This window comes from Vibrio splendidus, assembly GCF_001557875.1.
In the GTDB taxonomy this organism is placed as follows: Bacteria; Pseudomonadota; Gammaproteobacteria; order Enterobacterales; family Vibrionaceae; genus Vibrio; species Vibrio splendidus_F.
In genome coordinates, this window is record NZ_LNRF01000002.1 from 1 (window position 1) to 57,671 (window position 57,671).

A 57,671-nucleotide genomic window follows, 5' to 3' on the forward strand; every position below is an offset into this window, starting at 1 on the left:
GATACCACAAACGTTCACTCTCAGAAACAGCGATGTATCGAGTTAAACAGTTGCTAGGAGGGCAACTGAGCTTAAGAAATTACAATGCACAGGTGGGTGAAACTTACGCGATGATAAAAGCGTTGAACAAGCTTACTGGGTTAGGTATGCCTGAAACTTGTCGTATTGACTAAGGAATACGCGAAACGGGGTGGCTCTATCTCTAAATTTAATTACGCAACAAAGCCATCGCCAACCTAAAAGCTGTTTATGAAATCGCTCAGAAATACGATATCCCTGTGATCATGGACTCAGCACGCTACGCTGAAAATGCTTACTTCATTCAACAACGTGAAGCGGGTTATCAAGATTGGACTATCGAACAGATCACGCGTGAGTCTTACAAATACGCGGATGGCTTAGCTATGTCTGCCAAGAAAGATGCCATGGTCCAAATGGGTGGCTTGTTGTGTTTTAAAGATGACTCTTTCATGGATGTGTACACAGAGTGTCGAACCTTGTGTGTCGTGCAAGAAGGCTTCCCAACCTATGGTGGCTTAGAGGGCGGTGCAATGGAACGCCTTGCGGTTGGCCTTTATGACGGCATGCGCCAAGATTGGTTAGAGTACCGTATTGGTCAGGTTCAATATCTCGTTGATGGCTTAGAAGCGATAGGTATCGTGTGCCAACAAGCGGGTGGCCATGCGGCGTTTGTCGATGCGGGTAAATTGCTTCCTCATATTCCGGCAGGTCAGTTTCCAGCGCATGCTTTGGCGTGCGAACTCTATAAAGTCGCGGGTATCAGAGCGGTTGAGATTGGGTCTTTGCTGCAAGGCCGTGACCCAGCAACAGGCGAACAGCATCCATGTCCTGCTGAGTTGTTACGCCTTACCATTCCTCGCGCGACCTACACACAAACGCACATGGACTTCATTATCGAAGCATTCGAAAAAGTGAAAGAAAATGCAGGGCAAGTGAAAGGGCTCGATTTTACTTACGAACCGCCGGTGTTAAGACATTTTACTGCGCGCTTGAAAGAGGTTGAAACCGTTGAAAAACAGACAGAAAAAAAGAATGAACAAACGCTCGAAGAAGCATATTAAAGCAAAAATATAAGCGAATAGTCACGAATCTAAGGCTCCTTCGGGAGCCTTTCTTTTGAATAATAAAGTTGATATCGACTGAGCTAAGCTTGTTTGTTTTCCAAGGTGGACTTTAGCATTTGGAATAGCCATAGGTTCAATGGTGCGTCTTTTTGTGAACGACGACAACTCATCACATAACTCACATCGATGGTCAGCTTTTCAGGCAAATTAATACTTCGACAGCCGTCAGGTACGCTTCCGTCCAAAGTGATACCAAAGTAGTCAGACTTCTGCACAATGTCGTGAATCATCGCAGGGTGGTCGACTTCCACTGTTGGCTCAACATGAAAACCAACGTTTCGAAGACGATCTAGGATAGGGTATTTATTGTCATTCCAACCTGGGGTTTTGAATAAAATTATCGGATAGTTAACGAGTGATTCAAAATCTTGCGCTTTATGCTCTTCTCTGACGAAGAACACAACTTTCCCTTTTCCAATCTCTTTTTGTGAAATGGACTGTGGCAGGCTTTCATCAAAGTAGTGAACGGCGATTGCTTCTTCACCTTCGATGATTCTGTTTTTGACATTGCTGCCCCATCTCACTAATGAAAAGTGCGCATGTGGGGCTTCTTTGTTCAGCATGAAGTAGAGCTTTGATCCAAAGCGTTCCCAAAAAAGCGTATTCGCGTAGATTTTGATATCGCCATGATAAGATTCAGGAGAGAATTCTTGGTGCTTTATTGCTTCAATACTGCTTAGTATTTGCTCGAAGTTATCAATATTGGCTTCAACAAATGTTGTTGGTTCGAACCCATGTTTGGTTTGGATAAACAGAGGATCGTTGAGCTGTATCTTTAACTTCGAGAGGTTCTTACTTATTGCCCCTGAAGTTTTTCCTAGTGACTTTGCAACTAACCCCACATTACGAAGTTCGTACATACGTTTGATGACCAAGATATTCTGAATATCTAGATTGATGTCCACAAGCACTCCAAATTGCTTAGATGGTAACGAGACTAATCTTTAGCGCAGCAAAAGCGTAAAGATTATGTGACTCTAATATCATAGTGCTAATGTAAACCCCATAAGACAGCACTACGTCAGAAATTCTCTAATCCTTTGATTTTCCGTTTGGTAAATCCTGCTTTTCCTCGTGTCGCTATCACTTGAGCGCTAAAGTTATCTCAACAAAACAATACAGTATAAAAATAAAACGAGGTGATGTATGAACAAATTAATCGCACTAGGCTTAATGGCTATTTCAATGAATACTGCTTTTGCTGCAGATGGTTCTTACACTGGTACCATCGATATGACGATGAGTAATCATAACCAAGTTAACGTAGAGCGTGTTGAGTCTGACTTAACACTGAAAGGAAGAAATGAAGCCGCCGTCGGTGGGTTGAGATTTCAAACGAGCGTAGATCAAAACCAAGCGATCCAGCTTACAGGTCGTCGTGATTAACGTTAAAACTGTGCTTACCATTGTCATGAAAAATGCTGCGCCCTTGGGTGCAGCATTTTTTGTTTTGGAGTATTTTATAAACTCTAGTGTTCTAGCCTTGGCATGGTGTGTAACGTGTGGCATTTTGTTTTCCTCTAACTCTAGAGCGCTACTCGATGCTGGTTAGGCATGACAAACCAGCAAGCGAACGAAAGATTCGAAAAGGACTAGGAATGATTCGAAAAGAAACGGGGATGATTCGTCATATTTTACTGATTAAATTCAAAGAGAACGCTGAGGCTTCAGAGGTCCAAAAACTAAAGATGCTGTTTGAAGCGATGCCAAATAAGGTTGAAGGGGTGGTTTCAGTCGAGTGGGGGCTAAATGACAGCCCTGAAAACAAGAATCAAGGTTATACCCATTCGGTGCTAATGACATTTGCTGATGAAGAAGGCCGTCAGAACTACCTTCCACACCCAGAACATGATGTGCTGAAAGATGTGTTTCGTCCGTTACTAGACGACATTATCGTGTTTGATTACTCCTTGTAATCAGCTTCAGTATCTTTTCTGCATTTTGCTAGAGAGTGCGGGGTAGGGCTGAGAAGAGTTTAGTTTGTCTATTGGTGCGGATGAACTCTTTTCTGAAATTTGAGCCTTTAAAGAAAGCTCAAGATCAGCATAACGCTCGCTTGATATGTCTGAATTTATAAATCAATCAATAGCTTACTAACCAAATTATTAAATAGCCTGGTGATATATGGCCTATTTGGGGGAGTTATTAGAGACTGCGAAGAGTGACTTCTGATGGCGCTTTTAGAGGGAGGAGATCTATAGGAACACCCTATATCTACTATAGCCACTGCGTTATTTCGAACTTGATGGTTTTCGGTATAATTCGCCTCCCTTGAGAAAAAGTAACGAATCAAAGCAACGCCTAAACGATCCATAACGCTCACCAAATTGCTCTGAACATCAAACACACTTTTCGCATCAACGCACTTTGTTCATCAACGTACATTGCAATCGTACAACGTTAAGAAATGTTCCTTTACGTTGAATCGCTTCTAGCCCGATAGCTCCCACGCAACACCTAGAACTATTGAGGGTTTTGGCTTAAACGCATTAGGAATACTGAATATGACGAATTTTAATAGCGCTTTACGTTTATCGAAGATGTTGGTTTTTCTTTCTCTTATTTCCAAATCAACTTTTGGTTTTGAAATACCCGACAACGCGCTCGAATCCTATGTGGGTGACTTCTCTGCGTTGCGTGAAAAAGGCGTTGTGCGTGTTTTAGTGTCTGGTGATATGGGGTTCTATCATATTGAAAATGGTAAGCCGAAAGGGATTCTTGCCGAGCAGATTTATTACTTTGATCAAGAGTTAAAGCTGCGTGACCCTTTACTGCGCGTTAAGGTGATTCCGGTTGAGCGGAGCGAATTGCTCAATGCGTTGAATCAGGGGCAAGGTGATATTGCCGTCGCCAACCTAACGGTGACCAAACAGCGTGAGCAATTAGTCGATTTCAGTATTCCTATTCGTAGCGACATTGATGAATTGTTAGTGACAAGCCGTTCTACACCTTTGATTAACGACATCACCCAGTTACAGGGTAAAGAGGTCTGGTTAAAGCAAAACTCCAGTTATATCAGCAGCGTTCACTCAGTGAATAAACAGCTAGAGAAGAACGGTTTAGCCTCCATCTATATCCACTTGTTAAGTGACAACCTTCAAGATCTTGAATTGCTCGATTTGATTAAACGCGGAAAAATTACCGCAACCATCGTGGATAGCCACAAGCTTGAACTGTGGGGAAACTTAGAGCAAGACATCAGAATCCATCGTAATCTTTCCTTTAGGCACAATGCCGATATTGCTTGGGCGATTCGCAAAAATAGTCCGCAACTGAAAGCAAAAATCGATCAATACTTGCAAGATTCAAAGCAGGGTACGTTGTTGGGTAATGTCATCGACAATCGTTATCTCGAAAGTACGTCATGGATGAATAGAGCCTCTAACCCGATGCAAAACGAGGAGCGGGATAAGCTAGAAAAGCTGTTCATGGTTTATGGGGAAAAGTTTGAGATCGATTGGTTCATTTTGTTAGCCATGGCTTTTCAAGAATCAGGCTTGGATAACTCAAAAATATCGCATCGTGGTGCGGTGGGTATTATGCAAGTGATGCCTAAAACCGCAAAAGATTGGTATGTCGATATTGATAATGTTTACGACTTAGAAAGCAATATTCATGCGGGCAGCAAGTATCTGCGTTTTATCTATGACCGATATTTCGATTTGCCTGAAATTTCGGATATCGACAAGATTCATTTTAGCTTAGCCGCTTATAATGCTGGGCCAGCTAAGATCAGACGAATGCGTGTGCTTGCCGCCAAGCAAGGTTACAACCCAAATAAATGGTTTAATCATGTTGAAGTGGTCGCAAGACAAAATATTAGCCAAGAGCCTGTAAAATACGTCGCCAACATCAATCGATACTTCACTATTTATCAGCGATTGGATCAGTTTCAAGATACCCGAGAAGAGCAGCTGAGTAATATGACTCGTCAGCTCAACATCAAACGTTTCTCTCCTTATTTCGCTTATTAGTAGCGGTTATTCGCCATAAGCCAAAACAAAAATGACAAAAAAAAGAGAGGTAAGCGACTAAGCTAACCTCTCTTTTTTATAGGTACTGACTAACTGAATTGGTTGGGGGTGTATCAGTTAATTCTTCGTTGATTAAGACTGCTCAGCTGATGCGATGTACATCTGCATCTCTTCCAAGCTTGTTTTTGCAATCACTTGGTTATCAATAGAGTAATGAACTTCATCGCCGAAACGTTGACCCGTTAGAGTCGCGCGAGTACCGTCATTGTAGGTTAGCTCAATTGCGATTTCATCTTGGTTAAGTACTTTCATTTCACTGTGGTCAATCACATGCTTTGCTAATGGGTCGATAGGCGCTTCTGTTAGGCTGTCATCCAGTTGGTCATTAACATCAATGTAAGTATCAACCTTAGAATCGAAGATGTGTGGCTTCTTGTTGATTGGGTTCTTACCCGTCCAAAATTCCAGTGAGTTAAACACGATGTAATCGGCAGCAACGGTAATACCGTAAGCAGGGGCAAGTAACATGTTTAGGCCACCACGAGCGTAACGGTTATCAACGGCTTTAACGTTAAACTCCATTAGTTTACCTGTTACTGCGTTGCTACCTACGCAGCCAAATAAAGTCACTAGGCTTGCTGAGATTATTATCGGTTTTACAAATCGGTTCATCATTCTCTATTTCTATATGTGTCTATTTAGGAACCGGGAATTATGTCAAACTAAAGCGTCTTCTAATATAACGTCACGCCTATACTAGATATCAGGAAAACCTATATCTTTTATAAAAACCAGTCGGTTATATGTTTTTTGTGCTTCTTTCTTAAATGCTATCGTACTCGTCCGTGTTATTTTGGTTTGGTGTTTTAACAATGTTCTGTCATAACCATAACTAAAATATGGGAATGGAAAGCGATAATTCACAGTCATTTAAACGATATTATTTTTATCGTTTATTTAAATACATGACTGCCTGAAGAGCTCGAATGAAACGATTTAACCTCAACCTCATATATTACTTTATCGCGATATATGAAGAAGGCAACCTGACGTACGCGGCAGAAAGGCTCAATATATCTCAACCTAGTCTCAGCGCGCACCTAAAGCAGCTTAGAGACGAATATCGGGATCTCCTCTTCGTTAGAAAATCATACACACTCGAGCCTACGCCAGTCGCGAACGACCTGTACCCAATCTTCAAGCAAGCACATAAACTGGTTTCACACTCACTCCCTGAAACTCACGATTTCGACCCGAAAGAGTGTAATTACACCTTCAGAATTGCTGCGATGAGCATTTCAAGCAGCGTGATCTTGCCTCGTATCTTGGACAGGATTCAAAAAGAAGCCCCCAACTGCGTTATCGAAGTGGTGAACATCAAAGAAGACATGGCAACGGATATTCGAGAGAAGAAGATCGACCTTGTCGTCGACCTTACTAATGCTCACCCGACACTGCAGAGCCAAGAGATCTGGGACGATGAACTGTGCGTGGTATGCAGCCAAAACCACTCTCAAATAGAAGAACAGATAACTTTAGAGCGTTACTTAGCTGAAAAGCACGTGATGTTGACGCATGATAACTATCGAGTGAACCAGTTAACCGAGCTTCACAGCCCGATCTTTTCCGAAAGAAAGGTGGCGAGAAAGCTCAATTCCGTCGCTGACTTTTCGGACACGATTTATAACAGTGATTGGATTGCAACTTTCCCTAAAGGGGTCGCAGACGCGTATTTTGATAAAGACAAAATAAAGCTGTTAGAGGTGCCATTTGAATACCTTACACCATCATTGAGCGTGTATTGGCACAGCAACCGCAATGACGACATCGTGAACCGATGGCTAAGAGAATTGTTTACCAGTGAGATCTTAAAACTGTCTGCGTGATCAATTTGGCATCTTAATCGGTTGTCTAAGTCTCTAGAACAATCCAATCCTTAGTAAGTAATGAAGCCTACTCATATGAGTAGGCTTTGTTATTTTTTGCTACCTTCAACGGTACGTTCTAACTCAATCTAAACGCAATGTTAGGCCAGAGTAGTTTGAGTATCCGCGCAGTAACACATGATAAGTCACGCCCGGTTGCGCGCTCACACTGCACTGCTCATTGTTTCCTGCACGATAAGGGCGACAATCGTAACTCGATGTCGTTGGCTTGCTGCCCGATTTCACGTAAAGGTCGGCATCACCTGAACCACCAGACATTGAAACCGTCACGCTTGATGCAGAATCAACAGTGAACGTGTAGAAGCTCTCCGAAGATTGATTCCCGCTTAGGTTCGCGATCGGTGTGCCTTTCGTTAATACATTGCCAGTTGGCGGCGTGACACCACAGCTTGCATTCACGCCTACAGTGTTAAAGGCATCTTCAACATCGGCAACCACATAGCCCATGTCTGCTGCGGCTTTCGCTACGCCACAAGCTCCTGCGTCAAAGGTACTGTTTGCCGTCCAATACAACTGGTTGGCAACCGTGAATATTTCAAAGCCCTTACGTACATTCCAACCCGACTTGTTCGCTAAAAGATAAAAGGCACGGTTATAAACACCGCTAGATAAGTGAACGTTCAAGCCATCGTAGTATTGCGAGGCGTGATCAATCGAACGACCATCTTTTGAAGGTTGATCAAAGTAGCGCAAACCACCTTCCGATTTAAATATATCGCTACCGACCACCCAATCCACACTGCCACGTAAGTAGTATTCAGCCGCTTCGCCCGCAATATCGGAGAAGGCTTCATTGATGCCGCCCGACATGTTTCGGTACACAAGGCCGGAGTTTTGCTCGGTGAACCCGTGGCTGACTTCGTGAGCACTCACGTTGATGTCGACCAATGGATAAAAGGTGTTTTTGCCATCCCCAAACGTCATGGATGAGCCATTCCAGAAGGCATTTTCATAATCGGTACCGTAATGAACACGCATCGTCAGTTGGAAAGTTAAAGGCGATGTGTTCATCCACTCTTTGTACATATCAAACACGACATTACCAAAATAATGCGCATCGTTAAGAGGCGAGTAAGCACCGTTAATGTACTTATGATCGGTATAGTTGGTGCCGTCGGCACAGTTGTAACTGTAGGCTGCGCTGCCAGACGTTCCGTTCCTCAAATCGACTGTCTTAACAGAATCGTTTTCTAACGTACAAGTTGTGCCTGTTTTGTCGATGGGAAAGCTAGGGAAGTCGCTGCCATATTCATATCGAGTGGTTTTGATATTACCACCGGGGCCAGTGCCGGATGCTTTGGCGTGATTTAACCCATTCCATTTTTGGAGAACATCGCCAGTCGTGGCATCAATAAAGTAGAAAGGGCGCTCTGGCATAGAGGAAGCGATAAAGAAATCGACCAGATACACCACTTGCGCGGTTTGGTTCTCGTCCAGTCTCACCATCAGTTTCGCGTTTTTATTTTCAATCGACTTTTTGCCGACAGTAAACGTGCGGTGAGAGGAAATAGCAGCTTCAATCGCTTGTTCCTGATTCAGCTTTGGCGCGATGCTGGACAAGTCCCCACTGATCCCTTGTGCCATCGAGCCAAACACCTGAGTGGGTTGGTTCTTGGAAAGGGTGGCGACAACCGAAGTATCAAAGACGGGTAAACCTAGGTGAGTTTGTTGATAGCGGACTTTGGTTTTTCCATTGGGTAATACCACCCGTTTAACTTCAGAAAAGCCTAATTCTAGTGGGGCAACACTCTTCGACTGAGCGACGAGGCTTTGTTGTAGTAATGCATCATCATCGACCCTGACCATTTCCGCAGCGTGTGCATTAAAGCCAAAAGATGTACCTAGAATAGCTGCTATTTTCCAGCTTAGTTGACGTTGTTGGTTCATTTTCTGTTCCTGATTTTAATATAAACTCCTTCTTCCCAACGGCTTTATAGGAAGTCTATATGCAACACGGTAATGCCATGTGTTGCGAATCAAGATTGGAAGAGCATTTCGGCTTATGACAAGTTTTTTAGGGAGATTAAATTTTAGAGTATGTAATTCAAAGTTTACAAAAAATATTATTGATCAAATTGTTTTTATAAAATTTAATTTTATTATTTATCGTAACTCGATGATGGGGCGGGAGTTATTAAAATCTACTTTGTTTGAATCTAGATAGTACTTTTCTTTAAGCTAACTTCGATGTTTTCCTGTTTCCACCTTAATTACAAATGAGTAAATAAGAGCGTTTTTGGAAGTTGAAATATTGTCTTTATTGTCAATAGTAAACTTGTTTTAACAATACTATTCAGAGAAGTTATCAAGTTTTCTTCATTTGGCTTTGTTAGGCAGAACTAAATTCTACATTTCCTTGTTCAATCACAAATTAGTAAACATAAGTCATTGTTATAAATGGAGTGAGTCGCTTAAGATAGACAGGATAAGAAACTAGACAGATATGTATTTATAGAATTACGGAGCGATAATGAATAGTCACCAACTTTTTTTATCACATATACATGAAGAGAAAGACTTAGCTGTTTTGATAAAAACAGCTATAGAAGAGGAGTTCTCAGGTTTTGTTGAAGTATTTGTATCATCAGACGGCACGAGCATACCTGCAGGCAGCAACTTTCTTAAACGAATTGAAGACGGTTTAGTAAATTGTATAGGCGCACTATATTTAATTAGCCCTGTTTCAGTTAAAAGAAACTGGATTAACTTTGAGCTTGGTGCCGTTTGGATCAGGAACGCCATAAGCATTAGAAGTGAAGGAGCAGAAATACCAGCACTTCCTTTTTGCCACTCAAATATGAGCCCTGCAAATTTACCTCAGCCCATAGGTAACTTGAATGCAATTACTGCTAACCAAGCTTCGCAACTTGAGTTTGCATTTAGGTCAATACAAACCGCTGTAGGGGGCAAAGGCTCATTAAGAACTGACTTTGATGCACTTGCTCATAAAATAGTTCTATTCGAACGAGAGTATACATTGGGAAGTACCGTGGCAGATTTATTTAAATCTATCGGCGGGGATATGGAAAAACTAGTTCAACATTGTGAGTCTCAAACCACGGGAGTAACTAGAACAACCTTAGAGCTTGGTTTTATTCCAACTGAACTTGTAAAGAAAATCCAAGATTATCAGCATAATGAACTTGAAGGTAAAATAGAATTAACTACTAAAAACCCTGGTATGTCCTTTGGTAGCCAAGGAGCTGTGAACGGTGCAGAAGCTTCTGTAATCATAGATCTACAGTTAGTTGTTGAATTCAAAGATTTGTTACTAAATGCATAACAAGTTGTTTGAATGGACAAAAAATAGTTGGCTTTTGCTCGTTCCTCGCTAGTTTTAGCCAGCTACTTTATTGCCGCTGAGTAAGGCGTTATGTGAATGCAGAAGATCGAGGGAAACATGTTAGAAATTACAGAAAGTGCAGTTTTAATTAGAATTAACCGTTTGTTTGAAGAATCAATGACATCAGAAGCGTTGTATGAAGCTACTCGTGGTATATGGGTTATTGGGCCGCGACGAGAAAAATTAGAAATTGCCTTCAGTGTGTATAAAGGCGAGATTAAAGAAGTGTACATGGTGCATAATTGGCTTCCTGCTGGAAGTACTCCTTACCAAACTCGTTCATTGGAAGAGAGTAAAAAAGATGGCCGTTGGGAATTTGTTGGCGAAGTTGCTAGTGATGAAGTGCGAGACAAGTACCTTGGTCAATCAGTGTCGGATTACTTCTCGAAAGGTAACTCGAATCCAATCAAGTACGTCAACTGTTAAATTCGTATAAAAAATTTAAGATAGATTCGCAACGCATGGCATTTGCACTATGTGTTGATTTTAGTGTTTCTAGAGTTCGGAGGTAATAATTGCGCGGAATTGAATTAGTGCATGAATAAAAATATCAATTATCAACTCTGGTTAGTGTTGATGCTTACTAGTTTTATTCCGTTGATTTATGCGACAACTAGAATTTATTTTTTAGGAAGCATTGCAAGCCCTTGGACATATAGCATCGCAGCGCAAGTAGCTTGGCTAAATGTTGGTTATGAAGTACTCCATGAAGCGTTATTCATTCCGCTAGCATTTATCTTTGGTAAGGTCGTAAGTGATGATAGAAAATTTCAAGAGAGGGTTAGTCTAGGACTAAAAATTATAGTATTAAGTTATCTTTTAGTCACTGCTGTTGTCCTATGGTTTACGCCAATCTTTGTTACTGCAATGCAACAACAAAAAGAACTGTTCACTACGACGACACAATATATCCGATTGGAATCATTAGCTATATTACTTTCTAGTGTTTACGCCTTTTTATCGTTAGTTTTAGTGTTGAAAAATCAGAAGAAGACTCTGTACAAGTTGTTAGTCGTACAAATGATACTAACGATTTTGTTTGACACTCTACTTGTTAGCCAGTTACCAATTTCCTTTGAATTGGGCGTTCATGGTATCGCTTTTAGCAATATTATTGTCAATTTAATACTCGCCGCAGTCGCCATTACTTATCTTATAAGATTAGGTATATCTCTTAAGTTTGGGCAAAGTCATCGAAATCAAAATATATGGCTAAAGGAGTGGGTAGTCATTGGGTGGAAGTCAGGCCTAGAGTCATTTGTTCGTAATACCGCTTTTATTGTAATGATTTTGCAATTAGTGAACCAAGTACAACAAGCCGGAACGTTCTGGGTTGCGAATCAATTTATTTGGGGATGGTTGTTGCTTCCTATATTAGCTTTAGGTCAGTTAGTGAAACAAGACGCTGCAACCAACAAAGGGTTATCGATTGAACGAATCAATGGTTACTTTTGGTTAACTGTAGGGGTCATTGTCGCTTGGGCTATCACAATACCGATGTGGGATGGCTTTATATCAAGTGTAATGGGGGTTAAGAACTCAGGCCCAATTATCGATTTAGTATGGTTGTTAGTCGGATTTTATGTTGTGTTTAGCTTCAACAATGTCATAGACAGTTACTTCTATGGTATTGGTCGAACAGACCTCATGCTCTATCAATCTTTGGTGGTTAATAGTCTGTTCTATGGTGGTGCTTTTGTGTGTTATCAAACCGGCATATTTGTTCCTACACTGCAAACTATCGGATTGATGTTCGGCTTGGGTATAACTCTAGACGCAATGATTACATGGGCTTTATACCTAATGCTGAGGAGGCAGCAATCGCTAAGCCAGTGCGAGTCTCTTTTAAGTTAAGTAATAGTTGGTGCAAATACAACGGCACACCTAAGGCGCATTCCTTATTCTTAGTTCATTTTGTTTAAAGTACTTTTTGAAGTACAAGGAAGCTCATATGAAAAACATAGCTATGGCCGTGGTTGTAAGAGAAGGGAAAGTCTTAATCCAAAAGCGTTTTAGACATCGCCAAGGTATGGTTTTTGAGTTCCCAGGAGGTTCCGTTGATCCCGGAGAGTCTGGTAGCGAAGCCGCAATTAGAGAGTTGTGGGAAGAAACAGGTATTAAAGATTTACAACTCCTCGGCACTCATAAAGGTCAGAACTACTTCGGTGGTGAGATTCATTACGTCGTTTTGCGTGCGGATCTAAATAATGAACCGAAAATGGTCGATGCAGAAAGACAGCAAACTTTCTATTGGCTAGAACCCTCAGCGATACCTCTTGGTGATTTTTATCGTGCAGATATTGAGTTTATAGAGAACCATTTGAGTCGATATACCTCTCAAAGATGCTAGTTTCATAACCACCATCTCTATTCATCGTTAGTTTCACGGAGGAAGCATGACAAGCGACCAATTATTGGAAAAGGCACTTTATAGCAGTGCCAGCATCCATCAACCCCCAACGATCTTGTTCAGCGCTTTTATCAGAAGTGATCCTTAATTTATGGACGTGACTTTAAGTGACGGACCTGTTCTGACAGTATCTAGAATAACTGGAACGGATTATGGCTAGAAACGTAGAAACTACTTTCGTGAATTTAATTGCAACAGTAAATGATACACAAACGTAGAGGTAGCGCACAGAATCGAAAAAGGGGATATCGCGATTACGTAATCATTGATCTAGCCGATAGTGAGATAGTGATAAGAGCTCGATAATTCGTTGTCGGATCTAAATTAGAGCTGTAAATCTAATTTCTAAGTAGTTGTTATCTCAGGAAGAGTTTTTGTGCTATGCGCCCCTATATTAAATACATTATCCCTATTTTAATTCCTTTCATTATCCTCGTAATGCCGCTATCAGCGTTTCCATTTGAAGGCCTTACGATTATTCAACAACGCGTTATTGCGATCTTTTTATTAGCGGCATTGTGCTGGGTGTTCGAGCCTATCCCAATTTACGCGACGTCTGTTGTTATTATCGTTCTGCAACTGTTGATGTTGTCGGATAAAGGGCTGATCTTTTTAAGGTTTGAGCATGGGGAGGAACATTTTGGTGAGCTGTTAAAATACAGCGACATCATGGCGACATTCGCTAGCCCAATCATCATGCTGTTTTTAGGTGGTTTCTTCTTAGCGATGGCCGCCACTAAATATCGATTAGACGTAAACTTAGCTCGCGTGTTGTTGAAGCCATTTGGACAAGACCCAAAGTTTGTGATGCTTGGCTTAATGTTGATCACTGGTATCTTTTCGATGTTTATGTCTAACACGGCAACAACGGCAATGATGCTCTCTATTTTAACGCCGGTACTGGCTGTGTTTGGTCCGAAAGATCCCGGTCGTGTAGCGTTTGCGCTTTGTATCCCTGTTGCCGCTAACATCGGTGGCATTGGTACCCCGATAGGTACCCCTCCGAACGCTATCGCACTTAAATATTTAGTTGGCGATAACCTCATTACGTTCGGCGAATGGATGGCATTTGGTGTGCCGTTTGTCGTTATTATGATGGCGTTAGCGTGGTTTTTAATCGGCTTTATGTACAAAGCTGACCAAAAGAAAATCGAGCTAAGCATCAAAGGTAAATTCCTTAAAACGCCCAAAGCCATTGCGGTATACGTCACTTTTGCGCTGACCATCATTCTTTGGTTAATGGGCTCAAGCCATGGCATGAACTCTTATACCGTCGCTCTTATTCCTGTCGCTGTGTTCTCACTCACAGGGATCATCAATAAAGAAGACCTGAAAAAGATTTCTTGGGACGTACTGTGGCTTGTATCAGGTGGTATTGCGCTTGGTTTAGCTCTCGATAAAACTGGCTTAGCAAGGCTCGTGGTACACAGCATTCCGTTTGATGCTTACTCACCCTATGTGGTGTTGTTCGGAGCGGCGTTCTTGTGTTTGGTAATGGCAAACTTTATGTCTCATACCGCAACAGCTAACTTATTAATGCCAATTATGGCTGCATTAGGTTCGTCTATGGCTTCACTCACGCCACTAGGCGGTGAGTTAACGTTAATTCTGGTTGTGACTTTTGCCGCTTCATTAGGTATGTCGCTGCCAATCAGTACGCCCCCGAATGCGTTGGCTCATGCAACGGGTCATGTGCAAAGTAATCAAATGGCCAGAATCGGTATTATTTTGGGTGTGGTTGGTGTGCTACTGAGTTTTGTTATGGTGTGGGTGCTACATTCAATTGGTCACATAGGATAACGATACGTGTATCAACAAAAGTTAGAAGCACTTATCGATCGCTATTTTAATCACGCAGAACGTCGGGTGACGTGCTGTGCCGGTAACACCATTATTGAACAATCAGCGTTAAACACTCGTTTATATTATGTGTTGAGTGGGGAACTGGAAGGGTTTTATTCCGAAGAGAATACACCTCAAGTGCGAGTATTTAGCGCGGGTAGTGGGGCTTTTATAGGCGTTCATAGCTTCTTTTCTGGTAATTGGACAGCATCTTCAACGGTTGTTGCTAAAACCGATGTTGAGTTAGCGTGGATCGATAAAGACACGCCGGCAGAAGATGAACGTAAATTTGGCCCTCTTACCGCACAGTTCACACCTGTGATTGTCAATGAGTTGTCGCGTCGTCAACGCCGCGCAACACAGGAAGCGATCGCGAAACAAAAAGCGCTAGAGAAGTTACATACTGCTGAGCAAATGACGACCTTGGGTCAATTAGCTGCAGGGATTGCTCATGAACTTAACAACGCTATTGGTGTAGTAAATAGTAAAGCTGGTCGACTTGAAACGGTCATCATGGATCTGCTTGAAGAAGTGCATCCAGAAGCCAGTCAATTTTTCGATTTTGGGTTAATGCATGGTCAGAAAACGTCGTCGGTAGAAGCACGAACACGTGGGCGACAATTTGAAAGAAAATATGGTTTAGACAAAAACATTGCTCGCTCTCTTGCAAAGGCGATTCCAATTGACGCTTTATCTGCAACAGACGTTATTTCAAAACATTGGCTGAAAAACCCAGATGAAGCGATTCGTTTTTGGCAGATGGGCTGTGATTTACATGATTTACGTTTGGCATCTAGACACACCGTTGGCATCGTAAAATCGGTTAAACAACTTGGCAGAATTGATATTGACACCGAAGAAGCGGTTGATATTAATGACTCCATTAACCATGCCTTATCGTTGTTACAAAGTGAGTTACGTAGAGTGTCTGTGCGATTGAGCCCTGCGGATTTACCGTCTTTTAAAGGCTCGAAAACAGAGCTCGTTCAGATTTGGGTCAACATTGTAAAGAATGCTTGTGATGCAATGTCGAATTCAGACGATGCCGCAATAGAAATTCAAACCAGATTAAGTAAGAAAAGAATATTAGTTACGATCACGAATAACGGCCCTGAGATAGATGAGGCGACTCGTAGAAAGATATTTCAGCCCAACTTCACCACTAAAAAAGGTGGTCTATCGTTTGGATTGGGCTTGGGTTTATCAATAGTTAAGCGGATTGTGGCAGGTTATGGCGGAAGTATCGTTGTGAAAAGTGATGCTTCTAAAACTGTATTTAGAATCAAGTTACCAGTAGAGGGTGAACATGGAGAAGCTTAATTTAATCTGTGTCGATGACCAGAGAGAAGTACTGAGCGCAGTGGTACAAGATTTAGAGCCGCTGGCGAGTTGGCTGAATATTGAAGATTGTGAATCAGCACAAGAAGTGCTTGATCTCATTGATGAACTTGACGCAGAAGGCGAACACATTACCGTCATCGTGTCTGATCATGTGATGCCAGGGAAGACGGGTGTGGAGTTACTCACTGAAGTGTTCCATGACAGCCGCTTTCCGAATACAAAGAAAATTCTTCTTACGGGGCAGGCCACTCATACTGATACCATCAATGCGATTAATGCAGCAGGCATCGACCGTTACTTTGAAAAGCCTTGGCAAGCAAGCACATTAGTTGAGTGCATTCGTACTCTTGTCACTGAGTACATATTTGATCAAGGGCTTGATTACACGGACTATCAGAATGAGCTCGACCAGCAGGTTGTGTTGAGACGCTTACGCTAGTCTTTTATGTTAGCGACTTACGCTAGTCACTTATGTCAGTCGCTTGAAATTATATGCACCGAAGGACGCTTTCTGAAGGATTTTGTCTTTGAAAGAAGTAATCTTTCGGTGCATATATTACCTATCTCTTTTAGTCGTTCAGGTTTAGTACTCAGTTATCAACACACTGGGTGCTGGCTTAAATTCAAAACTTATACGCTACGCCAACGCCAACGCATGCATTGTGTTTTCTTCACGCACGATTCCCTGAACATGCAGCAGAACTAAAATGTGTCGCAGAGTCCCAGTGTCGTTTGTTAGAAAAGTAAGTCGAAAGTATTCAAAAGTGATTCCGAATGCGTGGTATGTGGAGTTCGAAGTCAGATCGGTACTTACAACGTAAAGGACTAGGCTTTTCACGGCTTACTGCGTAATAATGCATTCGCCCACAAGTGGTGGTTTATAGTCGGTAGGATTTTAAAATGAGTGAGATTGCTCGCTTTATATCTGGTGAAGCACCAGATAAATTTGGTCGAAATATAGAACAGTTATTGGCTTACAATCATTTTTGGTTGGAGCATGACCATAAGTATATTCAAGTATTTTTCCCAATAGATGAGGGGACTAAGTTTAATCAACATGCACCGTTGGTTACTCAAGAAGATAGGGCGCTTTTTTCTAATTCTGAAGAGCTTCGCACCGCTCATCTACAAGTGCTTGACCTGATGCTTGAATTTTGGGGCATGCAGCGGAGCGGGAGTGAAATATCTTCATCATTGCCACTTAGTCCAGCGAATCACGTATGGCTTAAAAATCATGACCACAACCAGCTAAGGCTAACGCGAGCCATTCGTAGTTTATACTTGTTAGGTAATGAAGAGGTCGCAGCTCGGTTATGTGAGTTTCTAGTATCAGCGGCGAGCGAGACAGGCTCGGTGTCGGAGAAAACCGTTCAGTATTGGCGCAATGCCTTGGAAGGTTAGGGCTTCTCTGTGCAGAGCTTTCGGCACTGCCCATAATTGATTCTCAGTGCGCGGCATTTTCGTACGATGCCGCTTTCTCTATATTCAACATTTGAATGCAATTTGTGGAATATATCAAAATTAATTAAATTGATAGTAAGTTATTACTTTTCATTATGTTAGGGTTCTTTTCTTAAGGTCAGCGGATTAGGGAAGAGGCTCATGAAAAAGGTTTTTTTGATAGCGATATCAATCGGTTTTGTTGTCTTCTTTCTCGTTGGTCGTGAGCTTCATTGGTTCGGGTCCAACAATTCCGAGTCGTTTCCTAAACTTCCTGATAGTCCCCAATTTGTTCCTTCTACCGATTTCGACGGTGAGTGGCTAGGCCGCCGTATTAACACCACTGGCAATAATATGTGTGAACGCACAACCATCACCGGAACCATTAGTGAGGGTAAAGCCACGCTAAGGCTCACCTACAACGGAACACCATTAGAAGGTTGGGTGACAGAAAGCGGCGACTTACGTTTATATGCCAAACATCGCCAATGGGATTATCGTTTTTCCGCACATGGCAGTGGCAATAGATTTGACGGCCGATGGCATTTAACCAATGGCCCGTGCCAAGGAACTTGGTTTATAGAAAAGCTGGATGATAGTTTTGGCGCTGATGAATAATGAAGTAATGAAAAAGCTAGGTTGGTTCATGGTACGGCTGGGCATCGCGTACTTATCAATCGGAGTGTTGCTGGGCGTTGTCATACTTAACAACACTTATGCTCCACGCTTTTTCTCAATGGACTGGGACATTATGGCGTGGTTTGCCGTCTTGGTGACCATACTAGGTTATGTACTATTTCGGATAAAGAGGACGACTAATATCGGCAAACTTATGTTTGCGAGTATTTTGGGAACCGTTGTTTTGTTTATGTATGCTGAAGAAAGGTATTGGATTGCTAATATTAACGTGCGCTCTTGGAGTCTGTTTCTTGGTGTATTGTATGTGTCTATGCTTTTATATTTCTTGTTTCCCCACCGATGGTTAAAGCCGTTTCTGTTTTTATCTCCTGTTGCTGCTGGCTCATGGGTTTTATTCTGGATAGGTTATACGCCGATTAACGTCACTTTGAGCATCATGGAAGTGCAAGGGACAATTCCAGACGAAAAATATCACAAGGCAATCGCTATGCTCCCCGATATTTATAGTACTTGTCTAATATCGGCATTGCTTTGGACTTCACAGATACTAGGTGTTTACGCCTTGGCATATTGGGGAAACAACCCAAGGGTGAGTTTCCAAAATGCGGTGCGGTCGGTAAGATTAATAGCTAACCCTTCAAAGTGATTCAACATATGCGGCATTTTGCTATGCCGTATTCAGATGTGATTTGAAAAAAGGACACAATATGGAAGTAAGGCTGGTCAAAGGTTCAGACCCTAAGTTCGCTGAATCGATCACCAAAACGAATATGGCGAGTTACTACGATGCGCGTGGAATCGCTTGGGGTCATAGTCAGTTTTTACGTAGTTGGGATGAACTGGATAACTATGAAGTTTATATAGGGGATAGCCGTATTGGTGTTATCCGCTTCAGTTATACCAGTGATACAACGTTTCTGAGGGACTTGCAGATATTAGCTGACTATCAAGGTCGAGGTTTTGGCTCTAAGTGTCTCGATTTAGCTATTGAACATGCGAACAATCAAGCATCCACTCAGTTAGTGTTGCGCGTGTTCAGTGAGAATCCCGCCATTAAGCTTTATCAATCAAAAGGTTTTACTCAGTTGTCTGAAGTGAAAGGGCTTGTTGAAATGGAGCTGCTTTTAGGATCATCATTGAGAGGGTGTCATGGATAACCGTATCCAATTAAATTTTATTAAATATACACTGCTTGAGTTCGCACTCGCTGCGTTCTTATTAGTGTCTATTTATTGGTTATTTGATGGTAACCCTCAATCACTGTCTACTATCGGGTTGATGTTCAGTTCTGTAGCGGTATTAAAAGTCGTAATGTTGTGGTGGAAGTTTCGTAATCGCTCTTTAGAAATTTCGAACAATCATGTTTGTTTCGATGGTTACGCTTGCGATATTAAGCTTCAGGGAAGTATTCTTCCTTTTGGTATCGGGTCTGTTATTAAGCTTTCCTACACGAAAGGTGCGATGCAAAAACGCAATATCTACCTTCCGAAAGGGGCTATGAATCAAGAAGAATGGCAGCGTGTGTTAGCGTGTCGAATATAGTTCCACGGCTTTGGTTTGTGTTGTGCGCTAGTTTGTATTTTAGGTTCTGTTGGTGTGCTAGTATCCCGTTTTTGCACCGAGCTAGTATATGACTAACGACCATTTCCAAGGTAAATACGAAGTAGAGCTTAAGTATCGCCTCGATTCTAAATCAGAATTCTTGAAAACTTTGAACCCAATTCCTCATGAAGTAATGCTGCAAGACAATCAGGAATGTGATTGGTATTTCGATAGCCCAGACAGAAGCTTACAGGCTCAAAACAAAAGCTTGTGCATTCGCACTATGGAACCATCGGGTATTAAGTTATGGATTGTAAAAGGCCCAGAGTCCGACCGATGCGAAGCGACAAACATCACCGATGCGTCGAATGCTAAGAGTATGCTTGAAAATTTGGGTTACGAAGTGATTCTAAAAGCGCAGAAGACGCGTAGTATCTACTTCGTGGGTGAATTTCATATTACTGTCGACTCACTAACGGGTATCGGTGATTTTGCAGAGTTCGCTATCATGACGGATGATGAGTCTAAGTTATCGGTTTATAAAGATGAATTGGAGTTATTAGCCAGTCGGTTTGGGCTGACCCAATCAGCACTGCAAACCCAATCTTACAAACAGATGTTCGAAGAAATGAACGCATAGTACAGCGCTCAAGCGTCAGGGAGAGACTATGGACACCATTATCAAACAAGCCATCGAGTTGCGAAAAGAAGAAAAGTATCAAGAGTCGCGTGACTTGTTGGCAACGTTACTCACTGATGAAAACTATGCAGCGAAAGCTCATTTACAGATTGCGTGGTCTTACGACAACCAAGGCAAAGAGCAACAGGCGATTGAGCACTATGTGTTGTCTCTATCTGGTGTGCTTTCTTCAATAGAGCGTTTTGATGCGCTTTTCGGTTTGGCGAGTACTTATCGAAGCCTAGGCCTTTATGCAGAAGCTTTAAGCTATTTCGAGCAGACTATGGCTGAGTATCCTGACTCGATAGAAGTGAAGCCTTTCTACGCGATGTGTTTGTACAATTTAGGTCGCCATAAAGAGGCGACATCGCTGTTACTTGAGCTTTTAGTTTCCACGACGAATAGCGAAGCAATCAAAGAGTACCAACGAGCGATCTCTTTATATGCTCAAGACCTAGATAAAACCTGGTAAACAGCCGCGTATAAAGCTCCTTAACTCACATAACAAAAAGCCTAAGCATCAATGTGATACTTAGGCTTCAGGTCATAGTTTTTGTTCGTAGGAGAAGCGTTACGCTGAAAGCTCTTTACGAACGATCTCTGCACCAGCACTTAGCGCATTCAGCTTAGCTGAAGCAATGTCGCGAGGTAGGGGAGCCATACCGCAGTTGGTGCAAGGGTAGAGCTTGTCTGCATCAACATACTTAAGTGTTTCTCTTAGCGTGCTAGCCACTTCTTCCGGTGTTTCAATCGAGTCGGTTGCCACATCAATCGCACCAACCATCACTTTCTTGCCTCTTACGAGTTCAAGCAGCTCAAGAGGTACATGAGAGTTGTGACACTCTAATGAGATGATATCGATATTTGATTGCTGCAGCTTAGGGAATACTTCTTCATATTGGCGCCACTCGGTGCCTAATGTCTTTTTCCAATCTGTGTTTGCTTTAATGCCGTAGCCGTAGCAAATGTGTACTGCGGTTTCGCATTTAAGGCCTTCAATGGCTCTTTCCAAACAAGCGATACCCCAATCGTTCACTTCATCAAAGAACACGTTAAATGCGGGCTCATCGAACTGAATAATATCAACGCCTGCAGCTTCAAGTTCTTTGGCTTCTTCGTTGAGGATCTTTGCAAATTCCCACGCCAGTTTTTCACGGCTTTGGTAATGCGCATCGTAAAGTGTATCAATCATGGTCATAGGCCCCGGCAAAGCCCATTTGATCGGTTGGTCGGTTTGCTGACGTAAGAATTTCGCATCTTCAACAAACACCGATTTCTGACGAGAAACTGGGCCAACAACTGTCGGTACACTCGCATCGTAGCGGTCACGGATTTTAACGGTTTCACGCTTCTCGAAATCGACACCATTCAGGTGTTCAATGAAGGTCGTCACAAAGTGCTGGCGGGTTTGTTCGCCATCACTCACGATATCGATGCCGGCTTGTTGTTGTTCATGCAGAGAGACACGTAACGCATCTTGTTTGCCGTCTATGAGTTCATCGCCTTGAAGTTTCCATGGCGACCAAAGCGTCTCTGGTTGCGCAAGCCAAGACGGTTTCGGCAAGCTGCCCGCTGTTGAAGTCGGTAATAGTGTTGTCATAATAATACTGCCTATCCTTGGGTGGTTTGAGAGCGCAATAGACGATTAAAGTGCGTAATTTGCCGACCAGTTCTCTAGAACTGATTGGTATGGCTTAATGAACTTCTCTTCTGCGAATTTACCTTGTTCAACCGCTAGCTGGCTTCGTTCTTCTCGGTCATACACGATTTGAGTTAGTGAGTGATCTAAGTTTTTCAAGTTTGGTTGGTAACAGTTGCCTGCAACCGCGTTCGCGTTGTAAATCTCAGGACGGTAGATTTTCTGGAACGTGCCCATGGTACTGATGGTGCTGATAAGCTCTAGGTTCGAGTAATCGTTCAATAGATCACCAAAGAAATAGAAAGCCAAAGGTGCAACACTGTTTGGCGGCATGAAATAACGAACCTGTAAGCCCATCTTCTTGAAATATTGTTCAGTTAAAGAAGACTCATTCGGTTGGTATTCAAAACCTAATACTGGATGTTGGTTTTCAGTGCGGTAATAGGTTTTATTATCTGACACGCTTAAGCAAATAACAGGTGGTTTATTAAAGTTCTTTTTGTAAGCGTCAGAGTTAACGAAATATTTAAAAAGCTTGCCGTGTAAATCACCAAAATCTTCTGGAATGCTGAACTTATCTTGGTCTTTATTATGATCCAATAGACGTACGCTAAAGTCATAATCTCGAACATAAGAAGAGAAGTTATTTCCGATAATGCCTTCAATACGCTCGTTAGTTTTACGGTCTAGAATATTGGTTTTCAGCACTTCAATTGAAGGGAATGCTTCGCCGTTGCTTTCAATGTCCATATCAACAGAAATGATTTCAAGTTCAACAGAGTAGCGGTCGCCCTTAGGGTTATCCCAGTGTGCTAAAGCGTTGAAACTGTTATCGATCATCTGTAGTGCGTTACGTAAATTCGCTTGACGGCTATCGCCACGAGCCAGGTTAGCAAAGTTGGTTGTGATACGCGTGCTGTCTGCAGGCTGGTAGTTTTCGTCGAGGCTAATGCTCTTAATCGTAAAATTAAATTCTTTATTCATGCTGATTTGGTATCCCAATTTGTTTTCTGATTCTCTCGGTCTTTAGTATTAAAACGGCTTTTATTTTTTGCTTGTGACCGGATTAAGAATCGAAGGCTATGCTGTCTGAAATTAATGCTTAGTAGAATTAATGTCGTATAAAGTTAATCGCTTAAGGTTTTTATACGTGGATAGGTTGACCATTAACAATGGTATTACTTCACATTCAACATGAGGAATATTCATGATCTATTCTGTTTGAATATTTAAGTCGGTGTCAGTTATATTAATTAGCTTGATGGAAATATAACCATATTAATAGTGTGTTATTTAAGACGATTAATTTAATTAAGAGATGGATGAAATGAGTGATTTGCTGTTGTTGATTTTCTACTGTGCGTTACTGGGCAGTGGTGTTGGGTTTCTAGCCGGTTTGTTAGGTATTGGCGGAGGGCTGATCATTGTTCCCGTGTTAAGCAGCATTTTACTTTATTTAGAAGTTTTACCATCCGACCAAGTTGTTGTCGCTGCGATTGCGACCTCACTGGCCTCGATTCTATTTACTTCAACGTCTTCTGCGCTCGCTCACCACAAGAATGGCAACGTGCCTTGGGACTTGGCACCTTGGATCATGCTCGGTGTTGCCCTAGGTGCTTTGGTTAGTGGCTTTATGGCGGCTTTGCTGCCCGAGAAAGTTGTTCGTATTGTGTTTGCCGTGAGCGTGGTTCTTATTGCGATCAAGATGTTTTTAAGCAGCAAAAACGACACACCTAAGGAACGAAAACTGCCGAACAAAGGCGTGCTCACTGTTCTGACAACCATTACGGGTGGCTTGTCTGCCATGATAGGGATTGGTGGCGGTGCATTGCTGGTTCCGCTATTAACGTTCTTCTCTGTCGATATGAAAAAGGCCATTGGCTGCGCGTCGGCTTGTGGCATTGTCATCGCGCTATTTGGCTCGATAGGTTACATCAGTTCAGGCAGCAGCCACTTTGCTCTATCAGACGGTTTTGCTGGGTTTGTTTATCTGCCTGCGCTGCTGGGTATTGTGTGCACGTCTTGGTTCACGGCTCCGTTGGGCGCAAAAGCAACCAACCATTTACCGGTTCCGACGATTAAGAAAATCTTCTCAGTACTTCTGGTGGTTATTGCAGCAAGCATGGTTGCTCGTTAACTAAAGATCGTTCAAGTGTGAATATATAGAACAAAAACGAATAAATTGATCAACCACCGATAATTAGAAAAGGGCAGTTTCATAACTGCTCTTTTTTTGTTTATCGGTCTATGCTTATACATCTATGTACATGAGTATATTGATAAAACCGTTTAGTTATGAACAATCCACTGCTATAGCTAAATGTATCTTGTTTGATTCAACGGAATGCTATCAATGAGTGATTTATGGATCCTTTAACGCAGGGCGTGTTAGGCGCTTCTTTGTCACAATCGGCGAGTAAAAAACAACATTTGGTGGTCGCTGGGGTTCTAGGTTTGCTCTCTGGAATGGCGCCAGATTTAGATGCATTTATTCGGTCCGAGAGTGATCCTTTACTGGCATTGGAGTTCCATCGACAGTTTACCCATTCACTCCTGCTTATCCCTATTGGCAGCTTGATTTGTGCTCTGTTTTTGTATCACCTCTTTTCCAAAAGGTGCGGTTTCTCTTTTAAACAAAGCTGGCTCTACTGTGCATTGGGCTATGGCACACATGCTTTATTAGATTCTTGTACAACATATGGCACTCAACTGTTCTGGCCGCTCACCAACGAACGTTATGCTTGGAATACCATTTCGATCATCGACCCAGTCTATACACTTCCTATCTTGATATTGTTGGTGTTGGCAACATGTAAGCGAGCTCCTTGGTTGGCACGTATTGCGTTTCTGTGGGCTTTGATTTACCCAACGTTAGGAATGATACAAAGAGATCGGGCAGAAGCGAGTGGGTGGCAATTAGCGCAAGAGCGCCAACATACGCCTATTCGGTTAGAGGCCAAGCCGAGTTTCGCAAATATCTTGGTATGGAAAGTGGTGTACGAAACAGAATCTCGATACTACGTAGATGCTGTGCGGGTTGGCACATCGGTAAATACATATCCTGGAGAGTCGATCGCTAAGCTGAACGTTAGCAGGGATTTGCCTTGGTTAGACCCTGATTCTCAACAAGCCAAAGACATTGAACGCTTCCGTTGGTTCTCGAATGGTTATATTGCTCAGGATCCAACAGACGCTCTGCGCATTATAGATGTCCGATATTCAATTGTACCGAATCAAATGAAAGCACTATGGAGCATCAAACTATCAAAAGCTGTTGATGCAAATACGCATGTAAAATACGAAACGCACAGAGACAACACTTCAGAGTCGAGACAGATCCTCTTCGCTATGCTTACTGGCAATAAATGACCGGGTTCTGAAAGGTAAAAAGGCTGAGTCAGATAATCTACTCAGCCTTTTTTATTCGTCTATTGTCTAGTTTTCATTGTTCGAAAACTCTTTAATAAGATACTAAAGGTAACGGCTTCTTAGGTGGTCTTTGAAGTATTGTGCATTCAAGGTTTCACCGGTTGCGCCTTTCACCAAATCATCGGTGGTAAGCAGGCTGCCTTTGCTCCAAATATTCGATTCTAACCAAGTGAAGATAGGCGATAGATCACCGCTTTCAATCACTGAGTTCACATCGACCGTTTTCTTCATTGAAGCCATGAACTGAGCCGCGTACATCGCACCTAGTGTGTAAGATGGGAAGTAACCGAATGCGCCGTCTGTCCAGTGTATATCTTGCATACAGCCGTTTGTGAAATTATCTTGAGTGCTTAAACCAAGGTAAGACTGCATCTTGGTATTCCATAACTCTGGAACGTCGGTATGTTTGATCTTACCGTTGATCAAGTCACGCTCAATCTCGTAACGCAGGATAACGTGTGCAGGGTAGGTGAGTTCATCAGCATCGACACGGATGAAGTCTTTTTTCACGCGAGTGTAGATCTTCTGGAAGTTCTCTTTTTCAAACTCTGAGCCTGAGAATTGCTGACCAGCTAAGTTCGCTAAGTGTCCAATGAACGGGTCACTGCGGCCTACTTGCATCTCGAAGAACAAAGATTGAGATTCATGGATGCCCATAGAACGAGCTTCGCCTGCCGGCTGGCCTGCTAGATGTTTTGGTAGGCCTTGTTCGTAACGCGCGTGCCCTGTTTCATGTACAATACCCATTAAGCTTTGAACGAATTCAGCTTCATCGTAACGAGTCGTGATACGTACGTCTGAAGGGACGCCGCCGCAGAATGGGTGAACACTTTCATCCAATCGGCCGTGTTCGAAGTCGAACTGAAGCAGCTTCATGACTTCTAAACCAAGTGCTTTCTGCTTCTCGGTCGAGTAGATGCCAGATGGCGCATTAAATTGCTCGCTCGATTGCTTTTCGATCACTTCGTCAATCAGGCTTGGCAGCCAAGTTTTAACGTCTGCAAACAGGGTATCAAGTGAAGCAGAGCTGGTGCCCGGTTCATAGATATCCAGCATGGCATCATAAGGCGTTAGGTTTGCTGCATCGGCGCGGATCTGCGCTTCTTCACGAGACAGCTCAACCACTTCACGCCAGTTCTTTTCGAAACCAACCCAGTCGTTGTTACCACGTTGGCTACGCCATGCATGTTCACACTTTGAGCCTGCTAGAGATTTAGCTTCAACCAGCTTTTCTGGGAGTAGGTTGGCTTGTTGCCATTGGCGTTTGATTTCACGAAGTGACGATTGTTGTTCGCTATTTAGTGCTTCGTTCTCAGCGTCTGAAATCCAATCACCAAGCTGTGGTTGAGTCATTAAGCCGTGAATATGAACAGAGAGTTCGGCCATGGCTTCGCTACGTGCTTGGTTACCACCTGCAGGCATCATTGAAGCTTGGTCCCAACCACAAATAGAGGCTAGGTGTTGAAAGCGTGAACATTTTTGAGAGTGTTCGACTAGTTTTTTGAATGCGCTCATTTGACTACTCTTAATTTGGTTTCTGTAAATGATCCTTAGGGCTGCGTCAGCGTTAAGGTTCATCTCTCATGTACTTTGATTATGGCTCTACTCTTAAAAGACGCTGACCTTCGTAGTCGAAGATATAGCGAGAAAAGCATGAGGCGGTATGATGCCTTGAATTTACTATTTCTTAACAAATTAAACTGTTCTATTGTGCACAAAATCAGTGAGTTGTATAGCTGGTGGTAATTGTTGCTTGCGAATTGTTCAGATACACGGTATTGATGATAGATCGCTGAACAAGAATGACAATGATATGGATATTTTGAACTTTGAGGCATTTGTAATTGCCATCACTATTTTAACGCTAACGCCGGGCTTAGATACGGCTTTGGTGATTCGTAATACCAGCCGCTCTGGCTTAGCTGACGGTTGTATGACGAGCTTTGGTATTTGTAGCGGCTTGTATGTGCACGCGTTTTTCTCTGCTGTGGGTATTTCTGCAATTCTCGCCCAGTCTGCTGAACTCTTCCAAGCCGTTAAGATGGTGGGTGCGGTTTACCTAATCTGGCTTGGCTTAAGTAGTTTGCGAGCTTTGATGAAAAACGGTGGTGGTTTGAAGGTCGGTGAACAAGCTCAGCAGGCTTACAGTGCTAAGCGTTCTTTGCGTGAAGGCTTTCTGTCTAATGTTCTTAACCCAAAAACGGCGGTTTTCTATTTGGCTTTTCTGCCTCAATTTGTAAACCCTGAAGGCTCGCCTTTATTGCAATCTATGTTGATGGCTTCAGTCCACTTTGTGATTGCGATGGTGTGGCAATGTGGTTTAGCTGGTGCTCTTAATTCCGCTAAAAATTTGCTCAAGAACGCGAGTTTTATGAAGTGGATGGAAGGCGTGACGGGTATGGTGCTGGTTGGGCTAGGTGTTAAGCTTTTGATGGAAGAGCCTGTGTAGTTCACCGTTTCCAGTTGAACATGAATATATGAAAGCCCACGACGTATCGTGGGCTTTGTGCTTTATTACTTGTAGATCTTGTACCGATCTTATTCAACAGCGCAGTTATTCAACGACGCTAATGTTCATCTCTGCACCTTCGAAACCTAAGTCACTCAACTCATCAGCATTGAAGTTGGTGGTAACTTCGATGTCGCCAATGCGCTCAGTAGATTCGTTGACGGAATCAGTACTTCTTTTGCTGCGTAGATTGTTGGCAATCGGTGTTGCTTGGCCAATTTCAATGGTGCCTGCAAATTGAGAGTCTGCGTAGAAATCACCCGATACGTAAGAGTGGAAGGGACGTAAGCTTCCACCTGTTGCGTATTGCATGCTAGATAAGCCCGCTTCTTTAATTGCCCAGCCCCAGTCCCACCATTTGGTTTCACCTGGAATGTATCGGTGATCCCATTGGTAGCGAATGTCTGCCGATTTATCACTGCCGCGACCCATAGTGAAGGTGTGGGCTTTGTAAGGGCGGTTGTCCGGATGTGTGTGCCATGCGTTGCCACCCCAACGAAGGAAGCCGTTAAACTCCACATCGTAACTAATATCAGCGTTGAATCGGTACGGGTAGGAGATACTTGAACGATACAACTCGACTCGAATCGGCAGCTCTGAGTTTGCTGGAACCATTGGGCGCGCTTGAAGTGTCACTTGCTCGCTAGTGGAGCCACCATTAGATTTAGAGAAGCTTTGGTTTGCTTCGAATTTAATGGTGAGCTTGGTTTCGCCAACAAGAGGCCACTTAAACGTATTCTCTGTTTGAACGCTTTGTGAGAATCCATAGCTGTTTGTTTTCGACCAGTTTGTTGATTCATCCACTTTCAGGTCGACAACCACTTGCTGAGCGATATTACTGTTGTTTCTTGCCGTCGCGTAAACCGTTTTCACTAGTTCACGGTCTGATTCGACAACATCGCCATGCCAAAAGTTGTCGTCGTTAACGGTGTATGCAAAGTTGTCGACGGTGATTTTAGTTTTTTCCCCACAGCGGTAACCGCTACAAGAACCACTATTGTTCCCTTGTATCACCCAGCTGTCACCAGAGCGGTTGATCGTCATGTCTTCACCCACGTACTGGCTATTATTGCCGCCAACCCATGCGTAACCTAGGTTATGAGCTAGATAGCTTAGTGGGCGAACAAAATCATTACGGTTATTGACCAACTCATATTGAACATCTAACTCGCTACCTTCTGGAACTGATTTAGCAGAGTAGTTTGGAATCTCAGACTGGTCATTGTTCGGATAACAGAACGTTTTGCCGTTGGTTGTATCTTGTTTAATAAGGCCATTGTATCCCGGCCCCATGATCACCCAGTTTCCTTTTAAGCCTGTGATCTGCCAAGTGCCCATTCTAGCCAGTAAAGCACTCTTTTGCTCTTCGGCTTCGAAACGGTCTAACGGGCGATAGCCAGAGCGACATACATCGTCACCAAGTTGGTCATGGACTATTTGGTCTGGGTAAATTTTTGCGTTTACGCCAGTAGATAGAACGGACAACACTGCGGTTGCTAAGAGACTTCTGTTTATTCGGATCATTAACAATTCCCTCATTTGTAATTTTTCTATTTTGATAATGTTTTTTGTGCCATGCAGTTAACAAGACAAGTTCACTTTTTCATGTTGATAAATAGATAGATACTGAAAAGGGTTGAATTAATTTACCTTTTAAATTCAAAGGTTTGTATTGTTTGATTTGTTTTTTGGTGAAAGGGGGCTGTAACTAAAAAGAAAATGTTTGATGAGGCTCAAAGCGTTTTTAGAAAAATGAGGAGCTATGATTGATACATTAACGTCAAATAGCTTTTGACGTAGTCTATCGCGAGAGAAATGAATGGTTAAGTACGAGAGGAGACATATTATTCACATCGTTTTTATTTGATTTAAATATCAACAGTGAAGCGGTAAATGAGACTGGATGATTAAATTTAATCCGTTGTTTTGAACATTCGATTAATTGAATGTTTAAAAAGCGAGAAATTTATATTGGTGCAGCAATATAAATACCCATTCATTTTTTATGTGTAATATTCAGAACGGTGTTAATTAAAACTAAATGAATTTAGCTGGAGGTCAAATGGCGATAAATTATCGCTTAGCCAAAAGTTGTGTTCTTCCTGTATTACATGTTCGTATGATGGCGAATAAATCATTCGAACTTAAGATATCAATCTTTACCGTTAATGGGTCATTGTTGATAAGTAGGTAGGGCGACAATAAGCTGTCATTCATGGTTTTATTTATTTTTTGCACGGAGACTAAATCGATAGTGCCTGCTATTGAAAAGAATATGGATTGAGAAGGACTAGCTTCTCCTCTAAATCGTAGAACAATCGGCTCGGGCATGTTGTCGTCTTGAACGGACATTAGGTGCAGCACCTTGTTATCACTTATTTTGGTTAGTCCATCAGTTCGCAATACATTTCCATCTAACACAAGGTCCACCACGCTATGTTGGTAGCGATGTTCTTCTTTTGGTTGGGGCGAAGGGATACTCCATATCCCAACCAATAAAACAAATGCAGAAATGAGCGCAACGATTGGCATCATAATTGACCTCTTTCTAAGAATAGGGCCAGTTCGGTACTGGCTTGATCTAGTTGGGTTGGCGTGTAAAAGATGTTGACGGACTGGCGTGTGGCTTTGTTGAGAATAGAGAGCTCAGAATATTCAACTTCTTCGCTAATGTATGCCACGCAATCACATTGATACTGATAGAGAATGCTTTCTAGCTCTGGCGTCATCGTCATTTCAGGGGCTTGGAAAACTTGTATTTGACCTATCCACTGGTCACTGAGCCGGTTAACGGGGTTGATATCGCTGAGGTTTCTCTCATTAACCTTTGCAAAAGCCAATAACGCTGATGCCAGCAGTAAGCAGCCAGTGGTGAAGTAGCACAACTTGTTTCGGCCTTCAGATGTGGGAAAGTAAGTCGATGAATTTTTGTTAGGGTTAGGTTCGACTGCAGCTGATACACTGATAGCAATACCATTATTGCCGACAGGTATTAGGCTGCTCGCTGCGGCAAGGGGAGTTGTGGCTGCATTATTGACGGGCGAGTCGATCACCACGCACTCATCGATAAGGCGATAGCCCACCTTAGGAACAGTGACGATTGGGGTTTCTTTGATGCCTAATCTAACGAACCCTTGGCGCAGTAAACTTATACTTTTCGCTAATGACGTATCCCCTATGAACTCGTTTCCCCAAGCGAAGCTAATAATATCTTGTTTGTTAACAATATCGGGTGAGTTTTTATGTAATAACTCCAGAACTCGAGTTTCACGGTATCCTACTTTAATAGAACGCTCATCGTTATAAATACGGTTTTTAATCGGGTCGAATCTGATCATATAGCCAACGTTTTATTTTTATTATAATTCTCTCTACAATGTAGATGACTATAAACTGACTAATATATGAATTAAAGTCACATGTTTTATTCTTCTGGTTTTTTGTGTCGTTGAAACAAAAAGAAATTTAATATGTTTGTGACAAAACGCCTGACACCAACACACAATCTGTTAAATATAAGTAATGTCTAATTAAGTGTTGGTTTTATTAGTGTCCTTTTTAGTAGCCATCTATTGGATTTATTAAATCGCATAGTAGTCGATTTAATATCTTGTTATTTATAAGGGTATATGTACTGCATAATAATTTAAGACGTTTAGTTATGTGATGAAAATAAAAAAGCCCGCAGTTGAGTACGGGCTTGGTATTCAATCAATTCAAGTTACGCTTTAACTGCTTCACAATCATTTGAAGACGTTAACGGTTTGAAGAATAGCTTGGTTTCTTCGATAACAACGTGGCGCAGCAAGATGAGCCCGATTAGGTTCGGAATTGCCATTAGGCCATTCACGATATCGGCCATTATCCAGATCATGTCGAGCTTTAAGAATGCACCAGAAGCAACCAAGGCGATGAAGATGATCTTGTAAGGCAATACTGCTTTGGTACCTAGCAAGAACACAACACAGCGCTCACCGTAGTAGTTCCAACCTAAAATTGTTGTAAACGCAAAGAAGATTAGGCCTACAGAAACCAACATAGGGCCAAGGGTATCTGCGTTTAGGCCAATAGCAAATGCATGAGTGGTCATCGCAGCACCAGAAAGGTCAGTCTGCCAAGCGCCTGTTAAGATAAGCGCCAAACCTGTCATCGTACAGATGATGATGGTATCGAAGAAGGTACCTGTCATAGAGACAAGACCTTGTTTCACACATGAGTCTGTTTTAGCTGCTGCTGCAGCCATTGGTGCACTACCTAGACCAGATTCGTTCGAGAACACACCTCGAGCAATACCAGATTGGATAGCAAGCATGATGCTCGCACCAAAGAAACCACCTGTTGCCGCTGTATTGGTAAACGCAGAGGTAACAACAAGGGTAATGGCATTCAGCAGTTGGTCTGCATTTGAAATCAGAACGCTTAAACACGCGACGATGTACATAACCGCCATAGTCGGAACGACTTTCCCTGCCACCTTAGCGATAGATTGAATACCACCAAGGGTTACAACCGCCACTAATATCGTAAGAACGACAGCAGACATCTCACGAGAAGCACCAAATGAGATTTGAGTTGCGTCTAAGATAGCGTTTACTTGTGGGAAGGTACCGATACCGAAGCAAGCAACACCGAGCGCGAAGACAGCGAACATTACCGCCAAGATTCGTGAGCCGACACCGTATTGCAGGTAGTACATTGGGCCGCCAACCATTTCGCCATTGCTATCGGTTCTGCGGTATTTAACGGCGAGTAGACATTCTGCGTATTTGGTCGCCATACCAAATACAGCGGCAAGCCACATCCAGAATAGGGCACCAGGGCCACCAATCTTGATTGCGGTCGCTACACCCACGATGTTACCTGTACCAATGGTTGCTGAAAGTGCAGTACACAAAGCCGCGAAACTCGATATGTCACCTGTACCGGATTTGTCTTTGCTGAACACCATTTTCAGTGCGGTTGGGAGGTGTCTAAACTGGAGTAAGCCTAAGCGAAAAGTAAAGTAGATACCTGTACCCACTAGCAAAATAAGCAGTGGTGGTCCCCAAACGAATTGGTTGATGGTTTGTAGTGTAGCTTGTAGGTGGTTCATAGATTCCCCTTAATAAATTAAAAATTTAAGGAGAAGAGGGAAGGCAGTGCAGATCACAGGGATCGGGAGCACTACTTAATACATACGGATTTCTAGATAGAATTCTTTTGTTAATTAAGGCTGTTGCTTTCCACTCCTCTGTCCTTTTGCCTGAGAGTTTCACTTAGCGAATCACTTATAGATAAGTAACGGGCACTAAGCTTGCTCCTTCGGCGACCGATCTAACGGTTCTCTCCAGAGGTTCCTCCAACGACAGTCCTCACTTTTCTGGATTTCTCCAGCATAAAGCACCTGAAAGATTTACTTCTTCGGCGGGTCAATCTAACTAAATGTTAATATTTAGTTAAAAACCACTCTCCTGCAGTCTTCATCGGAACAATTACCTAAATAATTAGGTAATCTGTAGGCGTATCCTAGATCATATAAAATGTGATGTCAGCTACAAAATATCTGTTTGCACAAATGTTGTTCAACTAAATGATCAAACAACGAGTCTCTGACGTAACTTGCTTATTTAAATGGTATAAAATAGAGAAACAAGGAGGAGTTATGACTCGACTAATAGCGATTGTTTTTTTATTGGCTTTGGCATTTGTACTATTTCGTTACCGGACAAACGAAAAACTGCAAAAAGGGGTAGTGATAGTTATCGTTAGCAGCTTCCTTTTGTATACTGCCAGCTTGATGATTTCGGAGTTAACTCGTTAAACCTCTCTGTAAACAGTTGGGATGAATGTGTTAGCAAAGCTTAAGTGCTTCTGGCTTGAGCGATAGGTTTAACTGAGCCTACACTATCAGTATTGGCATTAGTGCCAGTGACCGCGTAACGTTAAACAAATTTTTGGGAGTACCCGCTAGTGAACCAGCAATCTGGACAAAGCGAACAAGATGAAGTGGTTGTTATTGAAGAACGCGATAAGCGCAGTCAGCTCTATATAGGCATTGCTGCGGTTATAGGTTTAGCACTGGGTGGCTTAATCGGTTCTACAGTCACGGCTTCGAAGTGGGAGTCCACTTATCAGGTACTCGAAACTCGTTATCAAGAACTGCGTGATAGCAAAACACAATTGATGACATCCGTTGAAGCGAAAGTGGCTAAAGTCGATACCGAAATCGATGCGAAAGTAGAAGCCGCTCTAGTACAACAAACAGAAGAACATCAAAAAGAACTCCAAGAATTAGCGAAACAGTCTTCGGTTTTAGAGAAGGCGAACTACTCGTTAGAGCAACAGCTAAACGAACAGAAGCAGACGTTAGAGCAAACTCAGCAAGACAATCAAAAGCTTAATCGTCAGGCTGACATGCAATCGACTTTATTTGAGCGTTCGCGTGAAGTTTTCCGAAAAGAATTACAGATTTCTCAAGAACTTGAAAAGCTAGAGAAAGAAAGAGATCAACTCGAGCAGAACCTTGGTTCTCTTAAGAAAGCGTGTGATGTGTTCTTAGATGGCACTTCATGGGATGCGAAATCTGACGCGTGTGAGAAGCAAGACAACGCAAATTCTCGCCTAAGTGACATTAGACAAATGATTGAAGTCCACACCATGGACCTCAAGCAGATCAAAGCGCTTACTGAAGAGATGGGTCTATAAGCTGAAGGTTTTACCAACCTAGCGTTAGTTTTGCAGTAAATATTGAAACGCCCACATCACACACGTGATGTGGGCGTTTTGCGTTTTCTCGAGAGCGTAGAGCCGATACTTTCTCATTATTGATTGTTTAAGTGTTTACTTAGATATTTGTGAATAGTTACGTATAACCACAATAATGTGTTACTTGTTGCTTATTAAATGACTTTGCATGCATCTTTTCAGATCAGTGCTGCTGCATAATAGTGGTGTTCAGGATGAACACGCAGTCGATTAGTAACTCGCATTTGGACTGCTTTGACTACAGGGATGGAGTGATGCAAGAGTATCTTTGTGAGAACTGCACCATAGCTTATTGTTTCGATGATTGTCGTTCGCCACTAGTGCAAAAAGAGATGATCGAAGTAGAAGAATTGGTTCGTCGTATCGACGTTGAACACGATAGTGAAAAGAGTAAGTAAGGCATTGAGGATAGATGCTAGTCTAACAATTCAAACATAAAAAATCCCTACGAGCTAAACCATGAGCCAGTAGGGATTTTAGATTAATTGCAGTACTGTTCTCGCTTTCTCAAGCAAAGGGTATTACAAAAAATTTTTAGAACAGTGTTATTCGACAATAAATTATTGACGAGTCACTATTTTTCGTAGGTTTTGATTTCACCTGATTTTACACGAGCAACGAACGATTGCAGTTCCTTCTTCACAACTGGCATCAAGAAGTATAGGCCAAGGATGTTAAAGATAGACATAGCAAAGATAGCCGCGTCAGAGAAGTCGATGACCGCGCCAAACTGAATCGTGGCACCAATAACAACAAACACACAAAACATCACTTTGAAAATCAGTTCCGTTGTTTTGCCTTCACCAAATAGGTAAGTCCACGCCTTAAGGCCGTAGTACGACCAAGAGATCATTGTCGAAAACGCAAACATGATTACCGCAAGAGCGAGTGTGTATTTAAATACTTCTGCAGTTTCAGTAAATGATGCTGCAGTAAGTGTTACACCCGTTAAACCAGAACCATCGAATGGACCTACATTTAAGCCAGCGATAGTGATAACCAATGCTGTCATTGTACAAATGACTACTGTATCAACGAACGGTTCTAATAGTGATACTAGACCTTCGGTGATTGGCTCTTTTGTTTTAACCGCTGAGTGAGCGATAGCTGCGGAACCTACACCTGCTTCGTTCGAGAACGTTGCACGCTTCAAGCCTTGAATTAATGCACCAATGAATCCACCAACGACACCTTCACCAGTAAATGCACCTGTAAAGATTGCACTGAACGCAGGACCAACTTGATCAAGGTTAGAACCGATAACAATCAGAGCCATACCGATATACAGAGCTGCCATCCAAGGAACAACTTTTTCCGTTACCGATGCGATAGAAGGCATACCACCAACAATCACAGAGAAAACTAAAGCGGCGAGTACAAGGCCAGTGATCACACCGTACTCACTTGGTACATCAAATGCGTAAGTTAACATGGCGTGTGCTTGGTTAGCTTGGAACATGTTACCGCCGCCCAATGCGCCTAAAATACACATTAATGCAAAACCAATAGCGAGCACTTTACCTAGTCCGCCTAAACCTCTTTCACCAAGGCCTTGGCTTAGGTAGTACATTGGACCACCCGAAACAACACCCGAGGGTAGGATAGTTCGGTATTTCACACCTAAGGTACACTCACAGAACTTAGACGCCATACCCAGAAGACCACATAAGATCATCCAGAATGTCGCACCAGGACCACCAATTGCGAGTGCAGCACCCACACCGGCAATATTACCAAGTCCAACAGTTCCAGAAAGTGCGGTTGTTAACGCTTGAAAGTGAGAAACTTCCCCTTCGTGTTTAGAGTTAGGGTCTGTGTACTTACCTTTGATAATGTCTATTGCCATACCGACACGTTTAAATTGAACAAAGCCAAAGTAAAGAGTAAAGATGATCGCAGCGAGCAATAGCCAGCCAACAATGATGGGGAAGTTTGCTTCACCTACCGGTACACTTTTAAATATCAGCCCGACGAACCAACCTGTGTATTCGTTGAAAAAACCATCAACATTTTGACTTAAGTTACTGATAGCTTGATTAAATGACCCTTCTTCTGCAAATGCACTGGAACTAAATAATAATATAAACCCAAAAAATAATTCACGTATGTTTTTCATGGTTTTCCCTGTCTTTTTATTAAATTATGTTTGTTGCTGTTGTGTTTTTTTTCTATTTGCATTGTATATTTCAGTGGTTTATCTACTTCACTCGACGGCAACATAAACGGCTGTAGCTAAGTCGAAAAACGAAATAAATATAAGTACTGTTCTTGCTTTATATGGATATCCTTTTGGTATGTGCATCAATAAGACTATGGTATTCGGTCTACCATGCCTTATTGATAACCCTATACATAAAACTAATGTTGGCAAAGAAATTTTTACAATAAATTCACAATAATTCGTGTTTTGTCGTCTTTTGGGAATAAGTCGGTGATTTTTAGGCAGAGAAAGGCATATGCAGTAGCTGTTATAGAGGCGGTTGGAGGATAATTCAGAGTGATGGGCTGTAGGGATGTTGGGGGACGTAGGGGAGTTCGAGTATTCGATGTGTTTTAGAGGTGTTTAAACATTCGAAGGTTGAAGGTGTATTCGGATCTGAGGACATTAAAAAGCCCTTTATCAGAGCTTTTTTGATGAGCGAAAAGTATGAGTACTTTCCGCTAGAACATTAAACTAAACGGCTCGTCGACTATTGCTATTGCCAACCGTGCCTTTGCTGGATTTGTGATAGAGCTTAAGTGCCAATAGCGAACCCCATAATAAAACCTGTCCCCATAGTAATGTCCATTGAGACGCCACTTCTTGCCAGGAAGCGCCCATCTGATTCAGTGCTAAGAAACCTTGGATAGCTGGTGTGCTTGGGAATAATTGTGATAACAACACTAACCATTCAGGCATCATTTCAACAGGCCAAATAAATCCGGAAGAGAAGATCAGAGGCATTGAACTGATTAACACCACAACCGTGACGAGCTCTCTTCGTGGTACTAACTCACCAATAAAAATCCCGATCAAACAGCTAGCCAGTAAGAAGGGCAGTAATAAGGTTAAGATCTGTGTTGTTGAGGCGAGTAGGTTTATCCCATACATCGAAAAGCTTGCGCCGAAATAGTACATCGATAACAGGTAATAAATGCTGACTAAGGTACAACAACGAGCAAGAATCAGTTTCGCCGGAGAGGTTTTACTCCAGTAGCCAAACGTTGATTGAGCATTTTGGGTCGCGCCAACTAAACCAGAAGCCATGGCTAAAGTTTGTTGCAGGATCAACACAAAGACGGCTGGAACCACGTAATCGATGTATCCCATGCGACTATTGAAGGTAGGCTTTAGGTTTAAGCTAAATGCACTGTAGCCTTTGGCTGCCGATTCTAAAGGCACACCTTCGACTAATAAGTGACGGACCTTTGCTTCTGCAGCTAATGTGCCTCCTGCTTTGGCAAGCCCTTCAACAATGGTTCCGTAGACCAAGAAGTAAGAAGCATCACCAGCGTAAGAAAGTGTCGGGCTTTTACCGAGCAGCAAGTCTTTATAGAAATCTTCTGGAATGACGAGGAATCCGCCAATCTCTTGGTTAAGCACGGCTTGTTTAGCATCGGCGATAGTGGAGTCTCGACGAACCAACTCGATTTGAGAGGTCGCATCCACCATTCGCTCTAATTGGTAGCTGCTTTGACTCTTATCCAAGTTCACAACCGAGGCTTTCAGCTGTTGAGGGACTTGATTCGCGTAAGGCAATGGATACAAGAATGAATAGAAGACCACACCACCAAACACCGTAAGAAGCACGACGGGGTTGCGCAGTACCGCTAAGAGTTCTTGCTTGAGCAGTTGAGTAAAGCTCATCATTTTACTCCTTGTTGTGCTGATGCTTCTGGCTGTTTTGACGGCGTTGTTTTTGCTGATATAGCTGCTTGTGCAGTTAGAGTTGATTGCGCCAAGTGTTTCTTAATTAACAACATCACCACCAAAGCAGGAACTGCGTACCACAACATGGAAGAGAGGCTGAGCAGCGACTGTGCTGCGCTTACGCCATAACTAGACTGTGCTGTTTGTACTTCGATGTAATGACTCACAGGCAATAAGCTTCTCCAAATTTGAGCTGCCGTGTTCATGTCTGTCACCGGAAAGGTAATGCCCATGAACGCAAAACTTGGTGCCGTAAATGCGCCAGCGAAACTCATCGCCCTTGCGGGATCAAGTGTTAAGAAGAAAAACAAACACCCCATAATGATACAGCTGATGACGGTAAGCAGTTGGGCAATGGTTAATGCCATAAAGCTACCGTTAAATGGCCATTCTAAAAGGCGATAAAACCAAAAGCTAAAGGCAATACCAAACCCCAAAAACAACACAACATAAGGGGTCAGTGTCGATGCAAGCGACTTAACAGGAGAGTGAGCTAACCATGCTTTAAGCCCACGTGCGCGCACATTTGCGGTCAATATCAAAATTGTTCCCACTACAATCATGATCTGCCATAAAGCAGGAATAACCGCAGATACCAAGAACTGAGCGTAACTGGTGTTCTTGTTGAACAGTGGGGTGATTTGGCTTTGTACTGTGACAGCTTGCCCCAATGCAGATTGTACCGTGGTATCCCCGTGTGAAAGCTGTCTAACCACTTCAAGTTGCGCGTTGAACGTCCCCTGAGCTTGTAGTAGAGCCGAGTTCACCAGTTTACCAATCAATATAAATTGGCTGTTGTAGAACACGGATACCTGCGGGTTTAGCCCAAGATAAAGGTCTCGGTCAAAGTGTCTAGGTATAACAACATAGCCGTAAATATTACGTTCAATCATGGCTTCTGCTGCTTCACTTGCGGAACTGTATTTTTGAGTGACCTTCAGGGTAGGTGAGGCATCGACTAAGCGAGTAAACTGCTGCGAAATTTGGCTGTGTTCTAGGTCAACCACTGCAACAGGCAAATCACGGGCGATGCCTTGTGAGAAGATCAGCCAGATACTTGCAGCAAGCAGCAAGGGTATCCAAGTTAAGCAAGATAGCAGCCACTTGTCTTTACGCACAATAGCCCACTGTCTAAGCAAATTGCTTGTCGCTTTGTGATGCTCTGGTAAGTGAGAATTAGCAGACATACGTCACCTAAAGCTCAACCACTAGGCTCATGCCCATACGCAGTGTTTCGCTCGTATCGACAGGGTGCGCTTCTACTTCAAAAGTACGTAAGTCAAAGCCTTGTGCTGCGTCTGTTGAACGCCAAGTTGCGAAATCACCCATTACGGCGATGTGTGTGACTTGGAAGGTTAATGATTTATCCAGAGCTGGTAGGTATGCCTCAAACTGACTGCCTTTCTCAAAGTGCTTAAGCATATCTTCACGCACATTGAGCACGGCCCAAGCATCCTTGGTGTCGATGACAGTCACAACAGGGAAGCCTTGTGGTGCGAGTTCACCGCTGCTCAATAGAACTTGAGACACTTCGCCATTAAACCAGCTGTGGACCTGTGTGTCTTTTGCGTAAGCTTCAACTTCCGCCACTGCCCCTGCCGCCATTAACGCTTTTTGAGCGGCAGCCACTTTGGTTTCGTCACGAGCTCCTTCTTGCGCCAATTGATACATTTGGAACGCAGCACTTTCGGTGTACTTCGCTGCTTGCCATTGAGTTTTGGCTTCATCGCGTTTTTGCTCGGCAACGACACCATCGTTGTAAAGGTTGTTTACACGTTGGTAGGTTTTGTCCATCAGATCGGCAGCTGCTTTCGCTTTCAACCATTGGTCTTTAGCCGCTTGGATTTGCTGAGTACGTGCGCCATTCTCTGCTTCTTGTGCCAATGCACCAGCGGCTTTCTGACCGGCTTTTGCTTGTTCTAATTTCGCATCAATCTCTGGGCTAAGAAGAGAAAAGATCAATTCGCCTTTTTCAACTGAATCGCCTTTACGCACGAATATTTCATCAATTCTGCCAGGTACTTTCGATGAGATGCTGTATTGCTGCGCATCGATTTGACCTTGAAGCTTAACAGGCTGAGGTTGATAAGCTTGGTAAAAACTGTATCCGACCCAGCCAATAATGCCGATACCAACTATAGATAGAAGAAGGGGCTTAATAGGTTTCATGAGTTATCCTTTTGACTGGCTAGCGGTGTCTGTTTTTGAGTCGAAATCAGACGTAACAGAAGAAGTTAAGTAACTTGAGTAAGCATTCATTTCGCTGGTAAGCGCCAAAAGCTTGTTGAGAGAGATAAGGTATTTGAATCGCGCAGCAGCTTGCTGTGTCTTAATGCTCGCAAGATAGAGCTCTGCATCAACCACTTCTAATGAGTTAGAAAGCCCTTGTGTGAAGGCTTTTTTACGAAGCAATAGGTTCTCTTGAGCTAAAGACAGGCTTGAGTTTAGGCCTTGAACCTCTTCAATTGCTTGGTTTGCTTCAAGATAAGCCTTTTGAACTAATACGGTTAAGTCTTGCTTGGCTTGTGACTTCAGAAATTGAACCTGCGATACGGCACTGTGAGCCGCAGCGACTTTGTCGGAACGGCCTGAAGTGTCAATCAACGGCACATTTACACCAATACCAACTAACCAATCGGGTTTCATTTCACTGGCTAGAGAGTCATCTTCATACAGGCTGTAGTCACCGTAAAGGTATACCTCTGGGTAGTACTTACCTTTCTCGGCTTTAATTAAGCTGCTTGCTTGTTTCTCTTTTGCATCAAGAATTTTAAGGCCGGGATAGGTCATGAGAGTTTGGTCAATGAACACGTCCATATGAGGTAGGTTCTTATTGATAAACAGTTGCTCTGAGGGTTCTACACTTTCACTTTGACCAAGGATCTGAGTCAGTGCTAGTTGAGCAATCTTGAGATCGTTCTGAGCTTTCGTGCGCTCTACAATCGCTTTATCTAAAGAAGCATCGGCTTGTAGGCGTTCTACTCGTGCGATTTGCCCTTGCTGTTCAAGCTTGATGGCGAAATCACGGTGTTGAGTTAAGCCTGTTTCGACGGCTTGACGCGTTCTCACGACGTCTTCCGCTAAGATCACAGAGAAGTAATATTTACTTAAATCTTCGTAGCGAGCTTGCTTCTCCATCAACAATTGGCTTTGTGCTTCTTCGCTTTTACCTTCTGCAGCATTCTGCACCGCGGTAATTCGACCACCTGTAAAGATAGGCCACACCGCGCGAATAGAAGAGCTAAAGATGTCTTGTTCAGTAATGGTGGAAGTAATCCCGCCAAGCGCACTGATGATTTGAGGAGGAACAGGAAAACCAATAGAGGGCACACCACTCAAGCTATCGGCAAACTGTTCGCCATTGATAGTCACATCACTATCAAGGTGCGTGTAGTTAGCCCCTAAGGTAATAGAAGGTAGATTAAGGCTACTTGTTGAATTCTGAAGGTGTTGATAACGTTCAACGTTAGCTCGTTGAGCCGCAAGTGAGTTGTTGTTTTCTTGTAGCATTAGCCATGCTTCAGAAAAAGTAAGCGGGGCTGCGTAGCCTGGCGAAGCAAATATGCCGAGGAGCATGCCAGCAATTACAAGGTGTCGAAATTTTGGTTTGGTCATCGGAATTAAATACCAAATTAGAGTATTAGCTCTAATGCTATCAGGGGTAGCATCGTTTGTCTTGAGTTGATTGTCTCATATGAATAGAAACTCTCATAACTCGTTAAGTTAATGCAAAAAGATACGTGATGTGGACAACATAGATCACTAAAACGAAAAAAGCACGCAGAAGCGTGCTCTTTAAGTTCAGTGTGAAGAGTTTTTACAAAATGAAGTGGCTTATTTAAAGCTAGGACAATGGTGATCGGCGCGCCATACCAATTGTCTTGAACCTTGCATTGTTTGTAATAAATCTCTACCTGACATTTGCGGGAAAGCTAACAATACCTTGAGATCGAGAGGGGAGGTACCGTCTTTCTCATAGGCTCTTACGTGAGTAAAAGTCGATTGTAAGTGTTTGAACAGCATAGTCTTAGTAAGACAAATTCCAAAGTTATCGCGTTTCATTGCCTGGTTTCCTTTTCAACAATGTTTATACGTTATGTTTTTTATCCTGTTTCTATTGGACGTTGCCACTGATCGATACTTCCTGCTCATCAATGTTTTATTATTGGGCGCTGATTTGATCAGGCGCCTCTGAGTTGTCATGCTGGTCGGTAGTGTAAATAAGGGTGAATGAGGTTAGATAGATAACCTGTTTGTTCAGCAACCGTAGCGGCGAGCATGTAACTTTTAGTTATAGATACGTCCAGTGAGTGAAGGTTTGTTGCGGTTTTGTTAATCGAGATTTCGATTTAAAGCGCGGTCTGAAAATCATGACTTATGGCTTAACAACAATAAACTTCTTCATATGCAACTATTATAATTGTATTTATTTTGAACAACCTGAAAAACACCTAAAAGCTTAGTGATCTAGCTCAATATTTATTCGTTTATTTTGTTTTTTAAGCTAATCCGTTCTAAAAATGAACGATTAATCGAGATGAACAACGTAAAGGATTATCAATTAACAATCTGCTCAATTATTTAGTTGAGTAGCAGTCACAAATTCACGTCCCTAGAAAGGTCATACGATTAACTTGGTGTTAACATTGATCGTCTAACACTAGGGGCGGTGGAATATGAAATGGAGCAGTATCAGTTTCCGTAAAAGGTTACTGATTATCATGACGGTCACTGGCCTCGTTGAACTTTTGATTCTTGCAGCGGCTGGTTTTTACTACATCAAACAATCTCAAGAGCAAGAGATGGGTTTGAAAGCGTTAGGTGTTGCTGAATTTCTATCTGAATCGCCACTGGTCACCAGCATTATTCAAGAAAATGGAACGTTGGATCCTAATGGCGCTCCCTACGTTCTGCCTGAAGAGACTCAAGTTAAATTTCGTAACCTTACCCAGCTCATTGGCGCTGCGTTTATCGTTGTGGGAGATGATAAAGGTATCCGCCTGATTCACCCTTATGATGACAGGCTCGGTAAACCAATGCGTGGTGGCGATAACCAAAAAGCATTGGTATTGGGCGAGTCTTATGTGTCGACGGCCAAAGGATCGCTTGGTTTTTCAGTTCGTGGTAAATCCGCGGTAAAAGACCTTCAAGGTACCGTTATTGGGGTGGTTTCGGTTGGTTACTTATTGGATTCTTTACAAGATCGAATCGAACCTTATTTAGCCTTTTTGATTGTGATGGCGTTGCTGGTGGTTGCGGTCAACGCTTTGATTTCGAGTTATGTATCTCGCCGTTTTCAACGCGCTATTTTAGGCTTTGAGCCTGAAGAGATAGGCCGACTGTATGTTGAGCTAGATGTAACCATGAGTACCGTGAAAGAGGGCATTCTGAGCATCGATAAGCACGGCATTTTGCGTTCAATTAATAAAAGTGCCTGCGATATTTTATCGATAGACAGGGATAAAGCACTCAATCAACAGCGCCTTTCTGATGTATTGCCAGGCAGTGATTTAGAGCAACTGTTATCAACCGGTGACACCGACCACGATGTTGAGTTGTATTTGAACAATAAGCGAATCATTGCTAACCGAAGCCCAATTATAGTGGCAGGTGAGGTGGTCGGGGCGGTATCGAGTTTCCGATTACGCGATGAAATCAACGATTTAACAGACCAGCTCTCACAAACCAAAGAGTATGCCGATCTACTGCGTTCACAAACCCACGAGCATCAAAATAAGCTCAATACCATCAGTGGCTTGATTCAGATGGGCGAGTTGGATTCAGTCCAGCAACTGATTGGCCAAGAAACCGCGCACTATCAAAGCTTGATCGAGTTCTTGCGTGAAACCGTTAAAGACCCGCTCATTGCAGGTATGCTCCTTGGAAAAACGGAGCGCGCGCGAGAAATTGGTTTAGAGCTTAAAGTTGAAGAAGGCTCAAGGCTTGAAGCACTGCCTAGCTGGTTAAACGCGGATGACGTTGTCACCATTCTTGGCAACCTGATTGATAACGCCTTTGATGCCACCATGACGGCGATTAAGCAAGAGGGTCAAATTGCACCAGCGCGTCGGGTTATTGAAGTTTCAATCAGTGATTTCGGTAATGAAATTATCGTAGAAGTAGAAGACAAAGGGTGCGGTTTGCCTAAAGAGTTGGCGACCAAAGCGCTCACCGAAAAAGGTGTATCGAGCAAAGCGAAGCAAAATCGCGGTGTGGGTTTGTATCTGATAAAGCAGCTGGCAGACCGATATCAAGGGCAGCTTGAAATGGTCGACAACCACGATTTTGGCACGCGAATGACGGTTTATCTGCCAAAAGAAGAACAATAATAATTGAGCACGAAGCGATCTTGTGAAGATCATCGTGACGGAAAAAGCATGGTTAAAGGAAGAACATAAATGAACGCAATCACGAGAGTCATGGTCATTGAGGATGATATTGCGATTGCAGAGCTACACCATCGTTATTTAGAACAGATGGGTGGCTTTGATGTGGTCGGCATTGCCACCACACAGTCTGAAGCGCTGATGCAACTGGACATCTTAAAACCGGATTTGGTGTTATTGGATGTGTATCTGCCGGACGGGTGTGGGCTCGATATTCTTAATCACGTAAGAGGGAGCAATCAAGGCTGCGATGTTATCTTGATTACTGCTGCTCGAGATGTGGATACACTGCAGCAAGCAATGCGTGGTGGAGTGGTCGATTATCTATTGAAACCAGTGATGTTCCCTCGCTTGGAAGCGGCACTGAAAAAGTATCAGTCTCAACAGCAAGAGTTTGAAAGTGTGTCGGATTTGAATCAAGGTTTGGTTGATAAGATGCTGCAAGCCAATGCCAAAGCGGACTCTGGAAAAGTATCCACCTTACCCAAAGGCATTGATGGCGTAACGTTGGATAAGATCAGAGCCATTTTTCAACAAGCTGATGCCGTTAATATTACCGCCGATGAAGCCGGAGAACGAATTGGTGCTAGCCGAACCACCGCTAGACGCTATTTAGAATTTTTGATTACCACTGGTGAGTTAGTCGCAGACTTAAATTACGGTACCGTGGGGCGTCCGGAGCGCTGCTACAACAAAGCGCAAAGATAAACACGACACCATCAAAATAAATATAAAGCCAGTTGAATAAGCTGGTTTTACCTTTCTCTCCCTTTCCCATTGCTTACTCCAGCGACCAGATACCGTTCTTTCTTGACTACACTGTTTGAGAATGCCGATTTGCATCTCCCTTGGGTCAAACGAACGGAGCTATCGATTAGAATTTGTTCGAAATGAGTCAATATTTAATCGATTGCTTTCACAGTGGTTGATGTAAATCAAATAGTCATAGACAATACTGTCCCGAATAGAGGTGATAGCTTTCACCCTCGTTTACCAAACGCATTCTCAAATTTAATAGGTGCTTACTATTGATGTAATAGTTAAGACCTATTATCTATTTTCGTATGTCGCTGATACCTTTGGCGAATACTAAAAACCTTGTTTTTATAGGAAAGATGATGGTAATACCTGAAAACAGCAGCATCGTTATTTTTGGTGCGTCGGGAGATCTAACTTACCGCAAGTTAATTCCTGCTCTATACCACTTGTATGCTAGCAATCAACTACCAGAATCCTTTGCGATTCTTGGAGTGAGCCGTACTGAGTACAGCGATGAGTCTTACCGTGAGAAGCTGAAGAAGTCTCTTCAGGAAATGGAAAAAACTGAGCCAGAGACGCTGAATGCATTTATTGAACATCTGCATTACCAAGCGATCAACACTTCAGATGTAGACGACTACGCTCGTTTAGCACAACGTTTAGACAAGCTTGAGCAAGACTACCAATTTGAAAACCACAACACACTGTTTTACTTGGCAACCCCGCCAAGCCTATACGGTGTTATCCCAGCAAACCTTGCTGCGCATGGCCTTAACGATGAATCAAACGGCTGGCGTCGTCTGATCATCGAGAAGCCATTTGGTTACGACTTAGCATCAGCTCAAGCGTTGGATAAAGAGATCCATCATCACTTCCAAGAACACCAGATCTACCGTATCGACCATTACCTTGGTAAAGAGACGGTTCAAAACCTTCTAGTGCTTCGTTTCTCAAACGCGATGTTTGAACCACTGTGGAACCGTAACTTCATTGAATACGTTGAAATCACAGGTGCTGAGTTCCTTGGCGTTGAAGAGCGTGGCGGATACTACGACGGTTCTGGCGCAGTTCGCGACATGTTCCAAAACCACCTGCTACAAGTGCTAGCAATGGTAGGTATGGAGCCGCCTGCACAAATTAACGCGGATTCTATTCGTGATGAAGTAGTTAAAGTGCTTCAGTGTCTGAAACCATTAGAAGAAGATGATCTGCGTAAAGACTTAGTATTAGGTCAGTACACAGCATCGGATGTTCGTGGTCAGCACTTACTAGGTTACCGTGAAGAGCATGGTGTAGCGGATGATTCTCGTACCGAGACTTACATCGGCTTGAAAGCTCACATCAATAACTGGCGTTGGAATGGTGTTCCTTTCTACGTTCGCACGGGTAAACGCTTACCAACGCGCGTAACGGAAATCGTGATTCACTTTAAGAACACACCACACCCAGTATTTGGTCAAGATGCACCAGAGAACAAGCTGATTATCCGTATCCAACCGGATGAAGGTATTCAGATGAGCTTTGGTTTGAAAGAGCCAGGCGCAGGCTTCAAAGCAAAAGAAGTGAAAATGAACTTCTCTTACTCTGACTTGCCTGAAACTCAGATGCTGACGGCTTATGAGCGTCTTCTTCTTGATGCACTGAACGGTGATGCGACTCTGTTTGCACGTACCGATGCGGTAGAAGCATGTTGGAAGTACGTTCAACCAATCTTAGACTTCAAGCAAGATCCTCAAGCGCTGTTTGGCTATGCTTGTGGTACTTGGGGCCCACAGGAAGCGGATGAACTTCTGCAACGTGATGGCCGCGCATGGCGTTTCCCATGCAAAAACTTAACAGACACGGATTACTGCGAACTATGATCAATCACAAGATCTTTGCAACGCCTGAACTGGTTGTTGAAAACCTAGCAAATGAAATGAAAGCATACAGCGAGCAGGGTAAACCTGTTCACATTTCACTATCTGGTGGCAGCACGCCAAAAATGCTTTTCAAGCTTTTAGCACAGGCGCCATACGCAGAAGGTATTCAATGGAATAACCTTCACTTCTGGTGGGGCGACGAACGTTGCGTTGCACCAGACGACGCTGAAAGCAATTTCGGTGAAGCGAATGCATTGTTGTTTACTCAAGTGAATCTTCCTGCTGAAAACATCCACCGCATCCGTGGTGAAGATGAACCTAAAGCAGAAGCAGAGCGTTTCGCAAAAGAGATGGCAGACGTAATCCCAACAGAAAACGGCACGCCTGTATTCGATTGGATTCTGCTTGGTGTTGGCGCAGACGGCCACACAGCTTCACTATTCCCGGGTGCAACTAACTACCAAGATGAGAGCCTATCTGTATTAGCTTCTCACCCAGAGTCTGGTCAAATCCGTGTATCTAAAACAGCGAAAGTTTTAGAAGCAGCAAAACGAATCAGCTACCTAGTACTGGGTGCAGGTAAAGTTGACATCGTTAAAGAAATTCATACAACTCCTGCTTCAGGACTGCCTTACCCGGCAGCGAAAATCCAGTCTAAAACTGGCGAAACAGAGTGGTTCCTAGATTCAAATGCAGCAAGTGCTATCGCATAAGTGCGAATAGCCGCAAGGAGATAAAATAATGAAAGGTGATATCGGTGTAATTGGCCTAGCAGTAATGGGTCAGAACCTTATCCTAAACATGAACGACCACGGCTTCAAAGTTGTGGCTCATAACCGTACTGCTGCTAAAGTAGACGAGTTCCTAGAAGGCCCAGCTAAAGGTACTAACATTGTTGGTGCTTACTCTCTAGAAGAGCTAGTTGAGAAGCTAGAAGCGCCACGTAAAGTGATGCTTATGGTTCGTGCTGGTGACGTTGTAGACACGTTCATCGAAAACCTAATCCCACTTCTAGACGAAGGCGACATCATCATTGATGGTGGTAACACTAACTACCCAGACACTAACCGTCGTGTAGCGCATTGTCGTGAGAAAGGCATCCACTTCATTGGTACTGGTGTATCTGGTGGTGAAGAAGGTGCTCGTTTCGGTCCTTCAATCATGCCAGGCGGCGCGGCTGAGGCTTGGGAAGCGGTTAAGCCAATCTTCCAAGGTATCTCTGCAAAAACTGACGCTGGTGAGCCTTGTTGTGACTGGGTTGGTAACGACGGTGCTGGTCACTTCGTTAAGATGGTACACAACGGCATCGAATACGGTGACATGCAGCTTATCACAGAAGCATACCAGTTCATGAAAGATGGCCTAGGTATGTCTGCTGACGAGATGCAAGCAGTATTCGCTGACTGGAACAAGACTGAGCTAGACAGCTACCTAGTTGAAATCACTGCTGACATCCTTGGCTACAAAGATGAAGACGGTGAAGCGCTAGTTGAGAAGATCCTAGACACTGCAGGCCAAAAAGGTACGGGTAAGTGGACGGGTATTAACGCACTAGACCTAGGTATCCCACTAACTCTAATCTCTGAGTCTGTATTCTCTCGTTGCCTGTCTGCTCTTAAAGACCAACGTGTTGAAGCTGAAGCTTTGTTTGAGAAGACAATCACTCCAGTTGAAGGCGACAAGCAAGAGTGGGTTGATGCATTACGTCAAGCTCTACTGGCTTCTAAGATCATTTCTTACGCTCAAGGTTTCATGCTAATGCGTGAAGCGTCGAACGAAAACGGCTGGGACCTAAACTACGGTAACGTAGCGCTAATGTGGCGTGGTGGTTGTATCATCCGTTCTGCATTCCTAGGCAACATCCGTGATGCGTACGAAGCAAACCCAGACATCGCGTTCCTAGGTTCTGACGAGTACTTCAAAAACATCCTACAAGGCAGCCTAGTGGCATGGCGTAAAGTAGCAGCGAAATCTCTAGAGTCTGGTATCCCAATGCCATGTACGATTTCTGCGCTATCTTTCCTAGACGGTTACACAACTGCACGTCTACCAGCGAACTTGCTTCAAGCTCAACGTGACTACTTCGGTGCTCACACTTACGAGCGTACTGACCGTCCACGTGGTGAATTCTTCCACACAAACTGGACTGGTACAGGCGGCGACACTGCTTCTACAACTTACGACGTATAATCGTTAGTTAGAATCAGTTAAGAACCTTGTTGTTCTTATCAGCTGTAGACTAGAAAACAAAAGGATGCCGATTGGCATCCTTTTTTGTTGGTTCTGCAAGAGAGTCACGTAAAGTAAATTTAATACAACCCGTTAAGCGAGCGCAGCTTGTGGACTTTGCACATCACTGTATTGCTCTCGTATCGACATGAAGTAATCAAGGTTTTGCTTCAGCGCAGACACACACTCTGGATCAAACATCAGCCCAGTATGCGCTTCAATGTAGTCCATTACCTTAGATGCTGACCATGCGTGTTTGTAAGCTCGTTTACTCAGTAAAGCATCGAACACATCCGCTAGTGTGACAATTCTTGCCTCCAGTGGAATCGCTTCTCCAATGAGCGCATCTGGCAATCCCGAGCCATCAAACCGTTCATGATGGTGACGTACAATATTCTTGATGAACTGAACTTCTTCGCTACACATTGAGCTGTGGTGGGAAAGGGCAACCACGTCATCAATCATCTCTTCGCCATATATCGTGTGATTGTTCATGATGTTTCTTTCTTCTTCCGAAAAACGCTCAGTACTGAAGAGCACTTTGTCTGGGATTCGGTACTTACCAATATCGTGAAACGGGGCATACAAGCGAATGCGGTGAACGAATTGGTGGGTAATCTCATTGTTACTATGCGAAAGCGTACGTGCCAGCTGCTCGCTGTATTTTCCCATGCGAATCAGGTGCTCTTTGGTTTCAGGATCACGTGCGTGCCCCATGTTTAGGGCGATTGCTAATGAGGACTGAAAATGTCGCTGACGTTCGAAGAGTTGCACAAACAGGTTCGAAATAGCTTGAGTGAGGTACGCGATGTCGCTTTGTATTGTCTGTTTAGCAAAAAAGTCAGTGCATGATGCGTTGATGAAAACGAACCCGAGGTTACTCTCTTGGTAGTGGATTGGAGTGGTGTAGCTACTTTGGTGACCAAGCTCGAGTAGATGAGAGATTTGCTTAGTCGGATTCATCAAAGAGAGGTCATCAACAATTCTTGTTTCCAATGATTCAGCCAGACGACTCAAAGCAGAGTTGGGTTTGATCTCCTGTTCGATGTAGTGATGCTTGGCGTTTTGATACAGTGAATCTGAAACAAAATAATTCGATGCTTTATTTTCACTGCATAGCACCACGGATAGCCGAGATAATATGGGGTAGTGTTCACGAGCTAGCTGGAAGAGATCATCGACTATGGCGACGATGTCTTTGTCTTGGGCCGCTGCTCTACTGAAATTGGAGTAGTCAAACATGTGGCAAGCCAACCTTTAATTATAATTATGTCATTGTTTAATCGGGTTTTTTACCGTTTCGATATTCAATAAAACCATAGCACTGTGTTATTAAATTGTAATACTGCGTACTGAAAAACTTTAATGTCATCACTAAATATATGGTTTTTGCATACGGTTACCGTAGGTTTTGTTAAGTTGAACCAGTTTCATAACCTTTGGGGTGAAGGTTTGTTTGCAGAATGTGCTTAGTCTGTATAGCGAGCTAAGGTAGGGTGTTAAGTGACCAATTCGAAATTAATTTCAAAGATAAATAGGATAACGAGTATGCTTTATGCCATCATAAAGGCATAAATAAGGGCAATGGATGTAATGCCCAAGTGATTGAGCTAGAAATGGTCAGTGATGACGGTGTTCTAGAGTAAATTCAAGGCCTTTAGTTGCCTTGAAAAAGGTAATGTTATGACTGAAGAAGAAAGAATCGAACTGCAACAAAATAACCCGCTACACGGCTTAAAGCTTGAAACCATGATCACTGAATTAGTGGATCACTATGGTTGGGAAATTTTAGATGCGGCAATGCGTATGAACTGCTTTAACACTAAACCTACAGTGGCAAGCGCAGTTAAATACCTGAAGAAAACCGAATGGGCTCGTGAGAAGGTTGAAAACTTCTACCTTTACCGTTTCAAGCGCATGCCTAAAGCATCGGACATTGAATACCAGATGCCTCCGCGTTCACGTACATTCCGCCATGGGCTAGAGCCTCGTGAGCCAATGGAACTAACGGTTGAGTCTATCCACGCTTCTCAAGCTAAAGCTGCGTCTGCATTTAAAGAGCGCCGCGGCGGTAACGGTCGTAACTTCCGTCGTTAACAAGAAGGCGTCGTTAAATAAGGCGTCGGCGATTAGTACGCCTAATTAGATAAGCGAAAAACACAAAAGGAGCCTATGAGCTCCTTTTTTAATTCGTTCGCTTTAAACCGTAAATGGCTAAGCTTCGCGGTTCTTTCTTTGATTCTTCCAAAGATCGGTGACATAGACGATCGCACTGACCAGTAAGAATAGCGCTGACACAGAAAACAGAGCGGGCATTTTTAGGATCCACGCGAATGTGGCAGCAAGAAAAGCGACAAAGCAAATGAGTCGACTTGATGACATGACATGACCGAGTTTAGTGTTCATAACGCCTCCTAATGAAGTCTCACTTTCGACAGAAGAATTATCCCACCTTTGGCAAAATAAAGGCTAAAAAACAGTCTAAATTGTTATCAAATTTGCTAATTGAAGGACTCGTCTCACACATTTTGGCTTGGCTATTTTATAAGCAATAAAATAGCGAAATCGGTATGAGAAGGGTGTAGACTTTTTGCTTTATCTTTCCAGTTGCAAGTCTTATTAAACCGAACGTCTAGTTAGCATAGAAAAAGTAAGCGGTGATCAAAAAGCTCGCGATGATCACTGTGGTACGAACATAGTGTTGAGGGATGCGGCGAGAGATTTTTGCTGAATAATAACCACCAACCAATGTACCCAATAATACAGCCATGCCAGACGGCCAATCAATCGAACCATTGACGATAAAAAACACGATCGCTGCGAGGGAAGCACACGCGGACACGAGCAGTTTGATGCCATTCATCACGTTGATGTTGGTGTAACCAGCCAGCGCCAAGTAGCTCAATGTCACAATGCCCAAACCGGCATTAAAATAACCACCGTAGATACAGACAATCAAAAGCAATAAAGCGGAAAAGAACGCGCCTGCGCTGGTGGCGTGCTTATGTTTTGCTGTAGCTTGTTTAAGCCATTTATTGAGCGTGCCGCCAAACGTGAATAGCAAAGCAGCAAACAGCAACAGCCAAGGAACGGATTGAGTGAACAGAGCTTCTGGTGTGTGAAGTAGCAAGAAAGCCCCGATACCACCGCCAATGACACATAAAGCTATAGTCAGTTTTAGCTGCTTAGTACCAGATTGAATTTCGTGGCGCAGAGCGTAGGCTCCGCTAATGTACCCAGCACACGAAGCAAAGGTATTGGTCGCGTTGGCTGCTATTGGTGGAACCCCAGCAAACAATAGAGCAGGGAAGGTGATGAAGCTACCGCCACCCGCAATGGAGTTAAGCACACCGCCAATCACCCCTGATAAGAACAGAATCAACCAATCCATAGTTTAGAATCCAATACGTTAACTAACTGGTTACCTTACTTGAATTTGCTATGAATATCAGCGCGATGTGTGTTGTAAAGATAGGTTTGTGAGTTTGCTACCATCTTTAACCGCTGGTTTGAATTGAGGCTCTAAATGAAAAAAGGAGCCAATGGCTCCTTTCGTTGAGGTTTAGTTGATTCGGTAAAGCTTTACACTTCTACTGGCTTCGCTCTAAAACTCTTAAATAGTTTCACTAGAATCGGGCTAGACAGCACCAGTACCGCCAGAATAGTGAAGGTCATCGTAATAGGGCGTTCCCATAAGAAGTTCAGCTCACCATCGCTGATCATCAATGCACGTCTTAAGTTCTCTTCCATCAAGCCGCCCAATATGAAGCCTAACAGTAATGGTGCCAATGGGAAGTTGGCTAGCCTTAATGCTATCGCAGCCATCGCTACCAGTAGCATCACAAATACGTCCATTGTGTTGAATGACACCAAGTACACGCCAGTGATTGAAAAGAAGATAATCATTGGCAGTAGAACCGTTCTAGGTACCGCTAGCAGTTTAGAAATATAAGGGATTAAAGGTAGGTTCAAGATAACCAGTACGATGTTGCCAAAGTACATAGAGATGATGACTGACCAAAATACATCTGGTTGTTCAACGAACAAGCGAGGACCAGGCTGAATACCGTAGGCAATTAATGCACCAAGCATAATCGCAGTTGTACCAGAGCCCGGAATACCCAGCGTTAGTAGCGGAACGAATGAGCCACTTGAAGCTGCGTTGTTTGCTGATTCAGGAGCAACAAGACCACGAATGCTACCTTTACCGAACTCTTTCTGTTTGTCTTTTGGCGCTAGGCTACGCTCCATACCGTAACTTAGGAATGCCGCAATAGTGGCACCTGCGCCCGGTAGAACACCGGTAAAGAAACCGAGAATAGAAGAGCGAATCGATACTGGCGCGACTTCTTTGAACTCTTCTTTGGTGACTTTCATGCTACCAATATCAGACATCTTTTTGCTTTCTTCTGCGCTGGTGTCTTGCTCGGGTTTTAGAATACCCATCAAGGTTTCACCCAGTGCGAATGTTGCCATCGCTAATAATAGGAAGCTAAAGCCATCCATCAGATCCGTTAGGCCAAAAGTGAAACGTTCAACGCCAACCCCTTTGTCGATACCTACGGTTGATAGCATCAAACCAAGAATAGTCATCATCCACGCTTTAATTACCTGACCTGGGCCTGCAAACGCCGCTACAGCGGATAAACCTAATAGCATCAACGCAAAGTAGTCTGAAGACTGGAAGCTCAGTGACACGCTTGCTAGAGCCGGAGCGGCAATCAAAAGCATGATTGCTGAAAGCGTACCGCCAGTGAAAGAAGAGTAAGCCGCGAGAGCAAGTGCTTTACCTGCTTGACCTTTTTGAGCCATCGGGTAGCCGTCAAACGCAGTAACTACCGTTGAAGAACAACCCGGAGCATTGATTAAGATGGATGACGTTGAGCCACCAAATACAGCGCCGTAATACACACCAGCCATCAAGATTAGGCCAGAAGAAGGGTCTAGGCCGTATGTAATAGGGATCATCAACGCGATTGCTGAAATTGGACCTAACCCCGGAAGCATACCGATGAAGGTACCAACGAAACAGCCCACAATTACCATCATGATGTTCATTGGCATCACAGCGGTCGAAAGTCCTTGTAAAATTCCGTCTAACATAATGTTATCCCTACCAAAGAGTGAAGATTAAACCAGGCTCTAGGTAGATATCTAAGCCTTGAGTTAATAAAAGAAAGAACGCGATAACGAAAGGGAACGACGCGCCAAATAAAACCGCTTTGCGGCGCTCACCCAACAAGTAAAAGCCTGCAAGTAAGAAGAAGCTGGTTGCTAAAACAAAGCCAAGATAAGTCAGCCCAACACCGTACAGTGCCATTAACACCAAGAAGCCAATCAGCAGTTTCCAGTTCAGCGGCGTTGTGTCACATGTGACTTTCTTATCCGGTTGTCCTGTTATCAGCAGGATCAACGAGAGGCCAATGCCGATAAACGTCAACAGGGTAGGTAATGTTCTTGCTGTGAAGGGTTCGTACTCGTCACCGGGAAACAAAGGAATCAGCGTGGTTTGGTAGCCGTAGCACAAGCACGCCAGCATAAAGATCATGGCTCCGATGCGATCCTTCGAAAGCAAAGATTCCTTACTCAGAAATTTGGTTGGTAAGTCCGACATATCCAACTCCATTTGGGGTGGTATAGAAAAATAAAAAAACCGTACATGAGCGAGTCAATGAAATGTCTGGGATCACTAACCGAAGGTAAGCGAATTACCGTGCTTGAGCTTAGCAAGCCACTTGCGTTTACAACGAATCAGCAAGCGTTAGTAATACGTCTACGAATAAACAAAGGAGTTTGAAGTTAACTCATGTACGGCGAAACAAGGAAAGAGTATGAGGGCACAAAGACCCTCTTTGGTTGTTGGTTATTTCAAGAAACCAAGCTCACGCATTAGGTCGCCCATCTGTTTTTCTTGGTCTTCTAGGAAGGCGTAAAAATCTTTATCCGCTTTGTAGTTATCGATCCAACCGTTACGGTCACGAACCACTTGCCACTCATCGGTTTTGTACATTTTGCCAAGAGCTTCGTTCCACTCGTCGATTTTCGCTTGACTTGTACCCGGTGCAGCGAAGAAACCACGCCAGTTAGCAAATACTGTCTCGTTACCGTATTCAGTCAGTGTTGGGATGTTAGGCGCAGCGTCAAGACGCTTTGGAGCCGTCACAGCAAGCACTTTTACTTGGCCAGATTTAGACATCTCTAGTACTTCACCAAGGCCTGTTGAAAGCAGCTGTGTTTCGCCAGAAAGCAATGCCGCCATCGCTTTACCGCCAGCATCGTAGGCAATATAACGCACTTTCTTCGCATCAAAACCTTCGCCTTTGAATGCTGCAGCAACCACAAGGTGGTCCATGCTGCCACGAGCTGAACCGCCAGCAATTTTCACTTTACGTGGGTTGGTTTCGAACTCTTTAACGACGTCTTCCCAAGTGTCGTACTTAGAATCCGCAGACGCGACGATCGCACCGTAATCGGCAATGGTTGCTGCTACCGGAGTTAGGTCACGGAAAGATTGAGGGAAGATACCTGTTAGTGAACGAACAACAATAGGCGTTGAGTTCACCATTAGCGTGTCTTCTTGGCGTTGAGCCGTTTCGATTAGGTGAGCAATCGCTTTACCACCACCGCCACCAGAGAGGTTTTGAAAAGAGACATTTTCTACGATGTCTGATTTCACCAATACATCACCCGTACCACGAGCTGTCATATCCCAACCGCCACCAGCGCCGCCAGGGATTAGGAAGTGGATTTTTTCTACGTCAGCAGCAAAAGTGTTGAAAGAAAAGGTAGCTGCGATGATAGAAGCCGCAAGAGTAGGTTTCAGTGCCTTGAACATGGTTCACGTTCCTTATGTAGGGGATCTCTTCAATCGAGAGAAACTTATGTTTTATTTCCAGCTACTAAACAGATGAGTAGGATATTGCTTAGCAGATGAAGCTAAAGTTAACGTTGTGTTAATGAAATGTCTGCAATGCGGCGATATTGAGAATAAAGAACATTGGATTAATATTGTTCATAAAGTTCACGGTGACGTGTTGTGCGGAGGCGAAAAAAAAGAGAGCCATGCCAGGCTCTCTACAAAATTTGGAATGTTTGTAACGAATTCCTTTATTTGTCAGAAGCTTAATCAGACAAGGTCGATTCTTTCAATATCTCAGTTGCCTTGTCAAAATCAAACTCTTCCAACGAAACTTCCAGTCGTTTGAATTCTGAAGAGGATAATCCAATCTTAGCGCCATCTTCAATGTTAAGAATTATAGTGAGCGCATCGGTGTCATCATTAGCCGTTGCCTCCAATAATTGGCGGTAGAGTTGCTGGTCTGTAGTCGATTGTTGTTGCTGTTCAGACCTCTCTTCTGACTTGCTAGAACTGGTCGCTATTGAGTCTTTTGATACTTCAATTTGAGACAAGGCTCCGGTAAGTGATTGGCTTAGTTCGAGCGATGTGCTGATCACACTGCCTTTCAAATCGGTATCGTTTGGCTGTGCTTCTAGGTTTTCACACAACGTGTGCAGTTGTTTCGCCCCTAAATTGCCAGCCACCCCTTTCAGTGTGTGAAGATAGCGTGGTGCACTGCCACTTGCTAGCTCGCTTTGTAGCTTATCTCTGTCAGAATAGGCCTCGACAAACCGATGCAATAGCTTGATGTACAGTTGTTGATTATTGTTGGCTCTGATTAAGCCAAGCGTAATGTCTAGCCCCTCAACTTTAGAAAGCGCTGTATTAAAGGCACTATTGTCTTCTGACTCGTTAGAGCTACAGTTCACGGATTCTTCTTGGTGTGATATTGGGTTAACAAACGCAATGGGACGGGAAGGTGACACCCAACTCGCGAGAGTGGCAAACATTGAACCGACATCTATAGGTTTAGCAATAATGTCACTCATGCCACAACCGAGCGCC

Annotated in this window: 52 protein-coding genes, 3 pseudogenes and 1 riboswitch (1 of these 56 running past the window's edge); of the genes and pseudogenes, 31 read left to right on the plus strand and 24 right to left on the minus strand. The window is 43.3% G+C overall.

Going from position 1 to position 57,671, the window contains the following annotated elements:
- Together ATB74_RS07690 and ATB74_RS07695 are read left to right on the plus strand one after the other, a co-directional pair.
- Positions 1–173, plus strand: a pseudogene (locus ATB74_RS07690) (IS5/IS1182 family transposase); the annotation flags it as partial.
- Positions 174–224: 51 nt separating this feature from the next.
- Positions 225–1,082: pseudogene (locus ATB74_RS07695) on the plus strand (tryptophanase); the annotation flags it as partial.
- An 83-nt stretch (positions 1,083–1,165) separates the two neighbouring features.
- Here the strand turns inward: ATB74_RS07695 and ATB74_RS07700 are convergent.
- Entirely contained in the window at positions 1,166–2,050 is an 885-nt protein-coding gene (locus ATB74_RS07700) for a LysR family transcriptional regulator (RefSeq protein WP_061017774.1), read from the minus strand.
- Between the two features lie 241 nt (positions 2,051–2,291).
- Between ATB74_RS07700 and ATB74_RS07705 the strand changes: the two genes are divergently transcribed.
- Positions 2,292–2,531: a hypothetical protein gene (locus tag ATB74_RS07705; RefSeq protein ID WP_061017777.1), complete on the plus strand. Its 240-nt coding sequence runs from the start codon at positions 2,292–2,294 to the stop codon at positions 2,529–2,531.
- A gap of 212 nt (positions 2,532–2,743) precedes the next feature.
- A complete protein-coding gene (locus ATB74_RS07710) occupies positions 2,744–3,061 on the plus strand; it encodes a Dabb family protein (RefSeq protein WP_081090087.1) in 318 nt (105 codons plus the stop codon).
- Positions 3,062–3,076: 15 nt separating this feature from the next.
- Here ATB74_RS07710 and ATB74_RS24090 read toward each other — a convergent pair.
- Positions 3,077–3,202 (minus strand): annotated as a pseudogene (locus ATB74_RS24090) (DUF3103 domain-containing protein); the annotation flags it as partial.
- Between the two features lie 447 nt (positions 3,203–3,649).
- On the opposite strand from ATB74_RS24090, the gene ATB74_RS07715 reads away from it, so the two are divergent.
- Complete coding sequence (locus tag ATB74_RS07715) at positions 3,650–5,119, plus strand: transglycosylase SLT domain-containing protein (protein WP_347876244.1); 1,470 nt, start codon at positions 3,650–3,652, stop codon at positions 5,117–5,119.
- A 132-nt stretch (positions 5,120–5,251) separates the two neighbouring features.
- On the opposite strand, the gene ATB74_RS07720 is transcribed toward ATB74_RS07715, so the two are convergent.
- Positions 5,252–5,794: a DUF3332 family protein gene (locus ATB74_RS07720; RefSeq protein WP_061017778.1), complete on the minus strand. Its 543-nt coding sequence runs from the start codon at positions 5,792–5,794 to the stop codon at positions 5,252–5,254.
- 311 nt (positions 5,795–6,105) lie between these two features.
- Here ATB74_RS07720 and ATB74_RS07725 point away from each other — a divergent pair, with 311 nt between their 5' ends.
- Entirely contained in the window at positions 6,106–7,005 is a 900-nt protein-coding gene (locus ATB74_RS07725; protein ID WP_061017780.1) for a LysR family transcriptional regulator, read from the plus strand.
- Positions 7,006–7,128: 123 nt separating this feature from the next.
- Here the strand turns inward: ATB74_RS07725 and ATB74_RS07730 are convergent, their stop codons facing one another.
- Entirely contained in the window at positions 7,129–8,952 is a 1,824-nt protein-coding gene (locus ATB74_RS07730) for a M4 family metallopeptidase (RefSeq protein ID WP_061017782.1), read from the minus strand.
- A gap of 583 nt (positions 8,953–9,535) precedes the next feature.
- Here ATB74_RS07730 and ATB74_RS07735 point away from each other — a divergent pair.
- The 14 genes from ATB74_RS07735 to ATB74_RS07800 all read left to right on the plus strand — a co-directional run bounded on the left by ATB74_RS07735 (position 9,536) and on the right by ATB74_RS07800 (position 20,773).
- On the plus strand, positions 9,536–10,348 hold the full coding sequence (locus ATB74_RS07735; protein WP_061017784.1) for a toll/interleukin-1 receptor domain-containing protein: 813 nt from the start codon (positions 9,536–9,538) through the stop codon (positions 10,346–10,348).
- Positions 10,349–10,444: 96 nt separating this feature from the next.
- On the plus strand, positions 10,445–10,834 hold the full coding sequence (locus tag ATB74_RS07740; RefSeq protein WP_061017786.1) for a hypothetical protein: 390 nt from the start codon (positions 10,445–10,447) through the stop codon (positions 10,832–10,834).
- A gap of 111 nt (positions 10,835–10,945) precedes the next feature.
- Entirely contained in the window at positions 10,946–12,262 is a 1,317-nt protein-coding gene (locus tag ATB74_RS07745) for an MATE family Na+-driven efflux transporter (protein ID WP_061017788.1), read from the plus strand.
- 97 nt (positions 12,263–12,359) lie between these two features.
- Positions 12,360–12,758, plus strand: coding sequence for an NUDIX hydrolase (locus ATB74_RS07750; RefSeq protein ID WP_061017790.1), 399 nt, complete (start codon positions 12,360–12,362; stop codon positions 12,756–12,758).
- Between the two features lie 441 nt (positions 12,759–13,199).
- Positions 13,200–14,618 carry an SLC13 family permease gene (locus tag ATB74_RS07755; protein ID WP_061017792.1) on the plus strand — a complete coding sequence of 473 codons (1,419 nt, stop codon included), beginning with the start codon at positions 13,200–13,202 and terminating at the stop codon, positions 14,616–14,618.
- 6 nt (positions 14,619–14,624) lie between these two features.
- The gene (locus ATB74_RS07760; protein ID WP_061017795.1) at positions 14,625–15,980 is read left to right on the plus strand and encodes an ATP-binding protein; all 1,356 of its coding nucleotides are present in this window, start codon (positions 14,625–14,627) and stop codon (positions 15,978–15,980) included.
- The gene (locus ATB74_RS07765; protein ID WP_017062404.1) at positions 15,967–16,440 is read left to right on the plus strand and encodes a response regulator; all 474 of its coding nucleotides are present in this window, start codon (positions 15,967–15,969) and stop codon (positions 16,438–16,440) included. The genes ATB74_RS07760 and ATB74_RS07765 overlap by 14 nt, the downstream gene beginning before the upstream one ends.
- A 461-nt stretch (positions 16,441–16,901) precedes the next feature.
- Positions 16,902–17,402, plus strand: coding sequence for an opioid growth factor receptor-related protein (locus ATB74_RS07770; RefSeq protein WP_061017797.1), 501 nt, complete (start codon positions 16,902–16,904; stop codon positions 17,400–17,402).
- 201 nt (positions 17,403–17,603) lie between these two features.
- Positions 17,604–18,059, plus strand: coding sequence for a hypothetical protein (locus ATB74_RS07775; RefSeq protein WP_061017799.1), 456 nt, complete (start codon positions 17,604–17,606; stop codon positions 18,057–18,059).
- The gene (locus tag ATB74_RS07780) at positions 18,034–18,726 is read left to right on the plus strand and encodes a hypothetical protein (RefSeq protein ID WP_244267545.1); all 693 of its coding nucleotides are present in this window, start codon (positions 18,034–18,036) and stop codon (positions 18,724–18,726) included. The genes ATB74_RS07775 and ATB74_RS07780 overlap by 26 nt, the downstream gene beginning before the upstream one ends.
- Positions 18,727–18,787: 61 nt before the next feature.
- Positions 18,788–19,237: a GNAT family N-acetyltransferase gene (locus ATB74_RS07785; protein ID WP_061017800.1), complete on the plus strand. Its 450-nt coding sequence runs from the start codon at positions 18,788–18,790 to the stop codon at positions 19,235–19,237.
- Entirely contained in the window at positions 19,230–19,622 is a 393-nt protein-coding gene (locus tag ATB74_RS07790) for a hypothetical protein (protein WP_061017802.1), read from the plus strand. Before ATB74_RS07785 ends, ATB74_RS07790 begins: the two co-directional genes overlap by 8 nt.
- A gap of 88 nt (positions 19,623–19,710) precedes the next feature.
- Entirely contained in the window at positions 19,711–20,262 is a 552-nt protein-coding gene (cyaB, locus tag ATB74_RS07795; RefSeq protein ID WP_061017803.1) for a class IV adenylate cyclase, read from the plus strand.
- Positions 20,263–20,290: 28 nt separating this feature from the next.
- A complete protein-coding gene (locus ATB74_RS07800; protein WP_061017805.1) occupies positions 20,291–20,773 on the plus strand; it encodes a tetratricopeptide repeat protein in 483 nt (160 codons plus the stop codon).
- A 99-nt stretch (positions 20,774–20,872) separates the two neighbouring features.
- On the opposite strand, the gene ATB74_RS07805 is transcribed toward ATB74_RS07800, so the two are convergent.
- Positions 20,873–21,901, minus strand: coding sequence for a methionine synthase (locus tag ATB74_RS07805; protein WP_061017806.1), 1,029 nt, complete (start codon positions 21,899–21,901; stop codon positions 20,873–20,875).
- A gap of 45 nt (positions 21,902–21,946) precedes the next feature.
- On the minus strand, positions 21,947–22,924 hold the full coding sequence (locus ATB74_RS07810; protein ID WP_050650628.1) for a DUF1852 domain-containing protein: 978 nt from the start codon (positions 22,922–22,924) through the stop codon (positions 21,947–21,949).
- Positions 22,925–23,267: 343 nt separating this feature from the next.
- On the opposite strand from ATB74_RS07810, the gene ATB74_RS07815 reads away from it, so the two are divergent.
- Together ATB74_RS07815 and ATB74_RS07820 are read left to right on the plus strand one after the other, a co-directional pair.
- A complete protein-coding gene (locus ATB74_RS07815) occupies positions 23,268–24,077 on the plus strand; it encodes a sulfite exporter TauE/SafE family protein (RefSeq protein WP_061018244.1) in 810 nt (269 codons plus the stop codon).
- 227 nt (positions 24,078–24,304) lie between these two features.
- Complete coding sequence (locus ATB74_RS07820) at positions 24,305–25,309, plus strand: metal-dependent hydrolase (RefSeq protein WP_061017808.1); 1,005 nt, start codon at positions 24,305–24,307, stop codon at positions 25,307–25,309.
- Between the two features lie 102 nt (positions 25,310–25,411).
- On the opposite strand, the gene ATB74_RS07825 is transcribed toward ATB74_RS07820, so the two are convergent.
- Positions 25,412–26,884: a carboxypeptidase M32 gene (locus ATB74_RS07825; protein ID WP_061017810.1), complete on the minus strand. Its 1,473-nt coding sequence runs from the start codon at positions 26,882–26,884 to the stop codon at positions 25,412–25,414.
- A 298-nt stretch (positions 26,885–27,182) separates the two neighbouring features.
- Between ATB74_RS07825 and ATB74_RS07830 the strand changes: the two genes are divergently transcribed.
- Complete coding sequence (locus ATB74_RS07830; protein WP_060982151.1) at positions 27,183–27,818, plus strand: LysE family translocator; 636 nt, start codon at positions 27,183–27,185, stop codon at positions 27,816–27,818.
- A 105-nt stretch (positions 27,819–27,923) separates the two neighbouring features.
- Here ATB74_RS07830 and ATB74_RS07835 read toward each other — a convergent pair whose 3' ends face one another.
- The 4 genes from ATB74_RS07835 to ATB74_RS07850 form a co-directional block, all read right to left on the minus strand.
- Positions 27,924–29,402 carry an aerolysin family beta-barrel pore-forming toxin gene (locus ATB74_RS07835; RefSeq protein ID WP_061017812.1) on the minus strand — a complete coding sequence of 493 codons (1,479 nt, stop codon included), beginning with the start codon at positions 29,400–29,402 and terminating at the stop codon, positions 27,924–27,926.
- Between the two features lie 549 nt (positions 29,403–29,951).
- Positions 29,952–30,413: a hypothetical protein gene (locus ATB74_RS07840; protein WP_061017814.1), complete on the minus strand. Its 462-nt coding sequence runs from the start codon at positions 30,411–30,413 to the stop codon at positions 29,952–29,954.
- A complete protein-coding gene (locus tag ATB74_RS07845; RefSeq protein WP_061017817.1) occupies positions 30,410–31,216 on the minus strand; it encodes a winged helix-turn-helix domain-containing protein in 807 nt (268 codons plus the stop codon). The genes ATB74_RS07840 and ATB74_RS07845 overlap by 4 nt, the downstream gene beginning before the upstream one ends.
- Positions 31,217–31,599: 383 nt before the next feature.
- A complete protein-coding gene (locus tag ATB74_RS07850; protein WP_061017819.1) occupies positions 31,600–32,970 on the minus strand; it encodes an alanine/glycine:cation symporter family protein in 1,371 nt (456 codons plus the stop codon).
- Positions 32,971–33,098: 128 nt separating this feature from the next.
- A riboswitch (glycine riboswitch) is annotated at positions 33,099–33,218 on the minus strand.
- A 609-nt stretch (positions 33,219–33,827) separates the two neighbouring features.
- On the opposite strand from ATB74_RS07850, the gene ATB74_RS07855 reads away from it, so the two are divergent.
- Positions 33,828–34,562, plus strand: a complete 735-nt coding sequence (locus ATB74_RS07855; protein ID WP_061017821.1) for a hypothetical protein — start codon at positions 33,828–33,830, stop codon at positions 34,560–34,562.
- A gap of 314 nt (positions 34,563–34,876) precedes the next feature.
- Positions 34,877–35,020 (plus strand): hypothetical protein, encoded by a 144-nt coding sequence (locus tag ATB74_RS23730; protein WP_244270920.1) that lies wholly within the window; start codon positions 34,877–34,879, stop codon positions 35,018–35,020.
- A 176-nt stretch (positions 35,021–35,196) separates the two neighbouring features.
- Here ATB74_RS23730 and ATB74_RS07860 read toward each other — a convergent pair whose 3' ends face one another.
- From ATB74_RS07860 to ATB74_RS07885, 6 genes are all read right to left on the minus strand, one after another.
- Complete coding sequence (locus ATB74_RS07860; protein ID WP_061017823.1) at positions 35,197–36,738, minus strand: alanine/glycine:cation symporter family protein; 1,542 nt, start codon at positions 36,736–36,738, stop codon at positions 35,197–35,199.
- Positions 36,739–37,296: 558 nt separating this feature from the next.
- The gene (locus ATB74_RS07865) at positions 37,297–38,469 is read right to left on the minus strand and encodes an ABC transporter permease (protein ID WP_061017825.1); all 1,173 of its coding nucleotides are present in this window, start codon (positions 38,467–38,469) and stop codon (positions 37,297–37,299) included.
- Positions 38,469–39,719: an ABC transporter permease gene (locus ATB74_RS07870; RefSeq protein ID WP_061017827.1), complete on the minus strand. Its 1,251-nt coding sequence runs from the start codon at positions 39,717–39,719 to the stop codon at positions 38,469–38,471. Before ATB74_RS07870 ends, ATB74_RS07865 begins: the two co-directional genes overlap by 1 nt.
- Before the next feature lie 7 nt (positions 39,720–39,726).
- Positions 39,727–40,701 carry an HlyD family secretion protein gene (locus tag ATB74_RS07875; protein ID WP_050650618.1) on the minus strand — a complete coding sequence of 325 codons (975 nt, stop codon included), beginning with the start codon at positions 40,699–40,701 and terminating at the stop codon, positions 39,727–39,729.
- A 3-nt stretch (positions 40,702–40,704) separates the two neighbouring features.
- Positions 40,705–42,147 carry a TolC family protein gene (locus tag ATB74_RS07880; RefSeq protein WP_061017829.1) on the minus strand — a complete coding sequence of 481 codons (1,443 nt, stop codon included), beginning with the start codon at positions 42,145–42,147 and terminating at the stop codon, positions 40,705–40,707.
- Between the two features lie 219 nt (positions 42,148–42,366).
- Positions 42,367–42,594, minus strand: coding sequence for a hypothetical protein (locus tag ATB74_RS07885; protein WP_009846577.1), 228 nt, complete (start codon positions 42,592–42,594; stop codon positions 42,367–42,369).
- A gap of 614 nt (positions 42,595–43,208) precedes the next feature.
- Between ATB74_RS07885 and ATB74_RS07890 the strand changes: the two genes are divergently transcribed.
- From ATB74_RS07890 to gnd, 5 genes are all read left to right on the plus strand, one after another.
- Positions 43,209–44,861: a sensor histidine kinase gene (locus tag ATB74_RS07890; RefSeq protein ID WP_061017831.1), complete on the plus strand. Its 1,653-nt coding sequence runs from the start codon at positions 43,209–43,211 to the stop codon at positions 44,859–44,861.
- Between the two features lie 69 nt (positions 44,862–44,930).
- Complete coding sequence (locus ATB74_RS07895; protein WP_017063807.1) at positions 44,931–45,626, plus strand: response regulator; 696 nt, start codon at positions 44,931–44,933, stop codon at positions 45,624–45,626.
- A gap of 410 nt (positions 45,627–46,036) precedes the next feature.
- Positions 46,037–47,539: a glucose-6-phosphate dehydrogenase gene (zwf, locus tag ATB74_RS07900; RefSeq protein WP_061017833.1), complete on the plus strand. Its 1,503-nt coding sequence runs from the start codon at positions 46,037–46,039 to the stop codon at positions 47,537–47,539.
- A complete protein-coding gene (pgl, locus tag ATB74_RS07905) occupies positions 47,536–48,252 on the plus strand; it encodes a 6-phosphogluconolactonase (RefSeq protein WP_061017835.1) in 717 nt (238 codons plus the stop codon). The genes zwf and pgl overlap by 4 nt, the downstream gene beginning before the upstream one ends.
- 28 nt (positions 48,253–48,280) lie before the next feature.
- Positions 48,281–49,729, plus strand: a complete 1,449-nt coding sequence (gene gnd, locus ATB74_RS07910) for a decarboxylating NADP(+)-dependent phosphogluconate dehydrogenase (protein WP_017059712.1) — start codon at positions 48,281–48,283, stop codon at positions 49,727–49,729.
- Positions 49,730–49,861: 132 nt separating this feature from the next.
- Here the strand turns inward: gnd and ATB74_RS07915 are convergent, their stop codons facing one another.
- The gene (locus ATB74_RS07915) at positions 49,862–51,022 is read right to left on the minus strand and encodes an HD-GYP domain-containing protein (RefSeq protein WP_061017837.1); all 1,161 of its coding nucleotides are present in this window, start codon (positions 51,020–51,022) and stop codon (positions 49,862–49,864) included.
- 429 nt (positions 51,023–51,451) lie between these two features.
- On the opposite strand from ATB74_RS07915, the gene ATB74_RS07920 reads away from it, so the two are divergent.
- On the plus strand, positions 51,452–51,865 hold the full coding sequence (locus tag ATB74_RS07920) for a VF530 family DNA-binding protein (RefSeq protein ID WP_010438513.1): 414 nt from the start codon (positions 51,452–51,454) through the stop codon (positions 51,863–51,865).
- Between the two features lie 117 nt (positions 51,866–51,982).
- Here ATB74_RS07920 and ATB74_RS07925 read toward each other — a convergent pair whose 3' ends face one another.
- The 6 genes from ATB74_RS07925 to ATB74_RS07950 form a co-directional block, all read right to left on the minus strand.
- On the minus strand, positions 51,983–52,174 hold the full coding sequence (locus ATB74_RS07925; RefSeq protein ID WP_017059711.1) for a hypothetical protein: 192 nt from the start codon (positions 52,172–52,174) through the stop codon (positions 51,983–51,985).
- Positions 52,175–52,400: 226 nt separating this feature from the next.
- Complete coding sequence (locus ATB74_RS07930) at positions 52,401–53,159, minus strand: sulfite exporter TauE/SafE family protein (protein WP_050633441.1); 759 nt, start codon at positions 53,157–53,159, stop codon at positions 52,401–52,403.
- Positions 53,160–53,350: 191 nt separating this feature from the next.
- On the minus strand, positions 53,351–54,871 hold the full coding sequence (locus ATB74_RS07935) for a tripartite tricarboxylate transporter permease (protein ID WP_061017838.1): 1,521 nt from the start codon (positions 54,869–54,871) through the stop codon (positions 53,351–53,353).
- 10 nt (positions 54,872–54,881) lie between these two features.
- Complete coding sequence (locus ATB74_RS07940; RefSeq protein WP_041472791.1) at positions 54,882–55,382, minus strand: tripartite tricarboxylate transporter TctB family protein; 501 nt, start codon at positions 55,380–55,382, stop codon at positions 54,882–54,884.
- Positions 55,383–55,631: 249 nt separating this feature from the next.
- On the minus strand, positions 55,632–56,603 hold the full coding sequence (locus ATB74_RS07945) for a tripartite tricarboxylate transporter substrate binding protein (RefSeq protein ID WP_048615086.1): 972 nt from the start codon (positions 56,601–56,603) through the stop codon (positions 55,632–55,634).
- A gap of 287 nt (positions 56,604–56,890) precedes the next feature.
- Positions 56,891–57,671, minus strand: partial view of a response regulator gene (locus ATB74_RS07950; RefSeq protein WP_061017840.1) — the end only. 2,915 nt of this gene lie beyond the right edge of the window; only the last 781 of its 3,696 coding nucleotides appear in the window; its start codon lies off the right edge, out of view — the gene reads right to left on this strand; it ends in the stop codon at positions 56,891–56,893.

Excerpts from the sequence above, each read along its gene's own strand:
- ATB74_RS07935 (WP_061017838.1), bottom strand. The coding sequence starts at position 54,871 with ATGTTAGACGGAATTTTACAAGGACTTTCGACCGCTGTGATGCCAATG.
- ATB74_RS07815 (WP_061018244.1), top strand. The coding sequence starts at position 23,268 with ATGAGTGATTTGCTGTTGTTGATTTTCTACTGTGCGTTACTGGGCAGT.
- ATB74_RS07850 (WP_061017819.1), bottom strand. The coding sequence starts at position 32,970 with ATGAACCACCTACAAGCTACACTACAAACCATCAACCAATTCGTTTGG.
- ATB74_RS07865 (WP_061017825.1), bottom strand. The coding sequence starts at position 38,469 with ATGAGCTTTACTCAACTGCTCAAGCAAGAACTCTTAGCGGTACTGCGC.
- ATB74_RS07845 (WP_061017817.1), bottom strand. The coding sequence starts at position 31,216 with ATGATCAGATTCGACCCGATTAAAAACCGTATTTATAACGATGAGCGT.
- ATB74_RS07720 (WP_061017778.1), bottom strand. The coding sequence starts at position 5,794 with ATGATGAACCGATTTGTAAAACCGATAATAATCTCAGCAAGCCTAGTG.
- ATB74_RS07940 (WP_041472791.1), bottom strand. The coding sequence starts at position 55,382 with ATGTCGGACTTACCAACCAAATTTCTGAGTAAGGAATCTTTGCTTTCG.
- ATB74_RS07945 (WP_048615086.1), bottom strand. The coding sequence starts at position 56,603 with ATGTTCAAGGCACTGAAACCTACTCTTGCGGCTTCTATCATCGCAGCT.
- ATB74_RS07880 (WP_061017829.1), bottom strand. The coding sequence starts at position 42,147 with ATGACCAAACCAAAATTTCGACACCTTGTAATTGCTGGCATGCTCCTC.
- ATB74_RS07870 (WP_061017827.1), bottom strand. The coding sequence starts at position 39,719 with ATGTCTGCTAATTCTCACTTACCAGAGCATCACAAAGCGACAAGCAAT.
- ATB74_RS07755 (WP_061017792.1), top strand. The coding sequence starts at position 13,200 with ATGCGCCCCTATATTAAATACATTATCCCTATTTTAATTCCTTTCATT.
- ATB74_RS07895 (WP_017063807.1), top strand. The coding sequence starts at position 44,931 with ATGAACGCAATCACGAGAGTCATGGTCATTGAGGATGATATTGCGATT.
- ATB74_RS07725 (WP_061017780.1), top strand. The coding sequence starts at position 6,106 with ATGAAACGATTTAACCTCAACCTCATATATTACTTTATCGCGATATAT.
- ATB74_RS07820 (WP_061017808.1), top strand. The coding sequence starts at position 24,305 with ATGGATCCTTTAACGCAGGGCGTGTTAGGCGCTTCTTTGTCACAATCG.
- ATB74_RS07730 (WP_061017782.1), bottom strand. The coding sequence starts at position 8,952 with ATGAACCAACAACGTCAACTAAGCTGGAAAATAGCAGCTATTCTAGGT.
- gnd (WP_017059712.1), top strand. The coding sequence starts at position 48,281 with ATGAAAGGTGATATCGGTGTAATTGGCCTAGCAGTAATGGGTCAGAAC.
- ATB74_RS07740 (WP_061017786.1), top strand. The coding sequence starts at position 10,445 with ATGCAGAAGATCGAGGGAAACATGTTAGAAATTACAGAAAGTGCAGTT.
- ATB74_RS07715 (WP_347876244.1), top strand. The coding sequence starts at position 3,650 with ATGACGAATTTTAATAGCGCTTTACGTTTATCGAAGATGTTGGTTTTT.
- ATB74_RS07840 (WP_061017814.1), bottom strand. The coding sequence starts at position 30,413 with ATGATGCCAATCGTTGCGCTCATTTCTGCATTTGTTTTATTGGTTGGG.
- ATB74_RS07775 (WP_061017799.1), top strand. The coding sequence starts at position 17,604 with ATGAAAAAGGTTTTTTTGATAGCGATATCAATCGGTTTTGTTGTCTTC.
- zwf (WP_061017833.1), top strand. The coding sequence starts at position 46,037 with ATGGTAATACCTGAAAACAGCAGCATCGTTATTTTTGGTGCGTCGGGA.
- cyaB (WP_061017803.1), top strand. The coding sequence starts at position 19,711 with ATGACTAACGACCATTTCCAAGGTAAATACGAAGTAGAGCTTAAGTAT.
- ATB74_RS07925 (WP_017059711.1), bottom strand. The coding sequence starts at position 52,174 with ATGAACACTAAACTCGGTCATGTCATGTCATCAAGTCGACTCATTTGC.
- ATB74_RS07710 (WP_081090087.1), top strand. The coding sequence starts at position 2,744 with ATGATTCGAAAAGAAACGGGGATGATTCGTCATATTTTACTGATTAAA.
- ATB74_RS07745 (WP_061017788.1), top strand. The coding sequence starts at position 10,946 with ATGAATAAAAATATCAATTATCAACTCTGGTTAGTGTTGATGCTTACT.
- ATB74_RS07765 (WP_017062404.1), top strand. The coding sequence starts at position 15,967 with ATGGAGAAGCTTAATTTAATCTGTGTCGATGACCAGAGAGAAGTACTG.
- ATB74_RS23730 (WP_244270920.1), top strand. The coding sequence starts at position 34,877 with ATGCAAGAGTATCTTTGTGAGAACTGCACCATAGCTTATTGTTTCGAT.
- pgl (WP_061017835.1), top strand. The coding sequence starts at position 47,536 with ATGATCAATCACAAGATCTTTGCAACGCCTGAACTGGTTGTTGAAAAC.
- ATB74_RS07780 (WP_244267545.1), top strand. The coding sequence starts at position 18,034 with ATGATAGTTTTGGCGCTGATGAATAATGAAGTAATGAAAAAGCTAGGT.
- ATB74_RS07770 (WP_061017797.1), top strand. The coding sequence starts at position 16,902 with ATGAGTGAGATTGCTCGCTTTATATCTGGTGAAGCACCAGATAAATTT.
- ATB74_RS07705 (WP_061017777.1), top strand. The coding sequence starts at position 2,292 with ATGAACAAATTAATCGCACTAGGCTTAATGGCTATTTCAATGAATACT.
- ATB74_RS07830 (WP_060982151.1), top strand. The coding sequence starts at position 27,183 with ATGGATATTTTGAACTTTGAGGCATTTGTAATTGCCATCACTATTTTA.
- ATB74_RS07810 (WP_050650628.1), bottom strand. The coding sequence starts at position 22,924 with ATGAATAAAGAATTTAATTTTACGATTAAGAGCATTAGCCTCGACGAA.
- ATB74_RS07735 (WP_061017784.1), top strand. The coding sequence starts at position 9,536 with ATGAATAGTCACCAACTTTTTTTATCACATATACATGAAGAGAAAGAC.
- ATB74_RS07875 (WP_050650618.1), bottom strand. The coding sequence starts at position 40,701 with ATGAAACCTATTAAGCCCCTTCTTCTATCTATAGTTGGTATCGGCATT.
- ATB74_RS07860 (WP_061017823.1), bottom strand. The coding sequence starts at position 36,738 with ATGAAAAACATACGTGAATTATTTTTTGGGTTTATATTATTATTTAGT.
- ATB74_RS07750 (WP_061017790.1), top strand. The coding sequence starts at position 12,360 with ATGAAAAACATAGCTATGGCCGTGGTTGTAAGAGAAGGGAAAGTCTTA.
- ATB74_RS07800 (WP_061017805.1), top strand. The coding sequence starts at position 20,291 with ATGGACACCATTATCAAACAAGCCATCGAGTTGCGAAAAGAAGAAAAG.
- ATB74_RS07920 (WP_010438513.1), top strand. The coding sequence starts at position 51,452 with ATGACTGAAGAAGAAAGAATCGAACTGCAACAAAATAACCCGCTACAC.
- ATB74_RS07785 (WP_061017800.1), top strand. The coding sequence starts at position 18,788 with ATGGAAGTAAGGCTGGTCAAAGGTTCAGACCCTAAGTTCGCTGAATCG.
- ATB74_RS07835 (WP_061017812.1), bottom strand. The coding sequence starts at position 29,402 with ATGATCCGAATAAACAGAAGTCTCTTAGCAACCGCAGTGTTGTCCGTT.
- ATB74_RS07805 (WP_061017806.1), bottom strand. The coding sequence starts at position 21,901 with ATGACAACACTATTACCGACTTCAACAGCGGGCAGCTTGCCGAAACCG.
- ATB74_RS07885 (WP_009846577.1), bottom strand. The coding sequence starts at position 42,594 with ATGAAACGCGATAACTTTGGAATTTGTCTTACTAAGACTATGCTGTTC.
- ATB74_RS07890 (WP_061017831.1), top strand. The coding sequence starts at position 43,209 with ATGAAATGGAGCAGTATCAGTTTCCGTAAAAGGTTACTGATTATCATG.
- ATB74_RS07825 (WP_061017810.1), bottom strand. The coding sequence starts at position 26,884 with ATGAGCGCATTCAAAAAACTAGTCGAACACTCTCAAAAATGTTCACGC.
- ATB74_RS07930 (WP_050633441.1), bottom strand. The coding sequence starts at position 53,159 with ATGGATTGGTTGATTCTGTTCTTATCAGGGGTGATTGGCGGTGTGCTT.
- ATB74_RS07790 (WP_061017802.1), top strand. The coding sequence starts at position 19,230 with ATGGATAACCGTATCCAATTAAATTTTATTAAATATACACTGCTTGAG.